Source organism: Pedobacter paludis (genome assembly GCF_003173575.1).
Lineage (GTDB): Bacteria > Bacteroidota > Bacteroidia > Sphingobacteriales > Sphingobacteriaceae > Pedobacter > Pedobacter paludis.
The window spans coordinates 115,343-173,013 of sequence record NZ_QGNY01000006.1; the positions used below are offsets into that span (position 1 = coordinate 115,343).

The 57,671-nt window shown below is 37.4% G+C and carries 43 protein-coding genes (2 of these 43 running past the window's edge); 28 read left to right on the plus strand and 15 right to left on the minus strand.

Annotated elements, in window-relative coordinates:
• Window positions 1-38, plus strand: the 3' portion of a protein-coding gene (locus tag DF947_RS16660) for a SusD/RagB family nutrient-binding outer membrane lipoprotein (protein WP_109931187.1). It extends 1,402 nt beyond the left edge of the window; 38 of the gene's 1,440 nt are visible here — the last part of the coding sequence; its start codon lies beyond the left edge, outside the window; its stop codon occupies window positions 36-38.
• A gap of 84 nt (window positions 39-122) precedes the next feature.
• Window positions 123-2,204, plus strand: coding sequence for a S9 family peptidase (locus DF947_RS16665; RefSeq protein WP_109931188.1), 2,082 nt, complete (start codon window positions 123-125; stop codon window positions 2,202-2,204).
• 103 nt (window positions 2,205-2,307) lie between these two features.
• Here DF947_RS16665 and DF947_RS16670 read toward each other — a convergent pair whose 3' ends face one another.
• Window positions 2,308-3,942 (minus strand): ABC transporter substrate-binding protein, encoded by a 1,635-nt coding sequence (locus tag DF947_RS16670; protein ID WP_109931189.1) that lies wholly within the window; start codon window positions 3,940-3,942, stop codon window positions 2,308-2,310.
• Window positions 3,943-3,982: 40 nt separating this feature from the next.
• On the opposite strand from DF947_RS16670, the gene DF947_RS16675 reads away from it, so the two are divergent.
• Complete coding sequence (locus DF947_RS16675) at window positions 3,983-4,441, plus strand: substrate-binding domain-containing protein (RefSeq protein ID WP_158526286.1); 459 nt, start codon at window positions 3,983-3,985, stop codon at window positions 4,439-4,441.
• A 249-nt stretch (window positions 4,442-4,690) separates the two neighbouring features.
• On the opposite strand, the gene DF947_RS16680 is transcribed toward DF947_RS16675, so the two are convergent.
• A complete protein-coding gene (locus DF947_RS16680) occupies window positions 4,691-5,212 on the minus strand; it encodes an NADPH-dependent FMN reductase (protein WP_109931191.1) in 522 nt (173 codons plus the stop codon).
• Between the two features lie 180 nt (window positions 5,213-5,392).
• Here DF947_RS16680 and DF947_RS16685 point away from each other — a divergent pair, with 180 nt between their 5' ends.
• The 8 genes from DF947_RS16685 to DF947_RS16720 all read left to right on the plus strand — a co-directional run bounded on the left by DF947_RS16685 (window position 5,393) and on the right by DF947_RS16720 (window position 16,520).
• A complete protein-coding gene (locus DF947_RS16685) occupies window positions 5,393-6,196 on the plus strand; it encodes a ParA family protein (protein ID WP_056097274.1) in 804 nt (267 codons plus the stop codon).
• A gap of 8 nt (window positions 6,197-6,204) precedes the next feature.
• Window positions 6,205-7,113 (plus strand): ParB/RepB/Spo0J family partition protein, encoded by a 909-nt coding sequence (locus tag DF947_RS16690; RefSeq protein ID WP_109931192.1) that lies wholly within the window; start codon window positions 6,205-6,207, stop codon window positions 7,111-7,113.
• Window positions 7,113-7,820 carry a DUF5683 domain-containing protein gene (locus DF947_RS16695; RefSeq protein ID WP_109931193.1) on the plus strand — a complete coding sequence of 236 codons (708 nt, stop codon included), beginning with the start codon at window positions 7,113-7,115 and terminating at the stop codon, window positions 7,818-7,820. Before DF947_RS16690 ends, DF947_RS16695 begins: the two co-directional genes overlap by 1 nt.
• 9 nt (window positions 7,821-7,829) lie before the next feature.
• Complete coding sequence (gene dapB / locus DF947_RS16700; RefSeq protein ID WP_109931194.1) at window positions 7,830-8,564, plus strand: 4-hydroxy-tetrahydrodipicolinate reductase; 735 nt, start codon at window positions 7,830-7,832, stop codon at window positions 8,562-8,564.
• A gap of 113 nt (window positions 8,565-8,677) precedes the next feature.
• Window positions 8,678-9,865: a signal peptidase I gene (lepB, locus tag DF947_RS16705; protein WP_109931195.1), complete on the plus strand. Its 1,188-nt coding sequence runs from the start codon at window positions 8,678-8,680 to the stop codon at window positions 9,863-9,865.
• Between the two features lie 134 nt (window positions 9,866-9,999).
• On the plus strand, window positions 10,000-11,190 hold the full coding sequence (locus DF947_RS16710) for an ROK family protein (protein ID WP_109931196.1): 1,191 nt from the start codon (window positions 10,000-10,002) through the stop codon (window positions 11,188-11,190).
• Between the two features lie 84 nt (window positions 11,191-11,274).
• A complete protein-coding gene (locus DF947_RS16715; protein WP_109931197.1) occupies window positions 11,275-14,691 on the plus strand; it encodes a SusC/RagA family TonB-linked outer membrane protein in 3,417 nt (1,138 codons plus the stop codon).
• A 17-nt stretch (window positions 14,692-14,708) separates the two neighbouring features.
• Complete coding sequence (locus DF947_RS16720) at window positions 14,709-16,520, plus strand: SusD/RagB family nutrient-binding outer membrane lipoprotein (protein WP_109931198.1); 1,812 nt, start codon at window positions 14,709-14,711, stop codon at window positions 16,518-16,520.
• Between the two features lie 149 nt (window positions 16,521-16,669).
• Here DF947_RS16720 and DF947_RS16725 read toward each other — a convergent pair whose 3' ends face one another.
• The 4 genes from DF947_RS16725 to DF947_RS16740 form a co-directional block, all read right to left on the minus strand.
• A complete protein-coding gene (locus DF947_RS16725) occupies window positions 16,670-17,755 on the minus strand; it encodes an Ldh family oxidoreductase (RefSeq protein ID WP_109931199.1) in 1,086 nt (361 codons plus the stop codon).
• Window positions 17,756-17,813: 58 nt separating this feature from the next.
• Window positions 17,814-19,403, minus strand: coding sequence for a bacillithiol biosynthesis cysteine-adding enzyme BshC (gene bshC / locus DF947_RS16730; RefSeq protein WP_109931200.1), 1,590 nt, complete (start codon window positions 19,401-19,403; stop codon window positions 17,814-17,816).
• A gap of 180 nt (window positions 19,404-19,583) precedes the next feature.
• Window positions 19,584-20,534: an alpha/beta hydrolase gene (locus tag DF947_RS16735; protein ID WP_109931201.1), complete on the minus strand. Its 951-nt coding sequence runs from the start codon at window positions 20,532-20,534 to the stop codon at window positions 19,584-19,586.
• A gap of 5 nt (window positions 20,535-20,539) precedes the next feature.
• Window positions 20,540-20,860 carry a hypothetical protein gene (locus DF947_RS16740; protein ID WP_109931202.1) on the minus strand — a complete coding sequence of 107 codons (321 nt, stop codon included), beginning with the start codon at window positions 20,858-20,860 and terminating at the stop codon, window positions 20,540-20,542.
• A 304-nt stretch (window positions 20,861-21,164) separates the two neighbouring features.
• Here DF947_RS16740 and DF947_RS16745 point away from each other — a divergent pair, with 304 nt between their 5' ends.
• Window positions 21,165-23,939, plus strand: coding sequence for a TonB-dependent receptor (locus DF947_RS16745; RefSeq protein WP_109931203.1), 2,775 nt, complete (start codon window positions 21,165-21,167; stop codon window positions 23,937-23,939).
• A 417-nt stretch (window positions 23,940-24,356) separates the two neighbouring features.
• On the opposite strand, the gene DF947_RS16750 is transcribed toward DF947_RS16745, so the two are convergent.
• The 3 genes from DF947_RS16750 to DF947_RS16760 form a co-directional block, all read right to left on the minus strand.
• On the minus strand, window positions 24,357-26,261 hold the full coding sequence (locus tag DF947_RS16750; RefSeq protein WP_109931204.1) for a DEAD/DEAH box helicase: 1,905 nt from the start codon (window positions 26,259-26,261) through the stop codon (window positions 24,357-24,359).
• A 147-nt stretch (window positions 26,262-26,408) separates the two neighbouring features.
• The gene (locus DF947_RS16755; protein ID WP_109931205.1) at window positions 26,409-27,197 is read right to left on the minus strand and encodes a pseudouridylate synthase; all 789 of its coding nucleotides are present in this window, start codon (window positions 27,195-27,197) and stop codon (window positions 26,409-26,411) included.
• 22 nt (window positions 27,198-27,219) lie between these two features.
• Entirely contained in the window at window positions 27,220-27,687 is a 468-nt protein-coding gene (locus DF947_RS16760; RefSeq protein WP_109931206.1) for a DUF4293 domain-containing protein, read from the minus strand.
• A 197-nt stretch (window positions 27,688-27,884) separates the two neighbouring features.
• Between DF947_RS16760 and truA the strand changes: the two genes are divergently transcribed.
• From truA to DF947_RS16805, 9 genes are all read left to right on the plus strand, one after another.
• A complete protein-coding gene (gene truA, locus DF947_RS16765) occupies window positions 27,885-28,637 on the plus strand; it encodes a tRNA pseudouridine(38-40) synthase TruA (RefSeq protein WP_205940808.1) in 753 nt (250 codons plus the stop codon).
• An 86-nt stretch (window positions 28,638-28,723) separates the two neighbouring features.
• Entirely contained in the window at window positions 28,724-30,496 is a 1,773-nt protein-coding gene (locus tag DF947_RS16770) for an ABC transporter ATP-binding protein (protein ID WP_109931358.1), read from the plus strand.
• 36 nt (window positions 30,497-30,532) lie between these two features.
• Entirely contained in the window at window positions 30,533-31,120 is a 588-nt protein-coding gene (locus tag DF947_RS16775) for an RNA polymerase sigma factor (protein WP_109931359.1), read from the plus strand.
• Between the two features lie 92 nt (window positions 31,121-31,212).
• The gene (locus DF947_RS16780) at window positions 31,213-32,391 is read left to right on the plus strand and encodes a FecR family protein (protein WP_109931207.1); all 1,179 of its coding nucleotides are present in this window, start codon (window positions 31,213-31,215) and stop codon (window positions 32,389-32,391) included.
• Window positions 32,392-32,567: 176 nt separating this feature from the next.
• The gene (locus DF947_RS16785; RefSeq protein ID WP_240615402.1) at window positions 32,568-35,882 is read left to right on the plus strand and encodes a TonB-dependent receptor; all 3,315 of its coding nucleotides are present in this window, start codon (window positions 32,568-32,570) and stop codon (window positions 35,880-35,882) included.
• Between the two features lie 11 nt (window positions 35,883-35,893).
• A complete protein-coding gene (locus tag DF947_RS16790) occupies window positions 35,894-37,285 on the plus strand; it encodes a RagB/SusD family nutrient uptake outer membrane protein (RefSeq protein ID WP_109931208.1) in 1,392 nt (463 codons plus the stop codon).
• Window positions 37,286-37,339: 54 nt separating this feature from the next.
• On the plus strand, window positions 37,340-38,437 hold the full coding sequence (locus DF947_RS16795) for a cyanophycinase (protein ID WP_109931209.1): 1,098 nt from the start codon (window positions 37,340-37,342) through the stop codon (window positions 38,435-38,437).
• Between the two features lie 6 nt (window positions 38,438-38,443).
• Window positions 38,444-39,469 carry an isoaspartyl peptidase/L-asparaginase family protein gene (locus DF947_RS16800; protein ID WP_109931210.1) on the plus strand — a complete coding sequence of 342 codons (1,026 nt, stop codon included), beginning with the start codon at window positions 38,444-38,446 and terminating at the stop codon, window positions 39,467-39,469.
• Window positions 39,469-40,311 carry a cyanophycinase gene (locus tag DF947_RS16805; protein WP_109931211.1) on the plus strand — a complete coding sequence of 281 codons (843 nt, stop codon included), beginning with the start codon at window positions 39,469-39,471 and terminating at the stop codon, window positions 40,309-40,311. The genes DF947_RS16800 and DF947_RS16805 overlap by 1 nt, the downstream gene beginning before the upstream one ends.
• 323 nt (window positions 40,312-40,634) lie before the next feature.
• Here DF947_RS16805 and DF947_RS16810 read toward each other — a convergent pair whose 3' ends face one another.
• The 4 genes from DF947_RS16810 to DF947_RS16825 form a co-directional block, all read right to left on the minus strand.
• On the minus strand, window positions 40,635-41,861 hold the full coding sequence (locus DF947_RS16810) for a M14 family metallopeptidase (protein WP_158526287.1): 1,227 nt from the start codon (window positions 41,859-41,861) through the stop codon (window positions 40,635-40,637).
• A gap of 66 nt (window positions 41,862-41,927) precedes the next feature.
• Entirely contained in the window at window positions 41,928-43,475 is a 1,548-nt protein-coding gene (locus DF947_RS16815) for a RagB/SusD family nutrient uptake outer membrane protein (RefSeq protein WP_109931213.1), read from the minus strand.
• A gap of 10 nt (window positions 43,476-43,485) precedes the next feature.
• Window positions 43,486-46,929, minus strand: a complete 3,444-nt coding sequence (locus DF947_RS16820) for a TonB-dependent receptor (protein WP_146202933.1) — start codon at window positions 46,927-46,929, stop codon at window positions 43,486-43,488.
• A 139-nt stretch (window positions 46,930-47,068) separates the two neighbouring features.
• Window positions 47,069-48,253: a FecR family protein gene (locus tag DF947_RS16825; protein ID WP_109931215.1), complete on the minus strand. Its 1,185-nt coding sequence runs from the start codon at window positions 48,251-48,253 to the stop codon at window positions 47,069-47,071.
• 139 nt (window positions 48,254-48,392) lie between these two features.
• On the opposite strand from DF947_RS16825, the gene DF947_RS16830 reads away from it, so the two are divergent.
• Complete coding sequence (locus DF947_RS16830; RefSeq protein ID WP_109931216.1) at window positions 48,393-49,394, plus strand: hypothetical protein; 1,002 nt, start codon at window positions 48,393-48,395, stop codon at window positions 49,392-49,394.
• A gap of 2 nt (window positions 49,395-49,396) precedes the next feature.
• On the opposite strand, the gene DF947_RS16835 is transcribed toward DF947_RS16830, so the two are convergent.
• Window positions 49,397-49,993 (minus strand): RNA polymerase sigma factor, encoded by a 597-nt coding sequence (locus tag DF947_RS16835; RefSeq protein ID WP_109931217.1) that lies wholly within the window; start codon window positions 49,991-49,993, stop codon window positions 49,397-49,399.
• Window positions 49,994-50,181: 188 nt separating this feature from the next.
• Between DF947_RS16835 and dctA the strand changes: the two genes are divergently transcribed.
• The gene (gene dctA, locus DF947_RS16840) at window positions 50,182-51,450 is read left to right on the plus strand and encodes a C4-dicarboxylate transporter DctA (RefSeq protein WP_109931218.1); all 1,269 of its coding nucleotides are present in this window, start codon (window positions 50,182-50,184) and stop codon (window positions 51,448-51,450) included.
• 438 nt (window positions 51,451-51,888) lie between these two features.
• Complete coding sequence (gene rlmF, locus DF947_RS16845; protein ID WP_109931219.1) at window positions 51,889-52,899, plus strand: 23S rRNA (adenine(1618)-N(6))-methyltransferase RlmF; 1,011 nt, start codon at window positions 51,889-51,891, stop codon at window positions 52,897-52,899.
• Window positions 52,900-52,983: 84 nt separating this feature from the next.
• On the opposite strand, the gene DF947_RS16850 is transcribed toward rlmF, so the two are convergent.
• The gene (locus DF947_RS16850) at window positions 52,984-53,406 is read right to left on the minus strand and encodes a cupin domain-containing protein (protein ID WP_109931361.1); all 423 of its coding nucleotides are present in this window, start codon (window positions 53,404-53,406) and stop codon (window positions 52,984-52,986) included.
• A gap of 269 nt (window positions 53,407-53,675) precedes the next feature.
• On the opposite strand from DF947_RS16850, the gene sucD reads away from it, so the two are divergent.
• The 4 genes from sucD to DF947_RS16870 all read left to right on the plus strand — a co-directional run.
• On the plus strand, window positions 53,676-54,548 hold the full coding sequence (gene sucD / locus DF947_RS16855) for a succinate--CoA ligase subunit alpha (RefSeq protein ID WP_109931220.1): 873 nt from the start codon (window positions 53,676-53,678) through the stop codon (window positions 54,546-54,548).
• Between the two features lie 626 nt (window positions 54,549-55,174).
• On the plus strand, window positions 55,175-55,672 hold the full coding sequence (locus DF947_RS16860; RefSeq protein WP_205940809.1) for a methionine-R-sulfoxide reductase: 498 nt from the start codon (window positions 55,175-55,177) through the stop codon (window positions 55,670-55,672).
• Between the two features lie 221 nt (window positions 55,673-55,893).
• Window positions 55,894-56,274, plus strand: coding sequence for a septal ring lytic transglycosylase RlpA family protein (locus tag DF947_RS16865; RefSeq protein WP_109931221.1), 381 nt, complete (start codon window positions 55,894-55,896; stop codon window positions 56,272-56,274).
• 455 nt (window positions 56,275-56,729) lie between these two features.
• Window positions 56,730-57,671: the 5' portion of a ribonucleoside-diphosphate reductase small subunit gene (locus DF947_RS16870; protein WP_109931222.1), read on the plus strand. Its footprint extends 30 nt past the window's final position; only the first 942 of its 972 coding nucleotides appear in the window; the start codon lies at window positions 56,730-56,732; the stop codon falls past the right edge of the window.

Below are 57,671 nucleotides of genomic sequence, written 5' to 3' on the forward strand. Positions count from 1 at the left end.
AGGTTCCAAGAACAACCAAACTTTGGTGGGATCAGTAACAATCTTATAAAAAACACCTTTACAAGCCCTAATGCTCATCACATTAGGGCTTTTTTTTATAATTTATCTCAAAATAATAAACAATGAAGAAATCTCTATTATTATTCATCTGTCTCTTTGCTTCTGCACAAATATTTGCGCAATCTTTTTCCTTAAAATCGGTTTTAAGTTATCCATTTCCTTCGCAGTTGGTTGCTTCTCCAGTTGGAAATAAAATTGCTTGGGCAGCAAACGAGCAAGGTAAGAGAAATATTTATACCGCTGAGGCACCAAATTATAAAATCACTAAAATAACCGATTACAATTATGATGATGGCCAGGAATTAACCAGTCTTTCTATCTCTGCAGATGGAAAATGGATTGTTTTTGTTCGTGGCGGTGATCATGGTGGAAGAGACGGCGGACCAGTAAATGCTTCGTCATCGCCCATTGCGCCAAAAATGCAGGTGTTTACAATTCCATTTTCAGGCGGAAAAACAAACACAATTGCCGAGGGCGATAATCCGATAATTTCTCCAAATAGCGATCAACTTGTTTTTGTAAAAACTGGACAGGTTATGATAAGCCCAGTTGATGGCTCTTCGCCAGCTAAAAATTTATTTTACGCTAAAGGTATCAATGGTTCCTGCAAATGGTCGCCTGATGGAAAAAAGGTTGCATTTGTTTCCAATCGTGTAGATCATTCATTTATTGGTATTTACGAAAATCAGGAGACGCCAATACAATGGGTTTTGCCAGCTTTTTCTAAAGATAATGCTCCAGTTTGGTCGCCAGATGGAAAAACGCTTGCGTTTATAAGAACACCCGGTAGTAGCGGTACTGCCGATTCAATTTTGTCTAAGAAACATCAGCCTTGGGCAATATGGGTAGCAAATGTAGAAAGTAATCAAGGCAAGCAGATTTGGAAAGCGCCAGAAACTGTTAGAGGTTCTTACCCATCGATTGATGGAGGTGCAAATTTACTCTGGGCAAAGGATAAGATTGTGTTTTCTTCTTATGAAGACGGCTGGCCACATTTGTATTCAATAAATCCGGATGGAACCAAAAGATTATTATTAACCACTGGCGAATTTGCAGTAGAAAATGTTAAGCTCAGTACCGATAAGAAACAGATTGTTTTCAGTGCAAACACGGGCGCTGATGCTGATGATTTGGATAGGAGACATATTTATAAGGTTTCGGTTGATCATGCAGAAATGCAAGCTTTAAGCATAGGAAAAGGAATAGAGGCTTATCCGGTAATGTTGGCTGATAACGCAACTGTTGCTTGCTTAAGTTCTACAGCGCAAAGACCACTTTTACCGGCACTTTTACCGGATAAAAAATCAATTCAATTAATCGGTGAAGAGCTTATTCCGGCTGATTTTCCAACAAAAAAATTGGTGGTGCCAAAGCATGTAAGCTTTAAAGCTGCTGATGGAAAAACTGTTTATGGACAGTTGTTTACACCACAAAAATCTGCTGGAAAGACTTCGGCAATTCTATATGTACATGGAGGGCCACAACGCCAAATGTTTTTAGGTTGGAATCCAATGGATTATTATTCAATTGATTATGCTTTAAATCAGTATCTGGTTAATTTGGGTTTTACCGTTTTGTCTGTTAATTATCGCTTAGGTTTGGGTTACGGTTACGATTTTCATAAACCGGCAAATGCTGGGGCTCAAGGTGCTTCAGAGTATCAGGATATTAAAGCCGCAGGAGAGTGGTTGGCCAATCAGCCGAATGTAAACAATAAAAAAATCGGAATTTATGGAGGATCTTATGGCGGATATTTAACGGCGCTTGCTTTAGGAAAGGATTCAAAGCTTTTCGTAGCTGGGGTTGATATCCATGGCGTAAACAACCGTTTTAGTAATTTTAACGCTGATGGTAAGGAGGTGGCTCCAGATGCCGATTTGGCGGCCAAGCTTGCAACAGAATCATCGCCGATGAGTTATTTAAATACCTGGACTTCTCCAACTTTAATCATTCACGCCGATGATGATCGCAATGTGGCTTACAGTCAGAGCGTAGATTTGGCTAAACGCTTTCAAGATAAAAAGTTCGAATTCGAGTTTTTAGCCATTCCTGACGATACGCACCATTGGATGAAATTTTCTAATGGGCTAAAAGTAAGCGAAGCAACCGCTGAATTTTTGAAGCGGAAATTGATGGAAAAATAAGCAATTCATGTTTTCCTGTACCTAATTATTGTTCAGGTAAAATCTGTTTTATATGTGGCCAAAAACCTAAGCTTATTTTGGTTTTGGAAGTAGAATTTTGGCTCTATTGTTTTTTGATGCGTTTTAATATCATTAAACTTAAAGGATTAAAAGCATAACCCGAAATGTTGTTTTGCAGCATCACAACAGATTGATCGTAAAACAGCGGAACAACAGGTGAGTAATCCATAACCATCTGATCCATTTGGCGATAAAGCTTAAATCTTTTTTCGTTGTCTGGCTCGTAATAACTTTTTTCGAATAATTTATCGAAATCATTATTATAAAAAGCGGTATAATTTGGTCCGTAGGGAACTTTGTTTTTTGAATAAAACATAGATAGGAAATTCTCGCCATCAGCATAATCTGCCAACCAAGAACCACGGAAAAAGTTTACGTTGTTTTTAGACATTAAGTCGCGTAAACTGGCGCTTGGACTCACATCAATTTTGGTTTTTATTCCGATAGCGGTGAGTTCACCCTGAATAAATTCGATCAAATCCTTATACGTTGTTGTGGTGTTTAATGTAATTTCGGTTAGTCCCTTACCTTCAGGGAAACCAGCTTCGGCTAATAATTTTGCTGCCAACTTTGGGTTATATGCATAACCTTTAACGGCTAAACTGTCGAATCCAGGCATTCCTTTAGGAATAAATCCAGATGTTGCTGCAATTCCAATCCCGTTTCTTAGGTATTTGATCAGCTTATCCCGATCGATAGAATAATTAATGGCTTGTCTAATTTTTTTAATTCTCAAGGGAGAATTTTTTACAATACTTAATGATGAATCGACCAAAATACCTACATATTCTGTACATAGGTAGGGGCTTTTGGTCAGGGTAAATTTGCCTTTATATTTTGAGGCCATTTTGCCGCTTTTGGTTAAAATATCATCGCGGTAACTTCCATCAACATTGTAATAAAAATCGAGATCCTTTTTTAAGAAGCTCATAAAACCGCTTTGTTTATCCGTTATAAAAGATGCTTTTAAGGCATCCAGATAAGGCAATTGAATACCCTTGTTATCCTTTTCGAAATAATGTTCGTTTTTTAAAAGCACCAAAATCTCGCCTTCTTTCCAGTATTTAAATTTAAAGGGACCTGTACCTACGGGGTGACTTCTAAAATCTTTTCCATAATGCTCCACAACTTCTTTTGGCACTACAGAACAATATTGTGTGGTAAGTAAGCTCATAAACGGAGGGAACGGACGAACCAGCTTAATCTGGAAAGTAGAATCGTTCAGCGCTATAAAGTTTTTTTGATCTTTAACCTTATCGCTGAAAATCCAACCTCCGGATGAAGCCACTTTAGGATCAATTAATCGATAAAAACTATAAGCAAAATCACTTGCAGTTACTTTTCTGCCTTTGCCGTTTTTAAAAATCGGATCATCGTGGAAGTAAACATCATTCCGCAGGTTAAAGGTATAAGTTAAGGCGTCTTCAGATACTTGCCAGGTTTTTGCAATACATGGAATGGTTTGCAAGGAAGAATCTATCTGTACCAAACCATTAAAGATTTGATTGGTCATCCAAATTGCATTCTGATTTCGGGCAAAGGCAGGATCTAAGGATGTTAAGCCCTGATCAAGATTAATATTAAACGTTTTTTTGTCTTTATGGTCTGATTTATCTTTACAGGAAACAAGGGTAATTGCACAGAAAAACCAAAAAATATATCTAAATGAGCCTCGCATGAGTTAAGGAATGTTATTTTTGCACAAATTAATAAATTTAATGCAGATGTCTTTTTTAAACGATTTATTTATTGGCCTTAACGCTACCGAACAAGAAGAATTACAGGAACGGTTAGATTTAGTGGAGCATAAAATTAAGTTTATGGATAAAATGCCCGTAGCTTGTTTGGATGTAAATAATAACCCAAGTTATTTTTTATCTGAAGAAATTGCACAGGCGGGCGGGATGATCGAGTCGGATATTTTGAGCGCTGTTTTTATCATTTACTATCAACCCGGAAAAACACTGACCGATTTGATGAGAGAAGTACCAACGGTTTTGGACGCCGATTGGCAAGCTGTTCAAAATAATAGAATTATCTTATTAAATGATGATGTTAACCGCATGAAAACTGCAGAAAATGCAGTTTCTTTGGTGGAGGATATTGCTGAAATGTTGCACCCAGGTTCTTTTATTTTCGGGCATGAGGGGGATAAGTGGATTAGATTTGGAGCTTAATAACGACTTAAATTTATAAAACTTTGAGGGAAGCCAACTGCGTTTCTTGCAATGTCCCGAGTAAAATAAACCTAATTGAAGCGGGCACGAGTGCAACGAGTAAAGCGGAAAGTAGGGCTGACTTTAAACTGAAAAACAGGTTTTGATTTTCTAATTTTTAAAAAAAATAAAATTCTCCCGCAGATTTTCGCAGATAAAAAACGCAGATCAAATAGAATTGTTCAAATCCTAAAATCTTGAAATTCTTGTTTAAAACTTAATAAACTTTTCAATCTGTTCGTTGGTAAATTTTATGGTATCGGGTTGAATTAAATTGCCGTTGGCATCTAACTCGCTTTTAATGTTTGGGATGTGCAAACGAAGTGGTAAAACATTCAAATGCACATAATGGCAAACCCCTGTAAAGTGGTCTACGCCTCGAATATTGCCATATTTGCCAGAAGAAACACCTACCAATGCCGCTTTTTTATCGTAAAAACTATCAGGAAAATTGCAGGCATCAATAAGTACTTTTAAAACACCTGGATAACTTCCATTGTATTCGGGCATAACAAATAAGAACTTGGTTGTTTCGTTAATCAGATCCTGGATTCTTTGAAACTCAACTGATCTTTTGCCATACATATCGGTATTTAAAACATCGATGGGTAAGTGCTCCAAGCTAAATAAGCCAGCTTCTACACCTTTTAATTTAAGTTGTTGCTGGTAATATTTAGCAACTTTTAGCGTATTGCTATTGGGCCGATTGGTAGCGGCTATTATTGTAACCATGCGTAATTGTTAATAAGATGTTTAAAACCCGAATACCCTTTTTGCTAAAATTGCCATATAGTTTGTATCTTAGCTGATTGAGAAAAAGGGCGTAAACAACGCAAAAATAGAACTTTTTGCCGATTAAAAGGCATAAATTACACAGCCCAAATAAACGTTAAGTAAATTTCGGAGATATAGATGAGCAAAATAATTGCATTAGCAAATCAAAAAGGTGGTGTTGGTAAAACAACTTCATCTATAAACCTGGCTGCTAGTTTGGCCGTATTAGAATATAAAACTTTATTGGTAGATGCTGATCCTCAGGCAAATTCGACTTCAGGTATCGGTTTTGATCCGAGAAATATAAAAGACAGTATTTACGAATGTATCATTAACGATATCGATCCTTTACAGGCGATTCAGAAAACGGATACACCAAATTTAGATTTATTGCCTGCACACATCGATTTAGTGGGTGCGGAAATAGAGATGATTAACTTAAACAACCGTGAGTACAAAATGAAAGCGGTTTTGGAGAAAATTAAAGATCAATATGATTTTATCATCATCGATTGTTCTCCATCGTTGGGTTTAATTACCATTAACGCTTTAACGGCTGCGGATTCTGTAATTATTCCTGTTCAGTGCGAGTATTTTGCATTGGAAGGTTTAGGTAAATTATTAAACACAATTAAAATTGTGCAGAACCGTTTAAACCCTGAACTGGAAATTGAAGGGATTCTATTAACCATGTACGATGTACGCTTACGTTTATCGAACCAGGTTGTAGAAGAGGTTAGAACACATTTCCATGAGTTGGTTTTCGATACGATTATTCAAAGAAATACACGCTTGAGTGAGGCTCCAAGTTATGGTGTTTCGGTAATTATGCACGATGCAAACTGCAAAGGTGCCATAAATTACTTAAACCTTGCCCGTGAAATTGTAAAGAAAAACGGCTTGTTGAAAGAAGAAGAAAACATAGGTACAGCAACATTATAAATTTATAGATGACATCTTTTCAGCGAAAAACAGGTTTAGGAAGAGGGTTAAGTGCGCTTTTAGATGATAGCGAATCCGCTCATCCGCCGAAACAGCAGGTAAATGCTGTTAGCGAAACTGAGCAGATTGGCAATATCAGTCACGTAAGTTTAACTGAAGTTGAAACCAATCCATACCAGCCACGTACAGAATTTGATCAAGTTGCTTTAAACGAACTTGCAGATTCGATAAAAGTACAAGGCCTTATTCAGCCAATTACAGTAAGAAAAATTAGTGCCAATAAATATCAGTTAATTTCTGGTGAACGTAGATTTAGAGCATCGAAACTAGCTGGATTAACTCAGGTTCCGGCATATATTCGCAGCGCTAACGACCAACAGATGTTGGAAATGGCGCTGATTGAAAACATTCAGCGTGAAAATTTAAATGCAATCGAAGTTGCTTTGAGTTTCCAAAGAATGATTGATGAAGTAGGCTTGAAACAAGAGCAACTGGGCGAGCGTGTTGGTAAAAATCGTACAACTGTTACCAATTATTTGCGTTTATTAAAACTTCCACCAGCCATACAGGCTTCAATCCGCGATCAAAGAATTTCCATGGGGCATGCCCGTGCCTTAATTAATGTTGATGGTGTAGATAAGCAACTGTTTATACACCAAGAAATTTTGGATAAGGGTTTATCGGTTCGTAAGGTAGAAGAGCTGGTTCGCAACTTGCAACATGCACCTCTTAAGGTAGAAGACAAACCTAAAGTAAAAGGGGTTTCCTTTCAATATCAAAAACTGCAAGATGATCTGGCATCTAAATTTGCAACCCGTGTTAAACTAAAGGTTAGTCAAAACGGTAAGGGAGCAATAGAAATTCCTTTTATGAGTGATGATGACTTGAATAGAATTTTAGAATTATTAGACTGGTAATGCAGAAGGGCAAATTTTTAATACTGCTTTCTTTGTTAACATTTTTTCTTGTAAACCTGGCAACTGCCCAGGTTAAGGATTCTGTATTAAAGCCAGTTGATACTGCTAAAACGAAAGTAAAACAGCCAATGACTCGACAGGATTCCATGAAGGCTAAATATGTTAATCCAGGTAAAGTTGCCGGTCGCAAGGCAGTTTTTAGATCAATGATTTTTCCTGGCTTGGGGCAGATTTATAACATCCAGTTGCTTAACGATGGCTATGGAACCAGAGCTGGTAAAAGTCAGGCTTTCCAAAAAGTATACACCATAGGAAAAATTGTGGCCATTTATGGTGGCTTTACTGCATTAACGGTTTCTTACATAGATAGTCGAAAAAACTACAACATCTTTTTAAAAGAAGCACAATACAGGGAAGCTAGGAATTTGGGTGACAAAACTGTAACTGGAAATCCAGAGCTATCCAGATATTCGGATGCGGGAATAACATCTGCCAAGAGTACTTATAACCGTAACGGACAAATCGTATTGTTTTCTTATGGTTTACTTTATGCTGCAAATATTATCGATGCGTATGTTGCAGCCCGTTTGCACTTCTTTAATATTGATGATAAACTATCTTTCAAGGTGCTTCCATCAATGATCAATTCTAACACTATGTATGGTTTTAATGCAACACCAGCCGTAAAACTTTCCCTAACATTTTAATTATAAACCATGAAAATTGCGCTTTTAGGTTATGGTAAAATGGGACAAATTATCGAAAAATTTGCCCTTGAACGCGGACACGAAGTCGTTTTAAAAATCTCAATAGATAATCAAGAAGACCTGACCCGTCAAAATTTAAAAAATGCTGACGTGGCGATTGATTTTAGTACACCAGATTCAGTTCTTCATAATATAGATACCTGTTTCGATGCCGGTGTTCCAATCGTTGTAGGTACTACTGGCTGGTATGGTAAGTTGCAAGAAGTTAAAAATGAATGCAACACCAGTAACAATACTTTGCTCTATGGCTCTAACTTTAGTATTGGCGTTAACCTATTTTTTAAAATCAATCAGACCTTAGCTAAGCTGATGAATAATTACCCCGCTTACGAAGTTCAGGTAGAAGAAATTCATCACACACAAAAATTAGATTCGCCAAGTGGAACGGCCATCACGCTTGCTGAGGGGATCGTTGACAATTTGGATCGCAAAAATGAATGGTTAAATGAAGTGGTGGGTACGGATGTAGAATTGTTTCCAAAGGCCGATCAGTTGTTAATCGAATCGCATAGGATAGAAAATATTCCGGGTACACATACCGTAATTTACAGCAGCGAGGTTGATGAGATAGAAATTAAGCATACGGCACACAATAGGGCAGGCTTTGCTTTGGGAGCAGTTGTAGCAGCAGAGTGGCTTCAAAATAAAAAAGGATTTTTCAGTATTACTGATATATTTGAATAAGTAAGCTTAAAGACCAAAGCTTAAAGCTGAAGGATATATAGGCATTAAATATTAACGCTTTGCACTCCCTCTCCTTTGGAGAGGGCTGGGGTGAGGCTAACTAAATAAAAAATATGAATTACAAGTTCTGGCAGAAAAAAAATAATGCCGAAAAAAAGAAAAAAACCAAAACCCGCGAATGGGTAGATGCAATTGTATTTGCTGTAGTTGCAGCAACAATTATTCGTGTTTTCTTTATTGAGGCGTATACCATTCCATCAGGATCTATGGAAAGATCTTTATTGGTTGGCGATTTTCTTTTTGTAAGCAAGGTTAATTACGGTGCTCGTATTCCGATGACACCTGTTGCTTTCCCTTTTGCGCATCACACCATGCCAATTACAGGCACAAAAGCATATTGGGATGGCGTTCAATGGAAATATCATCGTTTACCTGGATTATCAGAAATTAAAAGAAACGATGTTGTGGTTTTCAACTTTCCTGAAGGTGATACGGTAGCCTTAGAAAATCAAAATCCTAGTTATTATGATCTGGTTAGACAAAGCGGAAGAGAAGCCATTAATACCCAATATCATGTTACCAGTAGGCCAGTTGATAAACGCGAGAATTATATTAAGCGTTGCATTGGAATTGGCGGCGATGTGATCAGCATGAAAAACGGCATTGCCAATGTAAATGGCAAAGACGAGCCGATTAAAAGTACAGGTATGATGCCGTATAAAATCGAATTGAAAACGCCTAATGTTAATTTCAGTGTTTTTGAAGATTTGGGGCTGAAAACGGCCGATATGCAACAGGTTTCTGCTGATACATATATCGCGAACTCATCTCCAGAAATTGCTGAAGAAGTTAAAAAGTTAGATTTTGTAAAATCGATAACTATGGCTCCAGAAGCTCCTGGTGCTGATGGTGGTTTATTTCCACACGATCCAAAACGTGTTTGGAACGTAGATAACTTTGGTCCGATAAAAATCCCTGCAAAAGGCTGGACGGTTCAGATTGACAGCAATACCATGCCTCTATATTATAGAGCAATAAGAACTTACGAAGGTAACAAGGTAGAGAAAAAAGGAAACGATTGGTACATCAACGATAAAATAGCTACTTCTTACACATTCAAAATGAATTATTATTGGATGATGGGTGATAACAGACATCAATCTGCAGATTCGCGTTATTGGGGTTTTGTGCCGGAGGATCATGTAGTTGGAAAGGCATTATTTATTTGGATGAGCTGGGATGGAGATGGATCTTTCTTCAGCAAAATTCGATGGAGTAGATTGTTCAAAGGAATCCACTAATATTTATTATCTATAAATCAAAGGCTTGCGGAAACGTAAGCCTTTTTTTTATGTAAAAATACTTTTAAAAAAAATTAATAAGTTGTGTAATGTTTTGAAATTATTTTTTAAGTTTGTTTAATAATCAAATAAACATGTCGGTAATAATAGAGAAAGGTCAACGTCTTCGGGCGGATATTATTAAACACCTATACTATAAAAAAGTATTATCGCTAACGGATTTAAGTAAACTCACACAAAAAAGCCTTCCTTTAGTTACCTCTGCTGTTAATGGACTAATTAGTGAAGGTTATATTCTAGAGCAAGGCTTGGCGCCCTCAACAGGCGGAAGAAGAGCATTAACCTATTTGCTAAACCCAAATCACAAAAAATATATCGTTGCTGTTGCAATGGATCAGTTAATTACCAGGTTAGCCATTTATGATTTATCTAGCAGCACGGTAATTCCCATTCAGATGCTAGATTTTGATATGACCGATGAAGCTAATAATGCCGATCGCTTAATTCAATTTATTAAAAAAAGTATAAAAATTTCCGGTCTCTCTAATCACGATATTATCGGTGTAGGAATCGGGATGCCTGGTTTCGTAAATGCCGAGGAGGGAATAAATTATTCTTATTTAAAAGTAGAAAGCGGAACGACTTTGCAATCCTATTTATCATTGAAAATGGACATGCCGGTTTACATTGATAACGACTCTAGTTTAATTGCTTTAGCCGAACTCAACTTTGGGGAGGCTATTGATTTAAAAGATGTGATGGTTGTTAACATTGGATGGGGCACTGGTTTAGGAATGATAGTTAATGGTAAGCTTTATCGCGGCAGCAGTGGCTATGCAGGCGAGTTTAGTCACATTCCGTTATCGGATAGCAATAACTTATGTTCATGCGGAAAACGCGGATGCTTAGAAGTTGACACTTCGCTCTTGGTAATGGCCCAAAAAGCCGAGACGGCAGTTGCAGATGGAGCCGAATCCAGTATGCAGGAACTTTTCAAAGATAAAAGCAAACACCCGGGAGATCATTTTTTGGATGCTGTGGTTAATCGCGATCCTTTAGCCATTTCCATTTTATCTAATGCAGCATTTCAGATTGGAAAAGGATTGGCCACACTTATTCATATTTTAAATCCAGAAAGTATTGTACTGAGCGGGCGAGGAGCAAAGGCTGGAAAAATGTTATTGCCACCTATCCAGCAGGCTATAAACGAATTTTGCATACCACGAATTGCAGAGCAAACTACCATAAAATTATCAAGCCTAGCCAATGATGCTGAACTTTTGGCGGCGGCAAGTTTAATATTAGAGCATAGCCAATTTGAATAATATAACCAACACAACAACTATTAAAGAATAAAAAACTACATCCTTCAAATAAACAACTAATCAATTCTAAACTAAAAAACAATTATGAAAAAAATGTACTTAAAGTGTTTAAGTATATTGTTGTTAACTTTTTTAACAATAACAGCTTTTGCACAAAAAACCATTACCGGAACGGTAAGGGAAGCATCTGGACCCCTGCCAGGTGTAAGTGTTTCCATTAAGGGAACAAATAGGGGTACTCAAACCGATGCAAACGGTAAATTTTCTATTTCAGCAAATACCGATGAAGTACTGGTTTTTTCGGCCATTGGTTTTGCAAAACAGGAAATTTCTGTAGGCAGTCAATCTTCAGTTAATGTAACTTTAAAAGATAATGCAAACGAACTTAGTGAGGTAAATGTAGTTGGAGCATTAGGTATTATCAAGGAGAATAAAAATCTTGGTTATGCCGTTACTACCGTTAAAGGCGAAGACATTACCAGAACCAACACGGTTAACCCAATTACAGCCTTACAAGGAAAAGTTGCCGGGGTTAACGTAAACGTAATGAGTGCGGCAGGTGTTCAAACTTCTCCGTTTATCCAAATTCGTGGTGCTAAGGTTTTGGGCTCTACTCCTGGCCAGGCCAATAACCAGCCAATTTTTGTGGTTGATGGAAACGTACTTCAAAACAATATTGTAAATGCAGATGATACTGATGGCGGTTCGCAATTAAAGAATTTAAATCCCGATGATTACGAATCGATTACTGTATTAAAAGGTGCTGCCGCGACTTCATTATATGGTTCTCGTGGTTTAAATGGAGCAATTGTGATCACAACAAAAAAAGGTAAAGCCGGTAACGGATTAGGTATTGAGGTTAATTCCACTTATCAAACCTCAAATATTTATAAAAGCCCAATGGAGTTTCAAAATACTTATGGGCAGGGAAGTGCGTTAACCAGAGAAGGTAATTTTGCACCAGATGGAACTCAGGCCAATACTGTTGGCAGCTGGGGTCCGGCTTTTGATGGAACGTTACACCCTGTAATTTACGATCACTCTAGAATGACTCCTTATGTTGCTCAGCCAGAAAACTGGAAAGCTTTTTATCAGGATGGAAACTTCATCAATAACAACATCTCTCTAAGCGGCGCAAACGATAAATTCAACTATCGTTTATCCTATTCAAATAATTCGAGCAAGGGTATGTTGCCAAATAATGGTTTAAAAAGAAACGCCTTCGATATTAAAGTAGGTGGCGATTTAAACAAAGTTTTCTCTACAGAAATTGGCATTAACTATGCAAATACGGCTACATCTAATTACTTTAATCAAGGTAGATATGCTTATGGAGGCGGATCGAACTTGGCATTTAATACGTATTATTTGCCACGTAACCTAGATTATAATGATTGGCGTGCAACTTACCGCAATGCAGATAACTCGATTAATAGCGCTGGCGTATTTGGAAACTTAAGCAGTGTTACTGCAGCGTTTTCTGTGTTTGATAAAAACAATTATCGTAAAAACGAAAATTCATTTTTAGGTTATGCACAGTTGAAGGCTCAGGTTACACCTTGGTTGGATTTATCGGGTAGGGCAAATGTTAACTTCCTAAAAATTTACGAAGAAACTAAGAACTACGGTAATGATAAGAATAATGCAGGTGGCGAATATGCAAGTAGAGGAAATTATTCAACAGATTACACGCTTTTGTTCATGGCTCACGCAGCTAAGAAAGTAATGAACAATGATTTAAATATAGATCTTAGATTATTAAACGAAATTTATGGAAATGGTTTATCAGAAAACTATGGTGTAAATACAAATGGTGGTTTGGCAGTACCCAATCAATTTTTCCCTGCAAACTCCGTAAACGATATTCAAAAAAACTATTATTACAATTATAGTTACAACGGTGTAAATTATCCAGGTGCCCGTACAGCAAATACAAAAACCATTGGTTTGGGTGCTGTATTAAATTTAAACTATAAGGAATATTTAAATTTAGAGATTACTGGACGTAATGATTGGTTGTCTACATTAACCTATCCATACGCTGTTGCTGGAGCGAACAATTACTCCGTGTTTTATCCATCGGTAAATTTATCTTATGGTTTTTATGACCATTTAAAAGCCGATATGCCTAACTGGTTATCAAGTGGAAGATTAAGAGCCTCGTTGGCTTATGTGGGTAATGCTGGTGTTGCAGGTCCTTATGCAACTGGCGCAGGTTATGCTCCTGGTGTAATCTACAACAACAATAACCAAACCATTGGTAGCGCTTCGCAGATTAATGCAGATATTAAACCAAATTTAGATTTAAAGCCTCAAAGACAACGTTCGTTAGAATTGGGTACAAACTTTGGTTTATTCAAAGAGCTTGTTAATGTTGATTTTGCTTGGTACAAAACCAATACTTTTGATCAGTTATTATATGTTCCTGGTGTAATCGAAACAGGTTTCAGCAGAAATTTCTTGAACGCTGGTAACATTCAGAATAAAGGTTTAGAGTTGTTGATCAATGTAACTCCAATTCGCAGTAAAGACTGGAATTTGAATTTTGCGGTAAATTTAGCTCGCAACAAAAGTAAAGTTGTTGAGTTTGGAAGTGGCATAAAAGAATGGGAATTAAGCGGTGGTTATGATGGTGCAAATGTTTATGCTTACGAAGGTGGCGAATTTGGTGTTTTAACTGCTGAAACTTGGGCCGCATCTAAGAAAGATCCTGCAACAGGTTTTCCGATTATTCAGGTAAGCAGTCGCCAAACCAATACCAATCCAACTGTAAAATATGATATTGCAGATTATTCAATCGTTAATCCTGATTATTCAGATGATCAAAAAAGAATTAACATTGGTAAAATCGAACCAGATTTAACTGGTGGTATCAGCACAACTCTTCGTTATAAAAACTTAAGCTTATTTGCTCAGGTTGATGGTCGTTTTGGAGGCTATGTATATTCAGAATCATTAAGTTATGCAACAGGTCAGGGTACTTCTGCAAATACTTTAAACTTCCGCGATCAAGAGCATGGTGGTGTTGCCCGTAAAGATTCATATACTGGCTTAACAAGATACGATGGTGTTATTCCTGACGCAGTTTTTGATGCAGGCCAGATGAGTCCGCTTAAACCTGGAGTAAGTATTGGTGGAATGACCTTTAGACAAGCTTACGATCAAGGTTTGGTTGAACCATGGAAAGCCTCTCTTTATTATAATACTTTTTATGGCTGGGGAACCAACATCAACGGTAACGAAACTGCATCCAAAAACTCTTGGATTATGCTTCGCGAAATTACTTTAGGCTACCGCTTGCCAAGCTCTTTATTGGATAAAGTCCATATTAAAGGTGCTCGCTTAAGCGTTTCTGCTCGTAATATTGGCTATTTGTATAGAACATTAAGCGGAGGTCAAAATCCGGAATCTATCCAAAGTAACGATCCTTTCAGACCATATATTACTGGTGGTGTGCCGTTTTACAGAAATTATTCGGTTAGCTTAAACATTACTTTATAGTGCAAATCCTTAGAAAAATGAAAACGATAAATAAATATATACTGGGATTGATTGCTTTAGCTGCGGTGAGCCAATCCTGCAAAAAAGAATTGATAGATACCAATACCAATCCAAAAACATTAAGTGATGCCAATCCTGAATTTTTGTTTACAGGTGCTACGGCAGATTTTAATCTAACATCAAGGGGAAATACTTCGCAGAAATATGCATCAACCATGACGTATATGCAATATATTGTTCCAGATGGTGTAGATGCGAACGGTTTGGCGGGAAATTATTGGAATCCAACAAAAACAACAGGTCCTAATCCAGGTTTCCCTTACTACAATGATTATTTTACAGGAAACGGCCGGGATATGAATCGCATCATTGCGAAAATAAATTCACTGCCTGATGCTCAGAAAAATACATATCAGGGGTTAAAGGCAATTTGTTCGATTATCAATACCTATCAAGCCTGGAAAGTTGCTGATGTTTTTGGAGCGCTTCCCTATACTCAGGCCTTTAACGATGTTCAGTATCCGTTGCCAGCTTATGACTTTGATTTCAACCTGTACAAAACTTTCGATACGCAATTAAAAGACGCAGCTACGCTATTAAAAAATAGTACGGGTCAGTTTGCTTTAGGTGCGCAAGATTTCTTCTATAATGGAGACTATGGCAAATGGCTTTCTTTTGCCAATACCTTAAGAATTAAAATTGCACAGAGATACGAAAAGCGTGATCCAGCTCAGTTAACAGCTGTTCTTACTGATATTGCCAATAATTTTGCAGGCAATATTATTGCTAGTAACGATGCATCTTTCGGGTATAGCCAAACCCGCGACTGGAATAATAATGTTGATGATATCAATGTAATTTTGTTCTCGTATAATGCTGCTTTCCCTTTTGTAGAATATTTAAAATCTACAAACGATCCAAGGATTGGTTTTATGGTTCGTCAGAATGATTTTGGAACGAACTACAAAAACTATTTAGTGGTTCAACAAAAAGGCGATGCTGCGGCACAGGCAGCGCTCTTGCAACCAGAAAACCAAGTGCGTTATTGGGGTAAGCATACTTTTCCGGCTTCAGCCAGTACTGCTTATGGTTCAACCGGTGGAGATCGTTTTAAAACCTTTACAATTACAGGCGGTACCCAAACTCTAGGATTTTTATCTGCCATACAAAGCAGGCTATTTATTAAAAATGGTGGTTTTGGAGGTTTCGATGCCCGTTCATCTAAAGATTTATTGCATGATGATGAACCATTTGTTGATGGATCGACTATAAAAATGCGCACACCATATTTAACCTATGCAGAAACCTGTTTTATGATGGCTGAGATTGCCCAAAAAGGAGGTAATGGCCTGGGTAAATCGGCTTCGCAGTGGTTTTATGCTGGCGTTCAGGCTTCTTTCGATGCTTATAAAGCAGCTGCCATTGCTACCAATGTTCCTAATGCTGCAAACATTACCATTGGGAATTTTGCTACGAACTTGCCATTCTTAGGTTTGCCAAGTATTTACTCTCAGGCTTGGGTAAACTATTTAATGCAGCCAGAAGAATCGTGGGCCATGTGGAAAAGAACAGGTTATCCGCAGTTTACAGATGTTAGGCCGGGAAATAATGGATTAATTGGTACATCATCCATTGCGTATTTAGAAAGCCTTTATGATGGCAGTCAAAATTTACTGATTCCGAGAAGAAACTCTCTAGATTTAAGTTCTGGTTCTAACCTCAATTCTGCAAATTACGCAGCTGCCATTCAAGCTATGATTGCTAAAGATGCTGCTTATGGCATTAACGCACAAGATACAAAAGGAAGAATCTGGTGGGATAAACAATAAGAACCAAATAGTGCATTCGCTAATCAAAACCAAGCGAATGCACTATCCAAAACCATAATAGAAATTCTCAGCCCTAGCATGGTGGGTTATAACTGTGTTTATTTAGTAAGCCGTAGATTCTGGTTAAATCTGCGGCTTTTTTATGCTTTCTAAGATAAGCTTTTAATCCCGAGTTTTTCTGCCAATTCGTTCAGATCCTTAACCACAACATCAATTATCGGAATTCCGCTAATTTTTCTTTCCGTTTCAAACTCGTGTTCAGGCTCTCCGGGAATAATTACTTTTTTTTCCGGATCAACGGTTTCAGCACTTTTAAAGCGCTCGACCCAATTATCCAAGTGGTTTTTAAAATCTTCCTTTGGTCTAAAGCCATCAACACGCATGGCGCCTAAAAAATGGCCTAAACCTTCGCCAACAGGATTAGCAGATGGTTCTAGGAAGGCAACAAAGGGTGGAACCCAAGGTCCATAATTTGCACCAGAAAGCACAGCTGATAAAATATCTACTGTGGCGCCGAGTCCATAACCTTTGTGGCTGCCATGATCTTTATCACTTCCCAATGGTAGTAACGAACCACCATTTTTTAACTCATTCGGATTGATAGAGCTTTCTCCGTTTTTGTCTTGAACCCATCCGTCCGGAATGCTTTTATTCGCCCGTTGAGCAATTTCTAATTTTCCATTGGCTGCAGCTGCGGTAGCCATGTCTATAATAACAGGTGGATATTTTCCGGCGGGAAAAGCATAACACATTGGATTGGTTCCCAATAATCTTTCGCTTGAATATGTTGGTGCTACAAGCGGGCTTGCATTGGTCATGCTAATTCCAATCATATCCTGTTCAACAGCCATAAGGGCGTGGTAGCCAGCAATTCCGAAGTGATTTGAATTTTTTACAGAAACCCAGCCACTTCCATATTTTTCTGCCTTTTCAATGGCTATTTTCATGGCAAAAGGTGCAACCACCAAGCCTAATCCAGCATCACCATCTACAGTAGCGGTTGTGGGTGTCTCGTGTATAATTTTAATATTTGGGGTTGCATTTATCCTTTTCTTTTCCCAAAGGCGAACATACCCACTTAAACGGGCAACTCCATGAGAATCAATGCCTCGTAAATCGGAACGCACTAAAACGTCGGTTGCTAAAACAGCATGCTCATCCGAACAGCCCATTTTTTTGAAAACATTATAGGTAAAATCTCGAAGATTGTTTTCGGTAAAGGTTATGAAATTCATAATATAGTATCAGGTATTTGTGGCAAGTACCAAGCTGTTTTTAGGCTTAAACTTAATATCAAGAAGGAAGTAATAGTGTAAAATCGCCGCCTAAAGGCTCAAAGTTTTCTATGCACGATGAGAGAAAATCTTCTCCATAATTAACATACATTGGCGCAATATTTAAAATTCTTTCTTGAAGTGTTCCATTAGGAAACAGTCTTTTTTTCACATTGTCAATTTGAAGCAAAGCCACTTCATGCTTGCGCTTTTCTGCTCTAAAAAGCTTTTTCTCTAGGTTTGCCAATAAATGATTGGTTTTCTGTTTAGCGGTATCCGTAGAAACAGAAAGCGTTTTGTCTATTTTATAAGCATTTAATTTTATCTGATCAAAAATGCTGTTAATTGCTCTTGTTTCGTCAGCTAAGCTCAGCTGTGCAGTAGAATTTTTTCTTACCCAGATGTTTTTCAGTTCTTCTGCAGAAAGGAAAAAATCTTCCAGTTCAAAACCTAAACTGTATATGTTTTGTGCACTTCTTTTATCGATTAATAATGCTGAATTCCGCAAAAGTAATACAGGAAAATCTACTTTATAAAAATCGAAATTAGCTTTCAGTTGCATCCAATACGCAACCTCTGCACCGCCACCAATGTAAGCTATGTTTGGCAAAATCACCTCTTGATACATTGGGCGCATTACTACATTTGGACTAAAACGTTCTGGATGTGCATCTATTTCAGCTTTGAGTTCTTCCGTAGTAAAACTGATGTCGGTATGGTTAACTGTATAGTTTTCATCCTTTAATATTATCCTTTCTCGAAGTTCGTCCTTCAGATAAAAAAAATTGATATCTCGGCCATTAACCTGCGATTTATACCCGTTTTGTTCTAATTTTTTAGAAGTTTCTTCAATGATTTTTGAACTATTTTCGTCAATGATGTCAGTGGTAATGATAGCTGCAAACTGCTTTTTCAATCTGGCGTCATCTGCGTTTACGATAACCAGACCATATCGCTCAAATAGATTATTTACCAAAAACCTTGTGGCATCGGCTAAATTATCATGCTCTAAATAGGCTTGCTCAACCAGTTTGGCTATTCTTTTTCCATTTTTCGAAATTCCCAAATAGCCTTTGTAGGCAAGAACTGCTGCCGCGACTGTTTTGGTACTTAACCTCCCGGTAGCTCCATTGGTTTGTTGTATCCAGCTGATGTTTTTTTCATCAACACTAACATGGTTTATTTCATCAAAATCGTGGTCTTCGGTTGCCATCCAATAAACAGGCACAAAGTTTTTATCGGGATGAGCGATTTTTAACTCGATGGCAAGATTTATTGTAGTTACGATTTTATAGATAAAATATAAAGGGCCAGTGAAAAGATTAAGCTGATGACCCGTAGTAACGGTAAATGTATTTTCGAGCGCTAAAAGCTCAATATTTTTGATTACCGATTTATTTGGTTTAAGATGCTGGTACTGTTGCTTTAAAACTTCGGATAGGGTATTTCTGTCGCCTATAAAATGTCTATTTTCAAGAGCTTGTGCCAAACCATCCATATCAGGGCGAAAACTATAAAAAGTAGAAAGGTCTTCTTGGTTGTTTATGTAATCTAAAACCAATTTAGAAAAGGAACCTGTTTCCTGATAAGAAATGTATTTTGCCTGCATAATTTGCTAAAGTAATGCAATTTAAGAACAATCATAAAGCTGAATAACTATTTTACAATTATTAAATAATTACCAGTCTGCGCTCACTTGATTATTGACCCACCTTACGGGAATAATATCAAAACAAAAAACCGTTCTGATTTTGCAGAACGGTTTTGATATTCGGAGCTAAAATAATATTTATTCGAAAGCCCTTTTAAACGCACTTATCCTGGCCGCATTGAAATCTTTTGCCGCTTTTGAATCCGGCACCAATGCATCGAAAACATGGGTCATGCCGGGATAAATATGTAATTCGGTTATCACTCCTGATGCAGCTAATTTTTGCGCATACTCAATCGCCTCATCGCGTAAAACATCCATTGTGCCAACCGCAATAAACGCAGGAGGAAGATTTGATAAATCATTTACCAAAATAGGTACAGCAAGTTCAGGGATATTGTCTTTAACATTTTTTAAATAACAGCTGAACCCGTAAAGATTCATATCTCTGTCCCAAACCCCAACATTGGTAATTTCCTTGCTACTTTCTGTAATGCCGCGGTGGTCGAGCATAGGGTAAGTTAATGATTGATGTACCAAATTAGGTTTTTTGTTTTTTCTGGCCAACAATGCACATGATGTAGAAAGTAAACCGCCTGCACTACCGCCACCGACAGCTATTTTATCGGGATTGATGTTAAATAAAGATGCGTTTTCTGAAACATACACCAAGCCCTCATAACAATCGTTTATTGGTGCAGGATAAGGATGTTCGGGTGTTAATCGGTAATTTACCGAAACGATTACACAGCCAATAGCCAAAGCCATTTGGTATAATGTAGAATCTTCCTGCTCAGGTAGACCGCTCATCGTTCCGCCACCGTGCATCCAATAGACACAAGGTAAAGATGTGCCGATTTTCTGTGGCTTGAAAACACGAAGTTGTGTTTCAATACCCTCAGAATTTGTAAAGTATTTATTCTCTACGGTTAATTCATTTGTCGATTTTACGCCGACTTGCTCAGCCATCATTTTCAAATTACTTCGGAAAACCTCTTGTAAAGGTGTGCCTTGAGGTGGTGCAGGTTGACTGGTGTAAACTTTTAAAACAGGCACCAGCTCCGGTGCTAATTCATATTTGTATTTCATGGCTTTTAGTTTGCTTGTCCGATATCTAAACGATTAAATTTTCCGCTTTCATCAGTGTGAAATTTGAAATAGGTTTTGAAATCTCCCCACTGCGGAGAATGGAAATTTCCTGTGATTTCCGAACCATCAGCAGATACTTTTTCAATGCTTGTAAATTTTTCCTTTCCGATGGTTTGTGTAGAAAAGCTATGGAAATCCCTTGAATTTCCATCATCATAGAGTTTTGCATCAGATATAAAAAAAGATAGCCATTTTGCTGAATCGCCACTTTGCCAAGCATCAAATGCAGCTTTTACTTGAGGGTTAGTTAGTTTTGATAAATCCAAATTTTATTCCTTTTTTTTGATAGAAAATGACAGTGTTTTTGTTATCAAACACAAATGCCAAACGATTATTAATATGGGATGATAAAAAATAGGAAGTGTTGGATTGAGAAATCCTAAACTAAAAGATGATGTATACGAATATAATTTTTTTAATAATTAAAAACAAAATAAATATCTAAGAGGTTGGAACCTGCAATCTCTCGGATTATTTGTCACTAAAAAGTTAAATACTACTTAAATAGTCGTCTATTTAATTTATTTTATATATTTGAACCAATAAATTCACTTAAAAAACAAACAGCGTATGCGAAAAAAACTTTACCCTATTCTTACATCCCTCATTCTATTTTCATTTAGCTTAAAAGCACAAATTATTAAAGGTGTAGTTAGCGATTCTCTCCAAACTATTATTGGCGCAACTATTACAGTTAATGGTCAAGGTTTAAAATCTGCAACCAATGCCCAAGGTGCTTATCAAATTAAGCTTTCATCGGCAGGAACCTATTCGGTTTCCGCAAGCTACTTAGGTTATCAAACACAACAAAAACAAGTTAAGGTTGCTGATGGTGAAACTAAAGAGTTAAACTTTGTTTTAACAGAAAATAAAAACAATTTGGATGGAATTGTGGTAATTGGTTCCAGAAGCGCACCTCGTTCACAATTGGAAACAGCCGTTCCTGTTGATTTAGTTGATGTTAAAAAAGTTGCACAAAATGCACCGCAAGTTTCGCTAAGTCAGATTTTGAATTATGTAGCCCCTTCATTCACATCGAATGTTGCCAATTTAACAGATGGAACAGATCACATCGATCCTGCATCATTAAGAGGCTTAGGTCCCGATCAGGTTTTAGTTTTAATAAACGGTAAACGTCGCCATACTTCATCTTTAATTAACATTAATGGTAGTTTAGGTAAAGGTTCAGTAGGTACAGATTTAAATGCGATTCCAACTGCGGCAATTAAAAGAATCGAAGTGTTGAGAGATGGAGCTGCCGCACAGTACGGATCTGACGCGATTGCAGGAGTAATTAATATTATTTTAAATGAGGATGTAAATAAACTTACAGCAAGTATTACCGGAGGTGGTTTTACAGGCAAGCATTCTGATGGCTTAGATGGTCAAACTGCTCAGGCAAATGTTAATTATGGTGTTAAATTAAATGATAAAGGCGGGTTTTTAAATTTAACAGGTTCATTTGATTATCGAGATTTTGCTTCTCGTACCAAGCCCTACAGTGGTGTAATTTTTACCGATTATAACAATCCAACTTTATATCCAACACCTACTGGCGCAGATATTACAGATGCCGAATTGGCAAGAAGGGGACTGAGCCGTGCTGATTTTGTTCCAAATATTGGACAAAGCAAAAATCGTGGCGGAGCGTTGTTTTTAAACGCCGTGGTTCCTGTGGCTGATCATGCAGAAATTTATGCATTTGGAGGACTAAACTCTAGAAATGGTACTTCTACCGCTTTTTACAGAACACCAAGACAATTGACACAAACCAATGCCACCATTTATCCTAATGGATTTTTGCCGCAAATTGTAACAGACAATAGTGATCAGTCTTTGGCTATCGGTATTCGTGGAAAATTAGGCGAATGGAAAGCAGATTTCAGTAACACCTATGGTCGTAATCAAATCGACTTTACTACTGCTAATACGCTTAATGCATCCATGTTAACGGCATCGCCAACATCTTTTGATGCCGGTGGTTACGATTTTGTTCAAAACACAACCAATTTAGATTTTACACGTTTCTTTAAAAATACTTTAAGCGGTATTAACGTTGCTTTTGGTGCAGAAAACCGCTATGAGAATTATAAAATTATAGCAGGAGAAGAAGCATCGTACGCAAATTATGGTAATGCTATTAATGTTGGTACAACTGCAAATCCAATCCTAATACCAAATCTAAAAGGAAATATTTCTACCCGATTTGCCGCTAATGGTGTTGCTTACACAGGTGGCGCACAAGGTTTCCCAGGCTTTAGTGCAGATAATGCAACCAATGTAAGCCGTTCTTCTGTAGCCGCTTATGGTGATGTTGAGGTTAATTTTACCGATAAATTTTTAGTTGATGGAGCCATTCGTTTTGAAAACTATTCAGATTTTGGATCGACACTTAACTTTAAAATAGCTGGTCGTTATAAATTTTCTGATAAATTTTTACTTCGTGGTGCCGTTAGTAGTGGTTTTAGAGCACCATCATTACAACAGCGTTATTTTAATGCAACATCTACTGTATTTACAGATGGTATTTTTACCGAATCTGGAACTTTTGCAAATGATAGCCGTGTAGCGCAGCTTTTAGGCATTCCTAAATTGAAAGAAGAAACATCCAACAGTTATAGTGCTGGTTTTACTTCTAATTTGGGAAAAGTTAAAATTACTGTGGATGGTTATTTAATCCGTATTGATAACCGTGTAATTTACACAGGCGGTTTTACAGGAAGTAATGCTGCAAGTGCATCTGCACAGGATAAGGAAATTTACAATATCCTACGCCAGGCCAATGCAAGTACAGCACGTTTCTTTGCAAATGCGGTGAATACAGAAACTAAGGGTATAGATGCAGTAGTTTCATATTCTGCTAGTTTGGGTAAGGGTACTTTAAGAACAGACCTTGCCGGTACGATTTCTAAAACTTCGCTGGTAGGCGGGATTAATACTTCGCCACTTTTGGCTGGAAAAGAAAGTATTTATTTGGATGATGCGAGTGTAATTTTATTAACTAAAGTTGTACCTCGCATTAAAGCCAATTTAACTTTCGATTATAGCATCGATAAATTTAATGTGTTTTTGCGTAACGTTTATTTTGGTAAGGTATCTCAACCAACCAATACGATTGCAAATCAGCAAGAGTTACCAGGACGTGTAATTACCGATTTAGGCCTAGGTTACAACTTAACTAAAAGCTTAAAGTTAACAGTCGGTGCAAACAATATCCTTGATGTTTATCCTGCTGAACTTCTAATAGGCAGCCAAGGAACCTCTGGTATTTTATATCCTAACCAGGCACCACAATTTGGTTTCTTGGGTCGTTATGTATTTACTCGATTGAATTTCAATTTCTAATTGAATTATATCTTATTAAAAATCCGATAGAATTGATTTTCTATCGGATTTTTTTGTTTAGGTGTAGTTTATTTTAAGGGTTGTAAGTTGTTCGGCTTCGAATGCTCATATAAATCCGTTGACTGAAGTCAACGGCAATGAATATATTCAAAGAGGAAAATATAAATTTTAGAATGGATTGGAAGATTGCAAGATCATTGCCGTTGGTTAGTTGGAATCTGCTCCAAAAGAACTTCAGTTAGTAGGGAATTGTAATCCCGTCTGCTGGGGCTAAGGATTTTTAATCCTTGATAACAGATTGCTATATTATTGCCGTCCAGCTTCAGCTGACGGATCTCATATTGAAGCCTATTTTTTAAAAACAAAAAAGCCGTTCTGAAAAAATCAGAACGGCTATAAAATATTTGGTTTAGTGATTTACCATTTTTTCTTGCGATCGCCACCTTCACGATTTCCACCTTCACGTCTCGGACGATCACTGCTTCCACCTTTATCGTCGCGGCTACGTCCAGAGAAGTCTCTGAAACCACCACCTTCACGATTTCCGCCTTCGCGTCTTCCGCTACCACTGCCAGATCTTCTTTCGCCTCCGCCACGGTAACCACCGCCGCCTCCGCCACTTCTTCTCTCGCCGCCAAAACCACCGCTACGTCTTTCACCGCCACCGCGTCTTTCGCCTGCACCTTCACCACGACCACCATCTCCGCTCTTTTCGATACGAACACTACGGCCATTGAATTCTACAGATTTAAAGCCTTCGAATACTTTATCAGCAACATCATCTTCTACTTCAAAGAAAGAGAATACGCCTTTTAAATCGATTTTACCAACGCTTTTGCCAGCAATTTTTCCGTTGTTACAGATAAATGATAACATATCGCCACGAGTAAATTCATCTACAGAACCTAGGTTGATGAACAAACGTGTGTAACCTTCGCTACCACGTCCGCGTCTTTCACCACGCTCACCTCTTTCACCACGCTCATCTCCAACAGCTGCATTTAAATCAGGTGCTTTAGAATAGTAATCCAAGAAACGGTTAAATTCTAATGAAGCAAAACGTTTAATAACATCTTCTTTAGATAAATCAGCAAATTCATCCATAATACGAGGAATGTACTGATCAATTTGTTCGTTGTTAACTTCTACGTTATGTACTTTATGTACTAAAGAGAATAATTGTTTTTCGCAAACATCAAATCCTGTTGGTAACTCAGCTTTGGTAAATTGTTTGCCAATAATGCGTTCCAACTGACGGATTTTTCCTAATTCTTTAGAGTTGATGATACAGATAGAAATACCTGTTTTACCTGCACGACCAGTACGGCCAGAACGGTGGGTATAACTTTCAATTTCATCAGGTAAAGAATAATTGATTACGTGAGTAACATTGTTTACATCAATACCACGGGCAGCAACATCAGTAGCGATAAGCAATTGCATGTTACGCTCGCGGAAACGTTGCATTACCTTATCACGTTGTTGTTGCGATAAATCTCCGTGTAAAGCATCAGCATTGTAACCATCTTTAATTAAGTGCTCAGCAACATCCTGTGTATCCAATTTGGTTTTACAAAATACTACGGCAAAAATTTCAGGGTTGAAATCTACAATACGTTTTAAGGCAGCATATTTATCACGGGCACGAACAATATAATATTCGTGTTCGATGTTTACATTACCTGTGTTTTTTGTGCCCATAGTTAATTCTACAGGGTTATCCATATAGTTTTTAGCTATACGGCGAACTTCTGCCGGCATTGTAGCCGAGAATAACCAGGTTTTTTTGTCATCAGGAGTAGTTGATAAAATGTCGTTAATGTCATCCTGGAAACCCATGTTTAACATTTCGTCAGCTTCATCAAGCACAACATATTTAACATTCGAAAAATCAATGGCTTTACGGCCAATGATATCCAACATACGGCCGGGCGTGGCCACTACGATTTGAACGCCTTGGCGTATTTCGCGTAGTTGTTGCATAATGTTCGCACCACCGTAAACGGCAACAACGTGGGCATTAGCAACGTTTTTAGAAAAGTTTTTAAGGTCGTTAGCGATCTGTAAACATAACTCACGTGTTGGGCATAAAATTAATGCCTGCGGTTTTGTTACTTTAAAATCGATTAGTTCTAACAGCGGCAAACCAAATGCGGCTGTTTTTCCTGTTCCTGTTTGGGCCAAACCAACAAAATCATTAGTGCCTTCTAACAGTACAGGAATACTTTGCTCCTGAATAGGCGTTGGAGTTTCAAATCCAAGGTCCTTTACGGCATTAACGACGTCATCACTTATCCCCAATAATTGAAATGGGTTTGTCATTCGTCTTTTATTTTTAATTGAGCCGCAAAGGTAAGGTTAATAATCCGTATTTTACTGATGGTTAAGTAAATAGTTTTGTTTTGTAATATATTGAAAATTAGGAGTTAAGCGTTTTTGAAGATTGATTTGTGGGATAGGGTGCTTTAATTAAGCTTTTTCTAAGGCAAATCCTTTAAGCATGTGTTTAAAAATAGGCTCACATTTTTCTTTACAGCAGGCATAAAAGTAGCCATGTTTCCAAAAATTGGATTTTGGAGATTGGCCCCACCAAAATTCTGCCATTGCAATTGGCTTCATTTTCTGTTGAAAAGCGTATTGCAAAAGTTTCGGTGCCGCACATTCTCCAGCTCCTGCTGGCGGGTTTTTATAACCGATATTTTTGAAAATTTCTATCAGGTTTTTTTCTTCTCCAGCTTGATTTACAAAGTGATAGTGCTCAAAAATTTCATTTTGAAGGTTTACAGAATAATTTCTTCTTGATGTTTTCAGCTTCTTGATTTCTTCTTTTGAATCGGGATTGTTTTGATTTTCCAAACTTTTAATTTCCTTACTCATTTTACCTAACGCCTCCATTCCGTTGTTTAAAAAACTATTTTCGGTAAGAAGATCGAAAACCGGGGGAACAAAGTGGGTATGTTGATTGGTTCCGGCTAGCTTGCCAGAAAAGGCGGAAAGAAAACCGATTTCATCATTTTGATTTCTAACCACTAGCACACCAAACATTTTACCGATAATGGCGCCATCTATTCGATTTGATAATCCAAAATTATGTGTCCACTCAGTTTGCTCTGATAAATAATTTTGCAATTGTTTTGTGGCCAATAAACACAGTTGATGCGGTTTTTCCAACATCAAACTGAAGTAATCTGGAATAGAAATGGTGTCTATACCTTCGCTGAAGTAAGTGAAAAATGGATCTGTTAATGGCTGTGGCATATTGGAAATTAATGGCCAAATACTACCTCAATCTTTCAGCAGAACGGATTAATCTTTCATCTTTATTGATTCCAAAAATAGCTAGAACACAAAATAAAATGGCTATCGCTGGTAAATAGGCGCCCGCCCCAAAACTTGCTCCTTCTAAACCTCCAGGAATTTTTTTTGCGTATACACTACACCAAAACGCAAAACCACCAATAGCTGCAATGGTAAAAATGATGATTCGTTTTTGGAGACTTCTTCTTTTGAAATTAAAAATATTCATTAGGCACATAAAAGCCACAGCAATATTTGTGATAAGTAAAGGCATAAAAGACTGAACTTTTAATTCTGTTCCTGTTTTTGCAGAAAGCGTTTGGTATAAGCCATTGGTATAAATTTCAGATTCAGCCCCACTTATTTCTTTAGTTGTAATTGGCAAAAACAACATTAAAATAAGTGTGATAGTTGCTAAAAAAAGCCAGATGGATTGTATTCTTTGTATCATGTTAATTTAATAATTAAGGCAAACTTACTTCTTTTATTTAAAGGATAAAAGAACCAGAAATAAGGAACATTGTTTTAACATACAAAATCTATATTTTTTACTCTTTCAACCTTGCTCTCTGTTCCATAATCTTTATTCTTTGATCCTTTATCTTTGCTCTTTCATCCTTGCGCACTAAACCGTACTTTTGCATCGCTTTGAGTAAAAAAAGATATTTCATACAACTTTCTTATGATGGCAGCTTATATCACGGCTGGCAGATTCAGCCTAATGCAATAACTGTTCAAGAATTGTTGGATAAAGCGATGTCTACCTATTTTAGGCAAACCATAGAAACCTTGGGTTGCGGCAGAACAGATGCAGGTGTACACGCCACCGATTTTTATGCGCATTTCGATGTAGAAAATATTAATGAAGAAAAAGTGCTAAAATCTGTAGCTGGGATAAACGCCATGTTGCCCTATCAAATTGCTGCTAAAACTGTAATTCCAGTAAAGGATGAAGCACATGCAAGGTTCGATGCTGTAGCTAGGGCTTATAAGTATTACGTTCATTTTGAAAAAGATCCATTTAAAGTAAACCGATCTTGGCTCCTCAAAGATAAATTGGATGTCAACTTAATGAATAAAGCAGCTGAACAATTGTTAAATTACACTGATTTTTCTTGCTTTAGTAAATCAAATACACAAACCTTTACCAATAACTGCAAGATTACCAAAGCTGTTTTTGAAGAGACTGACAATGGTTTGGTTTTCACTATTCAGGCCGACCGTTTTTTAAGAAACATGGTGCGGGCAATTATGGGAACCTTGGTTAGAATAGGAAAAGGTGAAATAGATTTAGACGATTTTAAAGCAATAATAGAAAGCAAAAATCGCAGTAAAGCCGGTCAGTCGGTGCCTGCTTGTGGTTTGTATTTGGTTAAAGTAGAATATCCTTATTTAGTTTAATTGACAAATTGCTTAACTGGTTAATTGATAAATTAACCAATAAAGCGATTATCCAATTAATACAATTTAAACAGTTAAACGAAAAAATGGCAGTAACAGGCGACGTATATAACACAGGATTACTGAAGCGTATTTTTCAATATGTAAAGCCTTATCGTGCCGTTTTTGTGTGGTCGGTAATTTTAACCATTTTGCTGGCAGCAATTTCTCCAGTCCGTCCGTTTTTAATTAAATATACACTTGATCATTACATTTTAACGGGTAAATATTCGGGTTTGGTAAACATGACCATCTTAATGATCTTTATGTTGATCCTCCAAACTTTAATTCAGTATAACCACACCCTATTAACCAATACATTGGGGCAATCGGTTATTAGAGATTTAAGGATTCGCGTTTTTAACCACATTACAAATCTGCGTCTTAAATATTTCGATAAAACGCCAATTGGACAATTGATTACACGTACGGTTTCTGATCTGGAAACCATTGCCGATATCTTTTCCGAGGGATTGATTTCGATGATTGGCGATACCCTGCAGGTTGTTGTAATTGTTGGTGTAATGTTGTACACCGATTGGGAATTAAGCTTAGTGGTGCTTTTGCCTATTCCGCTTTTAATCATCGCGACCAGAAAATTTCAAAAGGCAATCAAGGTATCGTTTCAGGAAATTAGGAACGAAGTTTCAAATTTAAATACCTTTTTACAAGAGCATATTACAGGCGTTTCAATTGTTCAGTATTTTGCAAGAGAAAAGCAGGAGTATAGAAAATTTAACGCCATCAATAAACGCTATCGTGATGCAAATATCCGCTCAAACTGGTATTATTCTATCTTTTTCCCAGTTGTAGAGTTAATTTCGGCAATGTCATTGGGTTTATTGGTTTGGTACGGTTCAAAAAGTATTTTGACTAAACCGCTTGATGTAACGCCTGGCACCATAACGCAGTTTATAATGTATTTGGGAATGGTTTTTACGCCAATTCGCCAACTGGCTGATAAATTTAATACCCTTCAAATGGGAATGGTTGGTGCCGAGCGGGTTTTCAAAGTGTTGGATACCGATGAGAGTACGCCAAATTTGGGCACACAAAAACCCGAAAAACTGGAAGGAAATATTCAGTTTAAAAGCGTTTGGTTTGCTTATAATGAGGATAACTATGTATTAAAGGATTTAACTTTTGAAGTAAAATCCGGACAAACCATCGCCTTGGTTGGTGCTACAGGAGCTGGAAAATCCTCAACCATAAATATCCTGAATCGATTTTATGAAGTTAAAAAAGGCGAGATTACAGTTGATGGGATTCAGATTGAAGATTTGGAGCTTGATTATTTGCGCAGCCATATCGCTACCGTGCTTCAAGATGTGTTTTTATTTTCAGATACGATTTTAAACAACATCACTTTAAACAATCCAGAAATTACCATTGAAGAAGTTGTAAACGCAGCGAAGAAAGTTGGTGCCCACGATTTTATCGAGCGTTTACCGGGCGGTTACCAATATAATGTAATGGAAAGAGGCGCAACGCTTTCTGCAGGTCAGGCACAATTAATTTCTTTTATTAGAGCGCTGGTTCACAATCCGACCATTTTAGTTTTAGATGAAGCTACCTCGTCCGTAGATACGGAAACCGAACTGCTCATCCAAAGAGCAATTGATAGTTTAATGGAGGGCAGAACATCAATTGTGATTGCCCATCGCTTATCTACCATTCAAAAGGCCGATCAGATTATTGTACTGGATAAGGGTGAGATAAAGGAGCGGGGAACACATCAACAGTTATTAAAGATAAACGGCTATTATAAAAAGCTTTACGATCTGCAATTCTCATCCGAAGGGATTGCAAAAAGTTCGTAAAAATGTTTATGTTTGGTTTCCCAACAAACTCAATTTTTGGAATCCTCAGGAAACAGTGCAAACGAAAATTCACTTTTTGACTTATTAAAGCAAGGAGACGAGGATGCTTTTGGTAAAATTTATAAACTTTATTGGACAGATTTATACAATTCTGCATATAAACGATTACCAGAAAAGGAGCGTTGCCAAGATATTATTCAAAATGTTTTCACCGACCTCTGGAATAGAAGAACAGAGCTAGATTTAAATAATCCGACAGCTTATCTTCATACTGCAGTTCGTTTTCAGGTATTAAAACATATAGCCAGAAATCCGAAAGGCAATGTTTTTGCCCATTCTATAGAAGCTGAATTGATTTCTCCTTTAAAAACCGATGGAGCTTTATTGGAGCGTGAAGTGAAGATTTTGATCGAGCGTTTTATTAAAGCCCTGCCGGAAAAAAGGAGAAAAATATTTTTACTGCACTATTACGAGGGTTTAACAACGGCTAAAATTTCTACACAGTTAAATATTTCTCAAAAAACTGTTCAAAACCAACTAACAACCGCTACGCATGCTTTAAAATTTAAATTAACGCATATGTTTTTGCTATTGTTCGCTTTTATTTGGTGCTTTATTAGATAAGTTTCACTCCTAAATTTAACTTTCTGTATTTTTTTTAAAATTCTTTTGGGATATTTTATTGTTTCTGGTACATATATGTAAAAGCCAGAAAAATGAACGCCTTCAATAACAAAAAAGAACTGCAGAAAATTATCGAACGCTATGTCTCTGGTGAGGCAACAGCCGAGGAAATCTTATTTGTTGAAGAATATTATAATTATCTCACCAAAAACGAAAATGTTCTGGATTCGGTTAGCCAGGCAGAACTTACGGCACTAGAAGAAAGCAATTTTAAGGCAATTCAATCGAAAATTTCGGGTTCAAAAAGGCATAAAATTATTCCTTTTTTAAGATATGTAGCGGCGGCCGTAATCTTACTTCTTGTTTCTTCAACGCTTTACTTCGCCTTAAATAGAAACCGATTATCAACAGCGAATAACTTAACAAAAAATAAAGTTTTGGATGTTCTTCCGGGAACCGACAAGGCAATTTTAACCCTTTCTGATGGTTCGAAAGTGGTTTTAGATAATCAAACTGCATCTAATATTAGTGATCGCGATGGTTTAAAAATCTCTAAAACAAAAGATGGACAGTTAATTTATACCATTCTAAACCAAGAAAACTTAAGCAATAAAAAAGCCATAGCTTATAATACCATCCAAACCCCAAAAGGCGGCCAATATCAAATTATTCTACCTGATGGAACCAAGGTTTGGCTAAACGCGGCTTCCACTCTAAAATATCCTGAAGTGTTTGTTGGAAATGAGCGAAGAGTCGAATTAACAGGTGAAGCCTACTTCGAAGTTGCTAAAAATAAAGCCATGCCTTTTCATGTAAAAAATGAGAGCCAGGATGTAGAAGTTCTCGGTACGCATTTCAATATAAATGGCTATATGGATGAAAAAACCATTAAAACCACCTTATTAGAAGGCAGTGTTAAAGTGAGCAATGGCAAATCGAGCAAAATATTAAAGCCCGGCGATCAATCCATTGCGGGTATCTCGGAAAACTCGAGCATTCAATTGGTGCATAATATTGATACTGATGATGAAACCGCCTGGAAAAACGGATTATTCCAATTTAGCAATGAAGGTTTAAAAACAATTCTCAATCAGCTGGAGCGCTGGTACGACATCAAAATCGATTACAGCTCGGTGCCAGATAAGCGATATAACGGTATGGTGCCAAGAAAGGCAAAGCTATCTGAAGTGTTAAAAATGCTAGAATTAACCGGAAATATAAAATTTGAAATTGTAGAAGGGAGACAACTAAAAGTGCTACAAGAGAAATAAGCTCTTGCTTGAATATCAGTGTCCGATTGTTTTAAACAATCAAACAAACTAACTAATCAATTTAACCATTAAACCAAACTGAATGTATGAACTTTTACACTCAAAGTAATAATCCTTTGGCCACCAAGCCTATGGGGTTTATTGCAAATTATTTTAACCAACAATTTATTAGGGCTATGAAACTTTTTATTATTCTAATGACTGTTCTTTGCGTTCAGGTTAGTGCTTCGGCATTTTCGCAACGCATAAATATTAGCCAGAAAAACAAACCTTTAGAACAGGTTTTAAAAGAAATTAAACGACAAACTGGATATTTCTTTCTTTATGATTCTGACTTAATCAAACAAAAATCTAGGCCGGTAACCATCGATTTAAAAAATGCGGAAATTAAAGAGGTTTTGGCACAGACTTTAAAAGCCCAACCATTTAGCTGGGAGATTAAGGAAAATACCATTCTTATTATGCCTGTTGCAAACGGAAATTTGGAAAACCTGAAATCAATTGATGTTTCTGGAAAAATTACCGATGAAAACGGTACGCCAATGCCAGGTGCTTCTGTAAAGGTTAAAGGCCAATCGGCAGTAACTGTTGCAGATTACAACGGAAATTTCACTTTAAGAAATGTAGATGAAAACGCAATTTTGGTTATTTCTTATATCGGTTATGCAGATAAGGAAGTCTTGGCGAAAACTCAACTGGGTTCTATTAAATTAACGCCATCTGCAGGAAACTTAACGGATGTGGTCGTAACTGGATATACCAATTATACTAAATCTCAATCTGCTGCAGCAAGTTCATTGGTATCGGCTGATAAAATCAATGATGTTCCGGGTTTAACCTTAGATCAAATTTTGCAAGGACGTGTTCCGGGGATGAGTGTAATCTCCACATCTGGTCAGCCTGGTCAAAGCGCATCAGTTGTTATTCGCGGTATTGGCAGTGTTAACGGTTCTTCTACACCACTATTTGTTTTGGATGGAGTGCCTATTGAAGCTGGTTATTTCCAAACGATCAATCCAGAAGACATTGAATCTGCAACCATTCTGAAAGATGCCTCTGCTAAGGCTTTATATGGATCTCGCGGTTCGAATGGGGTAATTGTTTTAACTTCTAAAAAAGGAAAATCAGGTAGATTAGCAGTTGATTACAGTTCTCAATATGGTTTTTCTAACCTGAGTAGACCAAACTTTGAAATGATGAACGCAGAACAACGTTTACAGTTTGAGGAGGAAATTGGTGTAAGTTTTGGCCGTAACCTGGGCCCTGGCTGGACATACTCACCAAAAAATCCAACCTATGCTGCAGGTACAAATGCAACCCGTGCCCGTGCTGATTTTATTATCGATAGTTTAAAACAAATTAATACAGACTGGAGAGATATTTTCTTCCAAAGAGGAAAATTTCAAGAACATCAGGTAAGCATTAGCGGTGGAAACGAAAAGTTGCGCTTTTACAATTCACTAAACTACTATAGCCAAGAAGGTGTTGCAAAACGTACTGGCTTAGATCGTTATTCATTAAGAAGTAATTTAGATTTTAATGATGGTAAATTTAGCGGAAGCACCAATTTATCGGTAGGCTATTCTCAATCCAGCTTTACTGAAGGTGAAGGCTCAACAAGTGCAGGAACAGCCATGTCGGCAGTTTATTATGCATTACCTTACGAAAGTCCGTATGCCTACGATGGAACGTTGGTTCATCCAGGAAATAGATCTCAATATTTTATTTTAGATCAACGAGAAGGTAGTCAGGCTTTAGAACGTTTATTAAATTCGTCTGATAAGACAGATCAGTTAAAATCCATCATCAGCACATCATTTGCTTATCAGATTTTACCAGAATTAAAGGTCACAACTCGTGCTGGGATTGATTATAGACAATCAACCGATCAACAATTTGTTAATCCAGATTCGTACTATGGATCTAGAAGCGTGGCGAATACTTTAGGTGGAAAGGGCCGTTTAACCGATGCAAGCAGAAGAAACTTCAATATTATTTCTACTACAGGCTTAACCTACGCAAAGAAGTTTAACGACGTTCATGATTTTGAAGCTTCTTCCTACTATGAATACGTTTACAACAATTATAACTCTTTTGGATTCAGTGCTTATGGTATTGATGGACGTTTACCTGAAACTCCAGCGGGAGCTACAAATGGAAGCGCTACTTACTTGCCATCTACAACAGGTAGTAAAACTAAAAGTGCTTTAGCGTCGTTTATGGGCGTTGCCAGATATACTTACAATAACAAGTATACCGTTACAGGAAGTTACCGTTATGATGGATCGACTAGAGTTGCTCCAGAAAATAAATGGCATGGCTTTTACTCATTCGGCGCAAGTTGGGATGCGAAAAAAGAAGATTTCTTACAGAAATCTGATTTAATTTCTGATTTAAAAATCCGTGGAAGTTACGGTATTACTGCAAGTCCTTTCGGTGGCGATTTTATTTATCTGCCAACTTATACCGTTGGAACAAGTTACGGAGGTGTAGCGGCAATTCGTCCATCAACGGCTGGAAACGCTGGTTTCGACTGGGAATATGTTAAAGAATCGAACGTAGGTTTTGATTTGGCAATGTTTAAAAATAGATTACGCATTACTGCAGATTACTATTATAAACTAACCACCAATATGTTTATCGATCAACCACCATCTGCAACATCTGGTTTCTCATTGTTGAGCCTAAGTTCTGGAAAAATGAGAAATAAAGGTATTGAGTTCGAAGTGAGTGGCGACGTAATCAAAACTCAGGATTTTATGTGGTCTATTGGTGTTAACGCAGGTTACAACAAAAACAAAATTCTTCACGTAACCGATATTACAGATTCTTATCCAGATGGAGATACCCGAATTTTGCAGGTTGGATTACCTTATGGAACGTATTACGCACCAGATTGGGCAGGTGTAAACCCTCAAACAGGAGATGCGCAATATTATAATTTAGATGGTTCGATAACCACAACTTATAATGTAAATACACAAAGCACAACCAATTCGGGTAGTTTATATCCAACCTTTACGGGTGGTTTCAATACATCGTTAAGTTATAAAGGCATTACAGCTTCGGCCTTGTTCTCATTCGTATCTAACGTTATGCGCTGGAACAATGAAGATTTTTATAACGAAAATCAACGTTACGCTACAAGTAACCAAACCGTGAGAATGTTGGAAAACAGATGGCAGCAACCTGGCGATACAGGCAATGACGCAATATTGCAAAGATTTGATGTACCAAGAAACTTTACCTCAAAAGACATTCAGGATGCATCTTTCTTAAGATTAAGAAATGTAAATATTGGTTATTCTTTGCCAAAAAGCTTACTAGAAAAAACTAAAATAATTAAAGGTGTTAAAATCTTCGTTCAAGGGCAAAACTTATTTACCTGGACAAAATGGAGAGGTTTAGATCCTGAAAATAATGCAGTTTATGGTCGTTTCCAATATCCGAATACCAGAACGTATACTGCAGGTCTTAATGTTAACTTTTAATATTTACAGCAATGATTAATAAAATATATCAAAAATACACGCTTATATTTTCCTTGTTGATTTTAACTGCGTCGTGTACCAAATTGGATTTTACACCATCAGATACAATTTCACCAGATAAAGCATTTAGAAACATAAGCGATATTAACTTAGGCGTTTTGGGTGCCTATGCACTTTTAGATGGTACTACAATTGGAGTCGTTTCTACCGTTTCTGATGAAGCAACCTTCCCTACAGAAAACACAGTTGGCAACAGTGATGCTTTTAGATGGTTGTATACCGCCGGAAGTGGTTCCGTAACTTCACTTTATGCAAACAACTATACGGCGATTGATCGCATCAACAGAACGTTGGCCGGTTTAGATGCCTTAACTTTAACAGGAGCAGATTTGGCAACTGGAAACCGCTACCGTGGTGAGTTATTGGCTTTACGTGCCTATTTTCACTTTGAGCTTTTACGCAGTTATGCATCATCGTATCAAACGGGCGCACTTGGTGTTCCTTACATGAAAATTTCCGCCATTATTTATCCAGCTAGGGATAATTTTGAGGTTGTAGTTGCCAATGCAAAGGCAGATTTAGTTGCTGCTAAACCATTAATCCCGACAACCTTTACAGATAAAACCAGAATCACTAAAGCTGCGGTTTCGGCCATTCAGGCAAGATTGGCATTATATGAGAAAAACTGGGCTGATGCGATTACTTATTCAAACGAAGTTATTGCAACTTATCCATTGGCAACAAAAGCACAATTTCCAGGCATCTGGACCGATGCAAACGACAATGAAGTGGTTTGGAAAGCTAAACGTGTAGGTACTACTGATTCTAGACTCGGTGATTTTTATTATCGCCAAACTGGAGGTATTGTTTTATATGCACCAGCTTTTAAATTGATTAACACTTTTGATAAAGTAAATGATTTGCGTTACACAGCCTACATAAAATTTGATGCTACACGTACGGGTACAAAATCTCAATATCTGGTTAACAAATACATTGGAGGAACATCAACTGCTCCAGGGTTAACAGATATTAAATTGTTCCGTACCGGAGAAATGTATTTAATAAAGGCCGAAGCTGAAGCAGAATCTACTGGTGATGCCGCTGGCGATTTAAACGCATTACGTGCAGCCAGAATAAACGGTTATGTTAATGCAACCTTTGCTGATAAAGCTACGCTAATCACAGCAATTCTTGATGAACGTTATAAAGAACTTGCTTTTGAAGGTCACCGTTTCTTCGATTTAAAAAGAAGAAACCTGCCTGTACAGCGTTTAGCTGCTGATGCCGTAAATGCATCAGGCGCAGTAACTTTACCTACTACGCAGGCACAATATTCATTGCCGATTCCAGCATTGGAAATTTCGGTGAATAAAAATACAGTCCAAAACCCAAATTACTAGGGTAAACCATCCAGAGGGAAAATAAATCCGCCCTCTGGATTTATAATTTTGAAAATGAAACATTCATTTCTTTTATTTTTCATGGCCATTTGTATTTCAGTTATGGGCTGTAGCAAATCAAGCGATCCTACTCCACCAACAGGTGGTGGTGGCTCAGTTAATCCTACACCGGTTGCAAAGCGTCGCCCGGCATCATTGGGTTTTGTTGGCGATAGTAGTAACGTTACAAAAACGGTAACCGGCGGGATGGTTTTGATGGGCGGAGGAACTGATGTTGATGCGGCTTTTAAATGGATGATTGATAGAAGTGGGGGAGGTGATGTAGTAATTTTGCGTTCAACGGGAACTGCGGCTTACAATTCTTATGTAAATGCACTTGGAACGGTAAATTCGGTCGAAACTTTATTGATTGATTCGAAAGAACTGGCCAATAACGACACTGTAGCATACATCATTCGCAATGCTGAAATGGTTTTTATTGCGGGTGGAGATCAATCTGATTACATGAGGTATTGGAAAGGAACCAAAACGGAACAAGCACTTAATTATCTTTTAAACGATAAAAAAGCCCCAATTGGTGGTACAAGCGCAGGTTGTGCAATTTTGGGTGGTTTTTATTACAGTGGCGAAACCGGTGGCGTAACTTCTGCTCAGGCATTGGCCAATCCCTATGACGGAAATGTAACGCTTTACAATAACGACTTTTTGAAAGCACCGTATTTGCAAAATGTAATTACCGATCAACATTATTTAACCCGCGAACGAGATGGCCGATCGATGGTTTTTCTTGGCAGAATAAATAAAGATTGGAAAGTTCCAGCCAAATGTATCGCTGCCGATGAACGTACAGCAGTTTGCATTGACGCAACAGGCAAGGCGCAAGTATTTGGAGATTATTCTACCTCAAGACCTTACAGTTATGCTTACTTTATGATTACTGATGCAGCTAAACAACCAGAGCAGTTTGAGCCCAACAAAAAGGCCATTTGGAACAATGGAGAAAAGGCAGTTTCGGTTTATGAAATTCCTGCCTCGGTAAATGGTGGCGGCAACTTTAATGTTGCTAACTTTAAGGTTACAGAAGCTACCGGCGGAAAATGGTATTGGTGGTGGATAGATAATAGTGGAGTTTTAAATAAAAAAGATCAATAGAATAATATGAAAGCATTAAAATTAGTTGCAATAGGCTTAATCTCAATTTTAGCATTAAATGCTTCTGCACAGCAGAAAAAATATGTTATGGTTATTCATGGCGGTGCAGGTACGATTCTTAAAAAGAACATGACCCCAGAAAAGGAAGCCGCCTATGTTGCTGCGCTAACGGCAGCTTTAAATGCTGGTTATGCAGAAATTAAAGCAGGTAAAACAAGTTTGGATGCTGTTGAAGCTACAATCCAAGTTTTAGAAAATGACCCTCATTTTAATGCAGGTAAAGGTGCTGTTTTTACACATGATGGCCGTAATGAATTGGATGCGGCTATAATGGACGGAAAAAGCCTAATGGCAGGTGCCGTTGCAGGCGTAACAACCATTAAAAATCCAATTTCTGCTGCCCGTGCCGTAATGGAAAAGTCTGAACACGTAATGATGTTTGGAGATGGGGCAGATAAATTTGCCAAAGAAGTTGGATTAGAGATTGTTGATCCGAAATATTTTTGGACAAAAGAACGTTGGGACGGTTTACAGGATGCGATTAAAGAAGATTCTACTAAAGCTGTTTTAGATCACGGTAGTAAAAAATCTTCACTTTTGGGAACCATCAATCACGATTATAAATTTGGTACCGTTGGATGTGTTGCATTAGACAAAGCCGGAAATTTGGCTGCAGGAACATCAACCGGTGGTATGACAAATAAAAAATATGGACGTGTTGGCGATTCGCCGATTATTGGTGCCGGAACTTATTGTAACAATGAAACAGCAGGTATTTCTTGTACGGGTTGGGGTGAATTTTACATTCGTAATGTTGTTGCCAAAACCATTTCCGATTTAATGGAATATAAAGGATTATCAGTTGCAGAAGCCTCTAAAATTGTATTGGACAAGGTTGGCAAAATGGGTGGAGATGGCGGCTTAATCGCCTTAGACAAAAAAGGAAATGTAGCTATGCCATTTAATACCGAAGGGATGTACCGAGGAACAGTTACTGCTGATGGTAAAGTTGAAGTTAACATTTATAAATAATGAAAAAGGCCTTATTTTTTCTACTCATCATAACCATTTCATTCGGGCTAAAAGCTCAAAATAATTTAGCAAAAGGCAATTTATTTATAATCGGGGGAGGCGATCGATCTGACGCTCTGATTAAACAGCTCGTTTCAACCGCCGATTTAAAAGTGAAAGACTACATCATCGTTTTGCCCATGGCGAGCGAAGTGCCTGATACTGGATTTAAATACATTTCTGCCCAGCTCAAACTTCAAACCAATGCTGCCATCAGAAATTTTAATTTTAGCAAGCACGATGTTAACGATAAAAAATGGGTAGATTCTTTAGCAGGAGCAAAGCTGATTTACATTTTGGGCGGTGATCAAACCCGCTTTATGAAATCCGTATTAAATACTCCTGTGTACACTGCAATTCATAAAGCTTACCAAAACGGTTCTACAATTGCGGGCACAAGTGCTGGCGCAGCCGTTATGAGTAAATACATGATTACCGGAAAACAGCTTTTGGATACTGTTTACAAAGAAACCTTTAACAAACTTTGGGATAAAAACATTGAATTTACCGAGGGAATGGGTTTGCTTCAAAATACCATTATCGATCAGCATTTTTTAAAGCGTAACCGTTATAACCGATTAATTTCTGCTTTGGCATCTCATCCGGATTTAACTTGTGTAGGTATTGATGAAAGTACAGCAATTATAGTTCACGGAAATAAAGCAACAATTGCAGGAGATTCTCAAGTAATCCGCTTGGCAAATCCTAAAAATTTAAAATCGACTGAAAAAGGTTTATTGAAATTTAACCAAGCAGAATTTGGAATTTTTACTGCTGGTGATGTGATTGATATCAAACCTTAAAGATTTACGTCATTACGCTCTCTATAACTTTGACAACTTTACTATCCAATTTGGCTAGAAAGTTGTCAAAGTTTATAAATGTTTTTTCGAAACATTTATTTAAATATCAGGTTTTTTGAATTTACTAGACCGTCTAGTAAGGCCAACTCACAACTTCCCCGTTCCGCTTTAATCTGGGCTAACAAATTTTTAGGGTAATGCTATTAATGCCCAAGTAGAACTTTAATACAAAAATTTTCAACCAGTGTTTTTGTTTTTCTTTTTGACATCAAAAAGAAAAAAGCCTGTCCAGCTAGGACTAAAAGTTGTTAAAGTTTTATTAACTATTTATCTCCCGCTAAAAGCAACTCCATCATTTTTTCTGCTGCAACTTTCCCTTTCAATTTCAACAAGGGCCTTGGAGTGTCATCACCAACTTCGTAAGTTAACGCTTCAGCATGCAAAACCCTTCCCATCCAGCTTTTAGAAACATTGCCACCATTTGGCGAAGGCTTAATATTGGGCTTAAAATTGGGAATGCTTTCGCTAAAAGCATTTAGCCATTTTACGGTGAAGCCTGGCAAGTTTGTTTTGTTTAATGGTTGATCTTCATTGGTATAAAAAACATCATAATAGGTAGAATGAAAGTCGATTCCAAAATAAACCTTTGCCTTTTCATTTTCAATCTTCTTTAATAGGTAGTCTCTTACCGATTGAGTTTCGGGCTGAATGAAATTTTCCCAATCGCGGTTTAAATCTACACCAGCAACGCTATGACGCCAGTTGCCCTCATCAACACCGTCTGGATTTATTACCGGGATAAGCAATAACTGAAATCGCTTTCTAAAGTCTTTAGCCAATAATGTATTCGAAGTCACTGTTCGTATAAATTCCTGCATGGCCATGTAACCAGTTACCTCTGGCGGGTGTTGCCGACTTAAAACAACAATCAATTGATTTCCATTTTCCCCGATGCTTAATGCGTTAATCGCCTTCCCTAAAACACTGTGACCAATGTTTTGCTTTTTAACAAAAGGAAGTTTCGCCAAGCTATCTTCCCATTTATAGTTGTCGGCTGTACTTATTAATTCTTGGGCTGCAACCAATATTGTATCTGTAAATGCTTTAATTTTAAAAGATGCCTGCTTTTTGTTATCACTTATTTTAACATCATCAATATCTTTCCATTCTTGTTCCTTTACACGTGCTTTAGGGTTATAACGATGTGTAGTCCCTATATAACTTAGCGTGATGTAAATATTTTTCTCTTTTGCAGACCAAACTTTAAATGCATACCATGGACTAGGGTTAATTGGTTCGTTTTCTGGTGCTATGCCAATATTAAAAGTGCTGTCATTTTGTTGCTTTATTGAATTTAGCCTTGCTGAAGCGAAGTTATTGCTAAATAACAACTGATCATTATTGAATTTATAGACCTTTTTTTGCTGAAAATTAATAACTGCCTTTGTTGAGTCGACTTTAATTGGTTTGATAGTGATTTGACTTGTTTTACAGGCAAAAAGTAAAGTAATAGAGAATGCACAGAGCAGAATATTTTTTAGTTTATTCACTGGATAAAAATTACGATGAAAAAAACAGGCTGCCCTAAAGCAGCCTGTTACGATTGGAGAGAGCTGTTATGGATTTTGATCTTCAGGACCGATTGCTTTATTAATATCGATCTCATCTTGCGGGATTTTGTATTCCCAAAGATTATTTTGTGATGCTCTAGCTTTAAACAGAGTATAGGCAATGTCGGTATAAGTTACAGATGTACTTACTCTTGGGTTATCCATTCCATTTCTGTCCATATCAGAATCGGTACGTTTTAAATCATAAAAACGGAAACCTTCACCCCACAATTCAATTCGCCTTTGCACCATAATTTCATCAATTAAAGCCGCACCCGTTTTGGTTGATAAAACATAACTTGGATTACGGTTAACAGCAAGAGGATAAAGTGCCGATGCAGCCGCTGCATCCTGTCCGCCTGCTCTGGCCAATGCTTCAGCTTCAATTAAATACATTTCCGCTACTCGCATAAACGGAATATCGCCAGCCCTACTGTTTACATCCTGTACCTTAAATTTACGGTGCATGTATTTAATAACTTTTACGCCAGATGCTGCGGTTCCAGTTGCAGCATCAATTGCACCAGGGAAATTAACTTTATCTGCCGTTGTACCATCCCACCATAATTTTTTTCTGATATCGGTACTTGCAATTTTTGCATATAAAACAGAGTTGATCATTTTGGGCTCTAACCTGTTCCATGATGAGTTGAAGTTACCTGAAACGTAAGAGTAAAATGATCCGTAGGTAGGAACCTGATCTGCCAATTGGTTTGCGCCCCACATCCATTCTGCATTCGAGATTACTGTAAAGCCACCCAAATAATCAGAATTGGACATTAAAGAAAAACCAGTTCTAGCCTCTCTAGCATATTTCGCTGCATTTGTCCAGTCTTGCATAGTTAAGGCAACTCTAGCTTTAAATCCTTTGGCAACACTTAAATTAACATGTGTTTTGGCCGAACGTGCGGGCGCCGCAGCAAGCAATATAATTGCCTGATCTAAATCCTTATTTATTTGTGCATAAACAGCTTCAACGCTAGAACGTGGCTGATCTACACCATCATTTGAAATGGCAATTGGAATACCCGGTTGCGTATTCTGTTTACCAGCTTCATAACGTTTTCCATAAAGCTGTACCAAATTGAAATGACACCAAGCCCTAACGGCTAAACATTCACCCTTAATTGCATCTTTATCAACAGTGGCGCCACTTATGTTATCAATGTTTTCGATAATCATGTTGGCATTGCTGTTAATTCTGTAATATAAAAGGTAAGGAAATGCGGCAAGCGAACTTGATGCACTTCTATGATCTACCCATCTTAAAGCGGGTTTAAAATAACTATATGTATTTCCAGACCATACAAAATCCTCGCCCATTGCATCCATATTCAGCATCATTGCACCATGGGCATCTTGCGATTGATTGGAAATTTGCAGGTACATTAACCTGTACATCCCATTTACGGCAAGTTTGGCATTTGCAATAGATTCAAATGCGGTAGTCTGTGCAACCTGATCAGTAGGGAAAGTTTCTAAAAAATCTTTTTTGCATGAAGTAAACAATGCTATAATAAGCATGAATACTGAAGTTATTTTACAATTTTTCATGATTATATTTTTAAAGCGTTACATTTAAACCCAATGAAATAATTCTGGTAGGCGCATAAGTATAGCTCGAGTTTCCGTTGTATGCCTGTGAAGGATCGAAGCCTTTTCTGTACGATTTCATAAATAGATTTTCTCCTGTTAAGAATACGCGGGCGTTGTTGATAGACAATTTTTTGGTCAGCTTTTTAGGAAGAGAATACGTGAAATTCGCTGCTCTTAAATATAAATAAGAAGCATCTACCAACCAGCGGTCGCTATCGTACATGGTGCCACCTATAGTTCTTTTCGGAACATTGGTTATATCGCCAGGTTTCTGCCAACGCTCCAAAGCATCAACATGCAAAGCCCTTCCATAAGTACCGTTGTACATTAAAGATTGGTAATCGCCATCAAAAGAAACACCACCAACCTGATAAATGAATCTAAAATCGAGTGCAAAATTTTTATAAGTTAAAGTATTGTTAATGCTTCCATAAAAATCTGGGATGGCCGAGCCTGCGTAATGATATTGCGCACTGCTTCCGCTTGTAGTTACTACAGTTCCATCAGGCATAGTCTTAGTGCTCGTAGCAGATGCATTGGCTACGAAAAGTTCCGAACCAGTATCAGGATCTACACCATAGTAATCACGCAGCCAATAATCGTAACGTGATTGACCAACCATGTATTTTTTAGTTCCATCAATATATTCATCAAATGGAAGTTTGGAAATTTTATTGGTCAGTCTTGTCCAGTTAAAACCAATGTTCCATTTAAAGTTTTTCGTTTTAATTGGTGTTCCATCCAATTGGATTTCTACACCACGGTTATATAGGCTTCCAAAGTTTTGATTTTGAGAAGATAAACCTGATGATAAGGCTAAAGGAACATTGAATAATAAATTATCAGTAGAACGGTTAAAATATTCTACATTACCCGAAATGCGGTTTTTCAAAAATCCGAACTCTAAGGCGATATCCATATTGTTGTTGGATTCCCATTGAATTTCTTCGTTTCCTAAAACCAGCGATTGTTTAATACCGGCCTCATTACCATTTTTAAAACCTGTATCATAGAAAGTTTGATATAAATAATATCCGCCCAAATCATCCGATCCAACCTGGCCATAAGATCCGCGAAGCTTTAAATTGTCGATCCAGCTTACTTTGAAAAATTTCTCCTTGCTAATTTGCCACCCGGCACCAACCGACCAGAATTTACCCCAGCGATAATCGGGTGAGAATTTTGAAGATCCATCAGTACGATAGGATGCCGATGCAAAATATCTGCCGTCAAAATCGTATTGCAACCTTCCAAAATAAGATTCGATTCTGTAATTATCTTGATAAGAAGTTAGGGAAAGAATATTGGCAAAGTTTTTAAGCTCTGTTGATCCAGAAACAATTTGCCCAGCCGCACTGCCAAAATTATAATCGTAACGGCGTTGATAAGCCTCGTGTCCTGCCAAAACATCGATATTATGGCGACCGAGCGAGCGGTTATAATTTAGCAATTGATTTATGTTTATGGTTCTGGTGGTAGAATTGGTACGGTTACTTCTTCCATTTGATGTGAGTCCATCGCCAATAATAGGGCTGTCAAAAACACTAAACTTGTAATTGTTTAAGTCTAAGCTGAAGTTTGTGGTCAGCTTAAAGTTTTTAAGGAAAGAAATTTCTGCATAAGTACGACCGCTAACAAAATTTCTTTCGGTGAAATTATCATTGTATTCAGTTTCGGCCAAAACGTTTCTTCCCGGTGCAATTGGTCTGGTATAACCTTCGTCATAAACCTGATTGCCAAGCGCATCGTAAACATAACTTCCATCTGCATTATGTTTATGAACGGCATAAATTGGTGCAAAGATCAGATCGGTGTAAAAAGGGTTTTCCCAAATTCCACTATCCTCGTTCCCAACTTTTGTTTTTTGAACCGAACCCGATAAATTGATGCCAGTTTTGATCCATTTTTTAATTTGCGAGTTCATATTTACCCGTCCACTGTACCGATTAAAATCTGTAAGTACCGAGTAACCCTCATCTTTTAAATAATTTAACGAACCAAAGAAATCACTTTTATTGCTGCCGCCACGATAGTTTACATTGTATTCGCTGCGTAAACCTGTACGGCGCAATTGGTCTTTCCAGTTTAAATCTTCAGGATAAATCAGGCTAGCTGCCGGATTAATTGCTCCGTTAGTTAAAACTACCTGATTATCGGCCACATTGAATGGATTTGAAATTAAAGAACCAACAATATTGTTTGATGCCTGAGTGTTTGCAGCATCTAAAGTTGCTCCACCAGATACCAAACTATTGCGCATAGATTCCCATAACAGCGGGTAATATTGATAAGCATCAACTTTATCATAATCAGATAAGCCTCTTGAGTTTAAGCCCTGTGTGGTTTTAAAGGTTAAGCTAGGCGGACTATCTTTTCCTTTTTTGGTCGTAATCAAAATAACACCGTTTGCAGCTCTCGATCCATATAAGGCCGAGGCAGAAGCATCTTTTAAAACCGAAATACTTTCAATATCATCGGGATTGATGTTATTTAATGCGCCTTCATACGGTGCGCCGTCTACAACATAAAGTGGATCGGAGCCACCATTTATTGTTCCAAACCCGCGAATACGTACTGCAGGGCCTGCGCCAGGCTGACCGCTACCCGTTGTAGTTTGAATTCCCGGTGCTGCGCCTACCAAGGCTGTACTTAAATTGGAAATTGGTCTAGATTCGAGTTCTTTAGCACTAATTGTTGATACAGAATTGGTTAACGCACTTTTTCTTAGTGTTCCGTATGCCTGCACAACAACTTCTTCTAGCTGTTTATTTTCTACGGTTAACTGAACATCCAATGTATTGCTGGCGCCAACTACAACCTCTTTGTTTGCATAGCCCAAGTAAGAATATACCAAAGTTGTTTCTCCATCAGGTAACGAGATTGAATATTTTCCATCCGAATTGGTAATTACACCACCATTTCTGCCTTTAATTCTAACCGATACGCCCGGTAAAGCTCCATTATCGTCGTTACTGGTTACCGTACCCGAAATTATCCGATCTACACGAACTGCTTTTACTTCGGGCTTGGTTTTAACGATTATCGTTTTATCCTCAACTGAATATGTTAAAGGCTGTTTACCGAAAATAACCTTCAGAAATTCTTCCAAAGTGAAATCCTTTACATTAAAAGTAACCAGATTGGCATCTTTAATTACTTCATTACTGTAAATAAAATAATAACCGGTTTGCTTTCTAACCTCTTTAAAAATGGTTTTTAGAGTGGCATTTGTTGCAGATAGGTTAATCTTTTGCGCCATTGTTTTACCACTAACCTGAAAGGCTAGACAAAAAATAAGTATTGCTGTAAATTTCATGACCAAAAAAGCTTTAAACGCATAACTTCTTCTCTTTAGTTTTGTAATAGTTTTGGGCAGGGGATTACCCATTTTAGATTGTAGACAATCTTTCATAAGTTTGTTTGGTTTTGGTTTATTGATAAGTTGATAATTTTTATAGCCCAAAACTGCTGCTTGCAGCTTTAGTGAATCTTCTCGGCTGCAACCGAGAGGATTTTTTTGCTATGAGTCTTTCCGCCTTTTACTTCATATATTATTTATTGATTTGTTTTACCTCTATCGTTTTGTTTTTAATATCAAACTCGATGTTGCCTGCTGCCTGCAAAAGCTTTAATAATTTGGATACATTGTTATTCCGGCTTACAACACCATTAAACTTTATTTTTGGTATGTTGCCAGTATATTTAACATCTACATTATACCATCTTTCTATCTGACGCATAACTTCGGTTACACTTGCATCTTCAAAAATAAATAGGCCGTTTTTCCAATCTACAACATTATCTATATCAACATTATTTAGAGTAATGTTGTTGCTTTCCGAATTAAAAAGCGCCTGTTGTCCGGGTACTAGAATTTTAGATGTATTGTGGTTGCTTAACTTTATCGAACCCTCTAAAAGCGTTACAGCAGCATTTTCTTCATTCGGGTAAACGTTAACATTAAAATGCGTTCCCAATACTTCTACGCTTGCACCACCGCTTTGTACAATAAAAGGTTTGGTCTTATCTTTTGCAACCTCGAAATAAGCTTCTCCAGTTACCGTTACCTTACGCTGATTGCCTACAAATGCTGAAGGAAAGGTAATTGATGACTCAGCATTGAGCCAAACAAGACTTTTATCGGGCAACATTAGCCTATACTGACCACCACGGGGAGTAGATAGTGTATTTACATATACGGTTTTTTCTCCGTTTGTATTTATTTCATTGTACTCAATAAAACCTTCGTCGTTTTTGTTAATATTCGATTGGCCTTGTTTTGTCAAAACTCCATTATGGGCATCGTTTAAGACAATCTCAGACCCATCCGCTAATTTTAAAATGGCTTTATCACTTCCCGGTAATAAATCACGTTTGGTAATTTTCTCTACCGAATGCTCTTCTGCTGGTTTATTAAAAACTTTGAAGCCCAAATAAGAAACCAAAATTAAAGAGGCAGCAATGGTTAGTTTTTTAGCAAAACTGATAATTAAACCTGATTTAGATTTCTTTTTATTATCTGAAACAATATTACTGTACATGTGCTCCCAGTCAACATGATGTACATCGGCATCGGGCAAACCAATCTTATCTGCCTTTTTCATAAAGTCGTCAAAAACCTGTTTGTTTTCATCTTTTTTGATATAGTCAAACAGCTCAATGAAATCGGCTTCAGAGATGCTTTTATTAATATATTGCTCTAGTAAATTGTTAATTCTGTTATTGTTTTCCGGCATGTTTGGTTAAGGCAGAGATGTGCCTTTAATACATAGACAGTTAAGTAGATATGAAGGACCGCTAAAAAAAAAAATATTTTTTTTGACGGTCCTGTAGTAAGCAATGAGTGTCTATATGTAAAATCAAAACCTCAAAATTATGTTTAAGAAAATTACGGTTATTGCTGTTTTAATGTTCGCATTTTGCATTCCTAAAATCCAGGCAAAAAATTGTGAAAATGTTTTATTTCAGGATAGCGTAAAACGATATGAACCGGGGAAAAGTTATGTTTTCAAGGTAAATGCTGCTTCGGGAGAATATGCCAACGCAATTGAATACATTGCCGGAGACGTAAAATCCAAATTGATATTAACTTCGCCACATGGTGGCGATTTAAAACCAGAATTTATGCATACCCGTACAAAGGAATTTGTGGCAAAAACCGATGATAATGATTTTGGCGATACGGAAAGTTTTTCCGGGATATCTGATTCTAAAACGCTGGAACTTACCATGGAGCTGGCTGATGAAATTAAAAGAACAACGGGGTTAAGACCGCACATTATTTTAAATCATTTGCACAGAAGTAAGTTAGATGCCAATAGAGCAATGTCTTTAGCTTCGCAGGGCGATGAAAATGCAGAGGCAGCCTGGAAAGCATTTCACCAATATATTGATGATGCAAAGCAACAGGTAGCCAAAAATGGTGATGGATTGTTACTGGATATTCATGGCAATGCGCACCGTCCACAAAGAACTGAAGTTGGTTTATTGCTAAAAGGAAAAGATTTTACTAATGAAAATTTAGAACAGTTTGCAGATAAATCGAGTGTTAAGGCAATGGTTAAAAGTGGCAAAGCTACTATGGCCGACCTGGTTAAAGGCGATTATGCTTTAGGAACTTTGTTAAGTAATAACGGTGTGTTAGCCACACCATCGAAGTCAAATCCAGATCCTATCGATGCACAGGTTTTTCCTGATGGAAGATATTTTAACGGTGGTTACAATACAGCAAGGCATGGTTCGCGTTTTTCAGGAAATATATCGGCAATCCAGTTGGAATTTAATGGAGATGTTAGAATGAATGATAAAACCAGACCAGGTTATGTTAAATCGATTTCAAAAGTGATAAGTCAGTTTATGACCAAATATTTTAACTGAGTTTATGAAAAGAAATAAACGAGAAATGCAGTGATGCTAATTTTAATTGTATTTATTGAAAGGTAGTGGCGCAGATATTTTAAAACATCAACAATGATATTTTTGACCCTACTTTTCGATAGGCCCACCTGGCTGGCAATTTCTTCGTGGCTTAAACCATCTTCGCGACTCATTTTAAAGATCTGCTGTTTCTGTTCTGATAAATTTAAAAGCCCTTTTTTAATTAGCATTTCACTGTCTTTCAAATCAGTTAGATCTTCAATATCATTACTTTCAACCTGCATGTTGGCCCAAAGCTGTGCCAGTATTTTCTGGTTTTTAGCTGCTTGATTTAAGTAGTTGTAGGTTTTGTTGCGAACAATAGTGTAAATGTAATTACGAGGATGTTCAATATTAGGTAGCATTTCTCTCTTTTGCCAAATCGTAAAGAAAGTATCCTGAACAATCTCTTCAGCATCGGCTTTTGAATGAACAAACTTTACAACGAAACTATAAACCCTATTTTTATAAAGCTCAAAAACATGCTTAAATGCAAATTCATCGCCATTGGCAATTTTTTGCAGCAATATCTTCTCTGCTGATAGGTTATAAATAGACATTAAGGTTTGGTTGTTTTGTTTAGGCTGGCTAAATATATGAATTACTGTAAGATAAAAATATATTTAACTAAAATTGATACAAATGTGGTTTGATTTTTATCAAACTTTATGAGATTGTTATTTTGTTTAGCAACTTTTAAAACCAAAAAGGAAAAATTAATCTATATTTCATTCTTCAAAATCGATTAATGAAATCAATTCTATCCAATTTAACATTTCAAGTCCTTGTTGCCATTACGGTAGGCATATTAGTTGGCGCATATTTTCCTGGTTTTGCTCCAACTGCAAAATTAATTAGCCAAGGCTTCATTAACATGATAAGTATGTTAATTGCGCCCATAATCTTTTTTACAATTGTATTGGGTATTGCACACATGGGCGATATGAAAAAGGTTGGTCGCGTTGGTGGGAAGGCACTTTTGTACTTCGAAATTGTAAGTACGGTTGCCATTGCTATTGGCTTACTGGTTGCAAATATTTTAAAGCCAGGGGTGGGCATGGTTGCCAAAACCGGTGATGCCACAAAAATAGCCGGCTATGCAGAACAGGCTAAAGATATGAATTGGGCCGAATTCTTTCTTCACATTATTCCGCACAATGTAATCGCATCGTTTGCCGAAGGAAATATTTTGCAGATTTTGTTTTTTGCAATTCTGTTTGGCTATGGCTTAAACAAATTGGGTGGCGAGGGAACCTCAGTTTTAAATGCTTTTGATAAAATTTCTAAGGTGCTTTTCAAAATCATGAAAGTGGTGATGCGCTTAGCTCCAATTGGTGCTTTCGGCGGAATGGCTTTTAGCATTGGTACACATGGACTGCAAAGTATAATCGGAATGGCAAAATTAATGGGATCGGTTTACTTAACCTGTATTCTTTTCATTTTTGTGATTTTAAATGGAATTTGCAGGTACTATAAATTTAGTCTTTGGCAATACCTTAAATATATCCGTCAAGAAATTTTAATTGTATTGGGAACATCCTCGTCAGAATCGGCCTTGCCTAGTATGATGCAAAAAATGGAAGCAATTGGTTGCGATAAATCTGTAGTTGGTTTGGTAATCCCAACAGGGTATTCTTTTAATCTCGATGGAACTGCAATTTATTTGGCCATGGCTGTGATTTTTCTTTGTCAGGTATTCCATGTCGATTTATCTATTGGGCAACAACTAACTATTTTAGCCATTTTGATGGTTACCTCTAAAGGCGCTGCTGGAGTAACCGGAAGCGGGTTTATTGTTTTGGTTTCAACACTTACGGCATTAAAAATTATGCCGATAGAACACATTTCGATTTTAATTGGTGTAGATCGTTTTATGAGCGAGGCCAGGGCGATAACCAACGTAATTGGAAATGGTGTAGCAACAATTGTAATTGCCAAAAGTGAAAACCAGTTTGATGAAGCGAAGTATTTAAAAGCGATTCAACCCGCTAGGATTGAGAAAAATGAAGAGGGTTAAATGGTAATTTTGATCCTCGGCCACGGTTCGTGTCTCCACGAACCGAAATTAGTTTTGAGTGGTTCGTGGAGACACGAACCATGGCGTTAGTGGTTTCAATGACTCAAAGAAATTTTCATCTTTTTTAAGTCTTAGCGAGACGCTAAGACTAGAATGGTTGTTAGTTGCCTGTCTGGATGCCGCTCTCTAGTTGTAGCGTCTCGCTACGACTCACAATAGATTCGTTTTTTAAGTCTTAGCAAGACGCTAAGACTAGGATAGGACACGAACCATGGCGTTAGACACTAACCATGGCGTCAGTATAAAATTTAGACGTATTAAACTTTACGCAACAAATTCTAAACCATTGACTAATGACCAATGACGCACAACCCAATTCTTTTGCCTACCTTTGCGTTAGAAACATGCACACAGCTTGTTTAATTAAACCAGATCACATTGGCTCAAGAAGAACAGAATAACCGCAAAGAAAAAAGCGAGTTACACCCACGCAACAAACATCGTTCGCGTTACAATTTCAAACAACTTATTGCAACTTCAAAAGAACTCAAACGTTTCGTTTTTAAGAACGAACACAATGATGATTCTATCGATTTTGCTGATCAAAGCGCTGTTAAGGCGTTAAACAAAGCATTATTAAAGTACTTTTATAACATTTCACAGTGGGATATACCAAAAGATTATCTTTGTCCACCTATACCAGGACGTGCAGACTATATCCACTATGTTGCCGATCTTTTGGGCTCAAGCAATAAGGGAAAAATTCCAAAAGGAGCAAATGTAAACGTATTGGATGTTGGTGTTGGATCAAACTGTATTTATCCTATAATTGGCCATCAGGAGTATGGCTGGAGTTTTGTAGGTTCTGAGATCGATCCTCTTTCCGTAGAATCAGCAAAAAGAATTATTGATGCCAATAAACCACTTCAAGGTGCGGTAGAAATTCGCCAGCAATCATCGAAAATGGGTATTTTTAGGGGGATTGTTGGTCGTACAGAACGCTTCGATGCAGTAGTTTGCAATCCGCCATTTCACTCTTCTTTAAAAGAAGCAGAACAAGGAACTCGCCAAAAATGGCGTAACTTGGGTGGAAATGAAAAAGAAGTGAAACATGTTTTAAACTTCGGTGGAAACAAAGCAGAGCTTTGGTGTCCGGGTGGTGAACGTGCTTTTGTTGAACAGATGATTATCCAAAGCGAGCAAATTAAAAATCAGGTTTTGTGGTTTACCTCACTGGTTTCTAAAAGTGCCAATTTGAAAAGCATTTATAGCACTTTGGTTAAAGCAAATGCCTTCGAAGTTACAACTGTTCAAATGTCGCAAGGACAAAAAATAAGTCGTTTTGTAGCATGGACTTTCCATGATGAGGCGGCACAGGCCGAATGGGCAAAAGGATGGAAGACCGAACCGAAAAAAGAAATTCCTAAGCCAGAAGCAAAAAGTATTTAGTTTTAAGAATATAAGCTAAGCCAGATTAACTGTTAAATGTTGATCTGGCTTTTTTTTGTTCTGTTTCGCTGGCTGAGCTCACATTTATTTCTTCTCGTAAACAATCAAAATAACCAGATCATGATCTGCATTTGGTGCAATACCGTGCGAACTTCCCGGACGGGTTAAAATGGCATCACCAGGTTTTACAGAGAAAATTTTGCCGTTCATCTGCATTTTTCCATTCCCACTGATAACATAATAAATCTCATCTTCTTTTTGGAGGTGATAACCAATTGAAGAGCCTGGTTTTAAAATTCTTTTTCTAAAAGCCGTTTTCAAACCCTTGGCCTCTCCAAAGAAGTTAAAGCCAACAGTTTTTCCGCCTCCAGCATGTGTGCCGGGTTCTTCCTTTGCAACTTCAATATCGTTTTGGATTATATATTTTGCCGTATCGATATTTTGTGCTTGAGCATTAAGGCAAACGAAAAATGTAACAACTGCCACAGGAATGATTTTCTTTATCATTGGGATTCTATTATTGGTTTTCAGCTTTGATTGTTCTGCTTTAAAAGTAAATTTAAGGGTTTTGCTTTGTGCTGCCAAAAGCGAGGAACTTTTGTTAAATAAACCTGATCGGAACGGGCACGTAGTGTAACGAAGTAAAGTGGAGAGCAGGGCTGAATGCGCCATAATGCAATTCCTTACATTTTCCTGAAAAAAGCGGGCAAATAATATGTTTTTAGATTTGAAATCCACTGCAATAATATTAGCTTTGCACAAAAAAAAATTGATACATGAGCGTTTTAGTAAATAAAGATTCTAAGGTTATCGTTCAGGGTTTTACCGGAAACGAAGGAACTTACCACGCTGAGCAAATGCTGGCCTATGGTACAAACGTAGTTGGTGGTGTAACGCCTGGCAAAGGTGGGCAATTGCATTTAGATAAGCCTGTTTTTAATACTGTTAAAGATGCCGTTGATAAAACGGGAGCAAATGTATCTATCATTTTTGTGCCACCGGCTTTTGCTGCTGATGCAATTATGGAGGCTGCCGAAGGTGGTATTAAAGTTATTGTTTGTATTACTGAAGGTATCCCAACCAAGGATATGATTCAGGTTAAAGAATATATTTCTGATCGTGATGTTACGCTTATTGGCCCTAACTGCCCAGGCGTAATTACTGCTGATGAAGCTAAAATTGGTATCATGCCTGGCTTTATCTTCAAAAAAGGTCATGTTGGTGTAGTTTCAAAATCTGGAACGTTAACTTACGAGGCAGTAGATCAGGTTGTTAAAGCTGGTTTAGGCATTACAACAGCAATTGGTATTGGTGGTGACCCGATTATTGGTACGCCAACTGTTGAAGCAGTTAAATTATTAATGAACGATCCTGAAACACATGGTATCATCATGATTGGTGAAATTGGTGGTGGAATGGAAGCTGAAGCAGCCCGTTGGATTAAAGAGCATGGTACTAAACCTGTTGTTGGTTTTATTGCTGGTCAAACTGCGCCTCCGGGACGTAGAATGGGCCACGCAGGTGCTATTGTTGGTGGTGCTGATGATACAGCTGCCGCTAAAATGAAAATTATGCGTGAGTGTGGTATCCGTGTAGTAGAAAGTCCTGCTGAAATCGGTGCTGCAATGGCAGAAGAATTGGCAAAATAAGATTTTTAAAATCTCTTTATAGGAAAGCGTTTCGATTAACTTCGGGACGTTTTTTTTGTTGGCCTCACCCTATAAGAGCTAGTGGCTAGATCAAAGCCTGCGCTATCCCTCTCCTTGAGGAGAGGGAATTAATGTTTTGTGATGGTAGAACCAGCAATGGTCTTTCCCACATATAAAGGTGATAAACGCTGATGGTTAAAACCACTATCCTTTGTTTCCCTCTCTTTAAGGAGAGGGATTTGCACTAAAGAGCCCGGCTTACAATCTTTGATACGGTGAGGTTTTTTGCATTTTATCTCACTTATCAAAGTTATTGATTAAATAAAAGGGATTAATTGTTTTGTGGTTTGAAAATGGCAATAATCCGTTCCCGCAGATGAATGTATAAACGCTGAGGGTTAAAATCACTGTCCTTTGTTTCCCTCTCTTTAAGGAGAGGGATTTGCACTAGAGAGTCCGGCTTACAAACTTTGATAGGGTGAGGCTTTCCCGGAGAGGGATTTGCTTCGCAGAAGATACGCTACGAACTTTCACAGGGTTACACCCTTTTTATCATCTTTTTGTAAACACTATTGCAAACCTTTAAACCAACAAACCAAAACAAAATCTATAGCGTATATTGTAGTATGAGAATGATGATAAATAAACTATTTTTAATTTCGACTGTTGTTTTGATGACTAGTCTTTCAGCATGTGCACAGAAGAAAGATAAGGGAAAAGAAGAACAATCTACAGAACAAGTAATAGCAAAGAAAAAAATGAACTGGAATCCATTAACCCCCGAAGAAGAAAGAGTAATTGTTAATAAAGGAACTGAGTATCCAGGTACCGGTAAATATGAACATACAACGGATAAGGGTACTTATACATGTAAACGTTGTAATGCGGCTTTATATCGTTCGGAAAGTAAATTTGATGCGCACTGCGGATGGCCAGCTTTTGATGATGAAATTAAAGGTGCAGTTAAACGCATTCCAGATGCTGATGGTTCGCGTACAGAAATTGTTTGTGCCAACTGTGGTGCACATTTAGGCCACGTATTTTTGGGTGAAGGATTTACAAATAAAGACACGCGTCATTGTGTAAATTCCATCTCAATGAATTTTGTACCTGATAAAAAATAAGGTGGGTATAGTAGGGTTAGGTAGAGGCGTACGACGATAGGTTGTACGCCTTTTTTTATTTTTAGATTTGTGATTTTTCTTAGAAAATAAGCTCGATTTCTGCTCTTAATTTGATGTTTTTAATCACCAGATTTTATACTTCAGACCTCCAATTTTTCCACAAATTATTGATTATAAACTAAATGCTTATATTTGCAGGCTCGATAAAGAAAATTTAGCCTATGAAGTATCTTCTGTTATTAAGTTTTAGCTTTCTGTTTTTGCAGAGTAACGCACAAAATTCTGAGTCATCGAATGAGCCAGATAGTATCAAAAAAACAGTTCTAGCAACTTATTATAATAGAAAGTTCGAAGGTCGCCGAACCACTAGCGGCGCAAAATACAGGGCTAAAAAATTCACGGCTGCACATCGCTCATTGCCTTTTGGTACCAAAGTTACCGTAACCAATCCAGATAATGGAAAATCGGTTGTAGTAAAAGTAAATGATAGAGGCCCTTTTGTTAAAAGATTAGCTATAGATTTATCAGAAAGCGCTGCAAAACAGATTGGTATCTACCGTAAAGGTATTGCTCGGGTTAAGCTAAGCTATACTGTGGAGTAATACTCTTTTTAGCTCTAATACAGATTGATTTTACCTCCCAAATTTAAGTTATTAACACTTGTTTTGGTTTCCTAAACCCTTAAAAAGAAATGATTAGCTTTTTTTTCGCTTGAAAATGATATTTAGCTGATTGATTTATCCACTGATTTCAGGGTAGTGTTAACAACTTTGATTCACAAAAAACGGCTCCCGTATATATATTTGTTATAACAAAGTTCTTTAACTTCTTGCGCTTTAAAACAAATATAAAAGCTTAGTTTTTAGTAATTTATACGTACATCTCTCTGATTGCAGATTTAAATTTCCTAACTAGAAACTCAGTTGTTTGCAAAGCGATGAGGTTAGCACTTTCACTACAGCGTTTTGATAAAAGACATTACAATCACCATATAAAATTGGTGGATGCGTGCCTTTGTCGGCTCTGTGCAAATTGAAGATTAAAAAAACATCAGCATATGGAACAGGAATTATTACTACAAGAAAATAAAGACAGGTTTGTGCTATTGCCGATCAAATACCCGGCAATATGGGAAATGTATAAGAAGACCGAGGCTAGTTTTTGGACGGCAGAAGAGATTGATCTTTCTGATGACCAAAAGCACTGGGACAACTTAAATGATGGCGAAAGACATTTCATTTCTCATATTCTTGCTTTCTTTTCTGCTAGTGATGGTATCGTAAACGAAAATTTGGCCGTTAACTTCATGAGTGAAGTGCAGTTGCCAGAGGCACGTTGTTTCTATGGTTTCCAAATTATGATGGAAAACATTCATGCCGAAACTTATGCGTTGTTAATTGATACTTACATTAAAGATCCTGAAGAAAAAGATCGGTTATTCCACGCTATTGATACTGTTCCGGCAGTAAAAAGAAAAGCGGAATGGGCGTTACGCTGGATTGAAAATGGAAGTTTTGCAGAACGTTTGGTTGCTTTTGCTGCGGTTGAAGGTATTTTCTTTAGCGGAAGTTTCTGTTCTATCTTTTGGTTAAAGAAACGCGGTTTAATGCCGGGATTAACTTTCAGTAACGAGTTAATCTCTAGAGATGAAGGTTCTCACTGTGAGTTTGCATGTTTATTATACGGCATGTTAAGCAATAAATTAAGCGAAGAGCAGGTTCACGGCATCATCAGCGATGCAGTAGAAATCGAAAAAGAATTTATTACCGATGCTTTACCAGTTGCATTAATTGGTATGAATGCAAAATTAATGAGCCAGTATATCGAATTCGTAGCCGATAGATGGTTACAGGAATTGGGTTACAAAAAAATCTACAATGCAACCAATCCGTTCGATTTTATGGAAATGATTTCATTGCAGGGAAAAACCAATTTCTTTGAAAAACGAGTTGGTGATTATCAAAAAAGCGGTGTATTAACCTCTGCTGATAACAATAAA

What these genes read in the sequence shown, in the direction of transcription:
- DF947_RS16715 (WP_109931197.1), top strand. Translation starts at nt 11,275, where the DNA reads ATGAAAAAAATGTACTTAAAGTGTTTAAGTATATTGTTGTTAACTTTT.
- bshC (WP_109931200.1), bottom strand. Translation starts at nt 19,403, where the DNA reads ATGCAGGCAAAATACATTTCTTATCAGGAAACAGGTTCCTTTTCTAAA.
- DF947_RS16725 (WP_109931199.1), bottom strand. Translation starts at nt 17,755, where the DNA reads ATGAATTTCATAACCTTTACCGAAAACAATCTTCGAGATTTTACCTAT.
- DF947_RS16850 (WP_109931361.1), bottom strand. Translation starts at nt 53,406, where the DNA reads ATGATAAAGAAAATCATTCCTGTGGCAGTTGTTACATTTTTCGTTTGC.
- DF947_RS16710 (WP_109931196.1), top strand. Translation starts at nt 10,000, where the DNA reads ATGTCGGTAATAATAGAGAAAGGTCAACGTCTTCGGGCGGATATTATT.
- DF947_RS16670 (WP_109931189.1), bottom strand. Translation starts at nt 3,942, where the DNA reads ATGCGAGGCTCATTTAGATATATTTTTTGGTTTTTCTGTGCAATTACC.
- DF947_RS16685 (WP_056097274.1), top strand. Translation starts at nt 5,393, where the DNA reads ATGAGCAAAATAATTGCATTAGCAAATCAAAAAGGTGGTGTTGGTAAA.
- lepB (WP_109931195.1), top strand. Translation starts at nt 8,678, where the DNA reads ATGAATTACAAGTTCTGGCAGAAAAAAAATAATGCCGAAAAAAAGAAA.
- DF947_RS16805 (WP_109931211.1), top strand. Translation starts at nt 39,469, where the DNA reads ATGAAAAAGGCCTTATTTTTTCTACTCATCATAACCATTTCATTCGGG.
- DF947_RS16750 (WP_109931204.1), bottom strand. Translation starts at nt 26,261, where the DNA reads ATGACAAACCCATTTCAATTATTGGGGATAAGTGATGACGTCGTTAAT.
- DF947_RS16860 (WP_205940809.1), top strand. Translation starts at nt 55,175, where the DNA reads ATGAGAATGATGATAAATAAACTATTTTTAATTTCGACTGTTGTTTTG.
- DF947_RS16720 (WP_109931198.1), top strand. Translation starts at nt 14,709, where the DNA reads ATGAAAACGATAAATAAATATATACTGGGATTGATTGCTTTAGCTGCG.
- sucD (WP_109931220.1), top strand. Translation starts at nt 53,676, where the DNA reads ATGAGCGTTTTAGTAAATAAAGATTCTAAGGTTATCGTTCAGGGTTTT.
- DF947_RS16690 (WP_109931192.1), top strand. Translation starts at nt 6,205, where the DNA reads ATGACATCTTTTCAGCGAAAAACAGGTTTAGGAAGAGGGTTAAGTGCG.
- DF947_RS16735 (WP_109931201.1), bottom strand. Translation starts at nt 20,534, where the DNA reads ATGAAATACAAATATGAATTAGCACCGGAGCTGGTGCCTGTTTTAAAA.
- dctA (WP_109931218.1), top strand. Translation starts at nt 50,182, where the DNA reads ATGAAATCAATTCTATCCAATTTAACATTTCAAGTCCTTGTTGCCATT.
- DF947_RS16695 (WP_109931193.1), top strand. Translation starts at nt 7,113, where the DNA reads ATGCAGAAGGGCAAATTTTTAATACTGCTTTCTTTGTTAACATTTTTT.
- DF947_RS16770 (WP_109931358.1), top strand. Translation starts at nt 28,724, where the DNA reads ATGGCAGTAACAGGCGACGTATATAACACAGGATTACTGAAGCGTATT.
- DF947_RS16755 (WP_109931205.1), bottom strand. Translation starts at nt 27,197, where the DNA reads ATGCCACAGCCATTAACAGATCCATTTTTCACTTACTTCAGCGAAGGT.
- dapB (WP_109931194.1), top strand. Translation starts at nt 7,830, where the DNA reads ATGAAAATTGCGCTTTTAGGTTATGGTAAAATGGGACAAATTATCGAA.
- DF947_RS16675 (WP_158526286.1), top strand. Translation starts at nt 3,983, where the DNA reads ATGCAGATGTCTTTTTTAAACGATTTATTTATTGGCCTTAACGCTACC.
- DF947_RS16800 (WP_109931210.1), top strand. Translation starts at nt 38,444, where the DNA reads ATGAAAGCATTAAAATTAGTTGCAATAGGCTTAATCTCAATTTTAGCA.
- DF947_RS16665 (WP_109931188.1), top strand. Translation starts at nt 123, where the DNA reads ATGAAGAAATCTCTATTATTATTCATCTGTCTCTTTGCTTCTGCACAA.
- DF947_RS16865 (WP_109931221.1), top strand. Translation starts at nt 55,894, where the DNA reads ATGAAGTATCTTCTGTTATTAAGTTTTAGCTTTCTGTTTTTGCAGAGT.
- DF947_RS16790 (WP_109931208.1), top strand. Translation starts at nt 35,894, where the DNA reads ATGATTAATAAAATATATCAAAAATACACGCTTATATTTTCCTTGTTG.
- DF947_RS16835 (WP_109931217.1), bottom strand. Translation starts at nt 49,993, where the DNA reads ATGTCTATTTATAACCTATCAGCAGAGAAGATATTGCTGCAAAAAATT.
- DF947_RS16795 (WP_109931209.1), top strand. Translation starts at nt 37,340, where the DNA reads ATGAAACATTCATTTCTTTTATTTTTCATGGCCATTTGTATTTCAGTT.
- DF947_RS16820 (WP_146202933.1), bottom strand. Translation starts at nt 46,929, where the DNA reads ATGAAAGATTGTCTACAATCTAAAATGGGTAATCCCCTGCCCAAAACT.
- DF947_RS16780 (WP_109931207.1), top strand. Translation starts at nt 31,213, where the DNA reads ATGAACGCCTTCAATAACAAAAAAGAACTGCAGAAAATTATCGAACGC.
- DF947_RS16760 (WP_109931206.1), bottom strand. Translation starts at nt 27,687, where the DNA reads ATGATACAAAGAATACAATCCATCTGGCTTTTTTTAGCAACTATCACA.
- DF947_RS16785 (WP_240615402.1), top strand. Translation starts at nt 32,568, where the DNA reads ATGAAACTTTTTATTATTCTAATGACTGTTCTTTGCGTTCAGGTTAGT.
- DF947_RS16680 (WP_109931191.1), bottom strand. Translation starts at nt 5,212, where the DNA reads ATGGTTACAATAATAGCCGCTACCAATCGGCCCAATAGCAATACGCTA.
- DF947_RS16745 (WP_109931203.1), top strand. Translation starts at nt 21,165, where the DNA reads ATGCGAAAAAAACTTTACCCTATTCTTACATCCCTCATTCTATTTTCA.
- DF947_RS16815 (WP_109931213.1), bottom strand. Translation starts at nt 43,475, where the DNA reads ATGAAAAATTGTAAAATAACTTCAGTATTCATGCTTATTATAGCATTG.
- DF947_RS16830 (WP_109931216.1), top strand. Translation starts at nt 48,393, where the DNA reads ATGTTTAAGAAAATTACGGTTATTGCTGTTTTAATGTTCGCATTTTGC.
- DF947_RS16825 (WP_109931215.1), bottom strand. Translation starts at nt 48,253, where the DNA reads ATGCCGGAAAACAATAACAGAATTAACAATTTACTAGAGCAATATATT.